Source organism: Brevibacillus sp. 1238 (assembly GCF_029892995.1).
GTDB lineage: Bacteria > Bacillota > Bacilli > Brevibacillales > Brevibacillaceae > Brevibacillus > Brevibacillus parabrevis.
On the sequence record NZ_JARXWC010000007.1, the window covers coordinates 115344 to 173014 of the forward strand.

The following is a 57671-nucleotide window of genomic DNA, read 5'->3' on the forward strand; positions in this document are numbered from 1 at the left end:
AGTGCTGGAAGGCAACCTCGACATCTCGCAGGAGCTGGTGCCGCTGGAAAAGGAACTGAAGACAGCCGGGCATTTTTTGGAGATTCAACAGTTTCGCTACGGGCCTGTCTTTTCGTTTGAGCAGGACGGCGTGGAGGCGTGCAGCCGTTATTTGATTCCGCGGATGACGCTCCAACCGCTCTTGGAAAATATTTTTTTCCACGCTTTTGAAGACGGAGAAGGGATCATCCGGATTGCGGTTCAGGAAGAAGCAGGCATCGTGACGCTGCTGTTGCGCGACGATGGCGCGGGAATCGAGCCGCAGCGGCTTGCCCAGCTCTTGGACCCGGAACTGAAACGCTCCAGCAAGCGGGGTCTTGGCGTGTTCAATGTGGATCAGAAATTCAAGCTTCATTTTGGCAAGGAATACGGGTTGAACATCTCGTCAGTCAGAGGAGCAGGAACCACGATTCAGATCACATGGCCGAAAAGGGAGGAAGTGCCTGATGAGCATCAAGGTAATGATTGTGGATGATGAGGTGCTGGTGCGAAAAGGTCTGAAGGCGATGGTGCCGTGGAGCCGTTACGGTATGGAGGTAGTCGCGGATGCCCCGAATGGGCGCAAGGGCTGGGAAGCTTTTATGCAGATTCAACCTGAGCTTGTGATTACCGATATCGTCATGCCGGAAATGGATGGTCTGGAGCTGTGCAGGCGGGTCAAGGAACAGGCGCCGCAGACGAAAGTGCTCTTGCTGAGCTGCCACCGCGACTTTACTTTCGCCCAGCAGGGAATCTCTCTCGGTGTGTCTGGCTATTTGCTCAAAACCGAGTTTCAGGATGATGAGTGGGATTCCCTGCTGCAAAGGATGAGAGCTGAGCTGACAGGGGAGAAAAAGCAACCGCCTCAACCTCGCGAACGGCAAAAGGAGTGGAGGCTCGAATTTGGAACATGGCTGACGGGCTTGAATCGCGGCTTTGAGCAAAGCCTGGCTGCCATGCTGGAAGCGCAGTGGGGCTGGATGAACGATGCCACGCGCGTATGGTTGCTGGCAGGCATGGGCGAGTATCGGGAAGAGCAGGAACGGGTAATGTTGTCACGGGAGCTGGATACGACCTGGGAATGGATTCCGTGTGGAGATCACCGCTTCCTGTTTTGCCCCGCTGATTCGTGCAGGCAGGTGGAATCGCTGCTGGTGGAATGGAAGCTGGCTGGAACCGTGACAAGCTGGGAAACAGCGGGTCCTTTTAGCGGGCGCGAGCAGTGGCTGCTGACGGTGCGCACGCTGTACAAGAAGACGGAATGGGCGAAAAAATTCGGCGTGATGCAGGATGCGTGGCAGGAGCCGATTCGCCAGGCCGTTCACTATGCGCTCGATCGGCTGGACACGCCGCTGACGGTAAGCGAGGTCGCTTCACAGGTCGGGCTGAGCCGCAGCCACTTTAGCGTGTTGTTTAAAAAAGGCGTGGGCGAGAGCTTCGGGGAGTTTCTCGACAAGCGTCGCGTGAGAATCGCGCAAGGCATGCTTGGCGAGACAACGATGTCGATCCAGGAAGTGGCGGAACGCGTCGGTCTGCCTGACGCCAAATACTTCAGCAAATGGTTCAAAAAATACACAGGCATGAGTCCCAGTCATTACCGTTTCAAACAAAAAGAGGAGTCTGGCCGAACAATCGTCCACTCCACCGCGCAAACTTGATTCGGCCCGGAAAAAGGAAACAAATTCGCGTACTAATTACGAACAGATGGCGGTTTCCCCATATTTTTTCTTTCATTAGAATGGAGAAAAATCAGGCTGTAACTCAAGGGGGGGCACAGATGAAAAAGATGGCGTCAAAATGGATGACAGCCGGGATGGCACTACTTCTCGCTGTAGTGACGGGTTGTTCGCAAAGCCAGCCAGCAGAGACACAAAACACGGGCAATAATACGGGCAGCACAACGCCGACATCGTCTGAAAAAAAGGAAACGGTTACATTGCGCTTTGCGACATGGGACACGGATGAAATGCTGAAAATTCAGCAAGATATCGCGAAGAAATTCGAACAAAAAAATCCCGGCGTGAAAGTGCAGGTCGAAGCGTATGCCGATGGCTTTGATCAGAAGCTGGTCGCGGCATTCGGTGCGAAAAACCCGCCGGATGTCATGTACATGTGGGATTTCCCGACTTACCATGCGTCGCTTGAGCCGCTGGATGAATTTGCAAAAAAAGATTCGACAGTCGCCATCGACGACTTTTATCAAGGACTCCTGAATTACAACCGCTACAACGGGAACTTGTACGGATTGCCTGCCGGGTTCTCGACGCGCGTCATGTTTTACAACAAAAAGCTGTTCAACGAGGCGAATGTGCCACTGCCGACAGACGGCTGGACGTACGACGACTTTAAAGCAGCAGCCAAACAGCTGACGGTCCGTGAGAAGAAGCAGTACGGATTTGCCGTTCGCTCTGAGCCGGATACGTACGACCTGCAGGAAGTGGTCTGGAGCAACGGCAGCAGCTTTATTAGCCCGGATGGCAAATCGATCGATGGATTCATGAATAGCAAAGAAACCGCGCAAGCTTTGCAAGTTTTCAGCGATCTGACGAAGGAAAAGAGCGCGGTGCTCGTCGGAGGCAAAAATCAGCAAAGCGGAAACGACTTGTTCAAAGCTGGCAAGCTGGCGATGTATGACAACGGCGTATGGTCGCTGGAGTCTTACAAAAAGGCAAACGTCGATTTCGGCACGGTTGTAATGCCGCAGTTCCCTGGCAAGCAGGGCAAAGGTGTCATCGCCACTTCCTCGGTGTCGATCGCCAAAGACTCCAAGCATAAAGAGCTGGCTTGGGAGTTCGTGAAATACTTCGTTTCCAGTGAAGCGATCAAAATGCGCACGTCCGATCTGCCTGTACGGATCAGCGTGGTTCAGGAGAAAAAGCTCGATCAGGACGCCCTGTACGCTCCGTTTTACAAGATGCTGGAGAAGTCGAACGATACGCCAGCGTTCCTTTTGCACCCGCATTGGAACGAGATCAATCGCAACCTCTCGGCGGCGGTCAATGCGATCATGCTGGGCCAAAATGCCGAAGAGCTGCTGAACAAGGCGGTCAAGGACTCCCAGAAGTACATGCAAAAATAAGGGAAGGATGTCAGGGACGTGAAAACAGAGACAATCGTGACGCGTGAGCAGCCTGCCATGACCGTACAACCCAAAAAAATGAACTGGGGGGCGCTTCTCACCCCCTATCTTTTTATCCTCCCATGGATCATCGGCTTTCTCGCTTTTACGCTGGGACCGATGCTGTTTTCGCTCGTAATGAGCTTTTTTGACTGGCCTGTAGTGGGGGAGGTTACCTTTGTCGGGCTGGACAACTACGTCAACATGTTTACCGATGACCCGCTGTTTTGGCAATCGCTTTGGGTAACGATCAAGTTCGCCCTGCTGTTTGTGCCGCTCAATCTGATCATCGCCCTGTTTTTGGCGATCATGCTTAACCAAAAAGTGCGGGCAAGCGGCTTTTTCCGGACGGTGTTCTACTTGCCGAGCGTGATTTCCGGCGTGGCGCTGGCGATGATCTGGGCATGGGTGTATGACGGCGAGTACGGCATTTTCAACTACTTGCTCAGCCTGATCGGAATTACCGGGCCGGATTGGTTGAATGACACCTCATGGGCGCTCGTCGCCATGGTCATCGCCAGTCTGTGGGGGCAAGGCTCGATGGTGCTGATTTTTCTCGCGGGGCTGAAAGGGATTCCCGAAAGCTTGTATGAAGCTGCATCCATTGACGGCGCGGGTACAGTGCACAAGTTTTTTCGCATCACACTGCCGATGATCAGCCCGACGCTTTTGTTCAACCTGATCATGACGATCATCAGCGCGTTTCAGCAGCTCAGCCTGGCGCTTTTGCTCACCGGGGGCGGGCCGTTGCAATCGACTTACTTTTACGCCATGTACGCGTACGACAACGCCTTCAAATACTTCAAGATGGGGTATGCGTCGGCGAACTCGTGGTTTATGTTTTTGATCATTTTGGTGCTGACTTTCATCGTCTTCAAAACATCCGGAGGCTGGGTGTACTACGAAGGTGACAATCGCAAGGGAGGGGAGGAAGCTTGATTCGCAAAGCGATATCGTATACGAGCTTGATCTTTTTCTCCTTTCTGTTTCTGGCTCCGTTTTACTGGATGGTCTCTACTGCGTTGAAGTCGGTTCAGGAGATTTACACGTATCCGCCCAAATGGATTCCTGACGTCTTGCACTGGGAGAACTTCGCCAATGCGTGGATGTCGCAGCCGTTCAATCTGTTTTTGCAAAATTCGTTGAGCGTGACGCTCTTGACGACGATCGGCCAGCTGATTTCCTCATCGCTGGTGGCATACGGGTTTGCCAGATTTACGTTTAAAGGCAGGGACTTCCTGTTCATGGTCGTGCTGGCGACGATGATGATTCCGTGGGAAGTGACGATGATTCCGCTGTATATGGAGTTTAATTACTTGAACTGGATTAATACCTTGAAGCCATTGATTGTGCCCTCCTTTTTCGGGGCGCCGTTCTATATTTTTTTGATGCGTCAGTTTATTTTGACAATTCCTCGCGAGCTGGATGAAGCGGCACGCATCGATGGGGCAGGCCCGTTCCAGATTTACGCGCGCATCGTGGTTCCGCTGATGATGCCTGCGCTGATTTTGATTAGCGTCTTCAATATTATGAACACCTGGAATGATTATTTGGGGCCGTTGATCTTTTTGAATGACCAGAGCCAGTACACTTTGACGCTCGGGCTTGCGCAATTCAAAGGCATGTACGACGTGGAAGCGACCGGGCTGATGGCGGTCACGATCCTGATCTCGCTGCCGCCGCTCGTGCTCTTTTTCCTCGCCCAGCGGTATATCGTCGACAACGCGGCAGGGGTCGGCATCAAGTGAGGAGGCGTGGCAGGTGAAACATCGGGAGAAATGGGAAGGGGCATTCTGGTCGGTTCATCAATGCGGAGAGTGGCTGTTGCGGCTGGAAGTAGCCCACCTGCTCTGGATCGGCGGCACGCTTTTGGGAGGCGTCGTGCTTGGCATTTTTCCGGCGACCGCAGCCATGCATGAGGTGCTTGGCGGGCAAGGCTCAGGCGGAAACAGGGATGACAGAGGAATCGCAGCGGCTTTCTGGTATGCGTACCGCCGTTACTTTTGGCGAAGCCAGCTATTGGGATATGCCCTGTTGCTGTCGGGAGTTGTGTTGTGGGGCGACCTGATTTTTTTCCTTGGTCTGGGCACAAAATGGAGCCTTGTCTGCGCAGCTTTGTTGGCCGGAATCAGTCTTCTGCATACCGCGATTTGCTGTCACGCTTTTGCCTTGCTTGTGCGCCTGGATCGCGGTTTTTGGGCCGGAATCAGGCAGTCGTTCTGGGCGGTGGCGGCTTTTCCCCTGCACGCTATGGTGACGGTTGGCGGCGTGTTTTTGTGCGTGGGCGTCATGCTTGTCTTGCCTGCGCTGCCGATCTTGCTGGGGGCAAGTGCGCTTGTCTGGTGGATGGCAGTGCGGACGGTTCGCTTGCTGGAAAAGTGCGAGCGCAAAGCAACTACACAGCAACTACGGGGTGAAACATATGCAGTTTGATTTGGGAATCGTTCCTTTTAGCCGATACGGGTCTTTTCTCGTCGTTTCCCGGCTTGGCAGCGACAGGCGGGCCGAGGGACTGTACTTGCGCAATGTGCGTGGCGGAGACAATCGTGACGGGGCTGTATTTCGACTGGAGCTGGTAGATGACGGGGTGGCAGTTCCTTTTGAAGCAGTCGCTACGCCAACGGTGCTCGTGCTGCGGGCAGAGCAAGGCGAGCTGGAATTGTGCATGGGCGAGCCGCAGCTTGTTCAGGTGCGCGGGCGGGGTGTCGGCTTGCGGCTGGTGGTGGAATCGGAGGCCGCGGATTACGTCATGCCAGCACCAGCCGACTGCCTGGTAGTCAACCATTTTACGACCGAGCTGCACTTTCGACTGACACCGCTTGCTGGAAAAGTGGCGGTAGAAGACGCGTGGAAGGCGACGCGAGACAGTCAGGTCAAGCTGTCGTTTTTGCCTGACGGTCAGACGGGTGAGCTGGAGGGCGTAATCGAGGAATTTCAGACGGTGTGGCGAGAGCGCAGCTATCCTGATTTTGCTTCCGGTCGCGCTCGGGTGGAGCAAGAGTATCGCGAATGGCTGGGACAGACGCTTCCACTCTCGGAAGCTGCTCGTGAAGACGGGCTGGCAGAAGCGCGCGAGCTGGCAGCGTATATAACGTGGTCGTGTGTCGTAAGGCCAGAAGGGTATTTGCCGCGTCCGGCGATGTACATGTCGAAAAACTGGATGACCAACATCTGGAGCTGGGATCATTGTTTCAATGCGATGGCCTTGACTCGCTGGAATTTGCCGCTCGCCTGGGATCAGTTGATGGTGTTTATCGACAGGCAGGACGAGAGCGGCGTGTTCCCCGATTTTATCAACGACAGGTATGCGCTCTGGAACTGCTGCAAGCCGCCGATTCACGGCTGGACGCTGGGCTGGATGCTGGCGCGCAACGACGATGTTACCGATGAGATGCTGACAGCGATATACGAGCCGCTATGCCGTTGGACGGACTGGTGGTTCCGCTACCGCGATGATGATCAGGACGGCATTCCTCAATACAACCACGGCTACGATTGCGGCTGGGACAACAGCACGGTTTTTCTCGACGGAACACCGATTGAAAGCCCGGATTTGCCCGCGTATCTCGTGTTGCAAATGGATGTGTTGGCGGGAGTGGCGAAGCGGTTGGGTCGGGATGACGAGGCGCAAGCCTGGGAAGAAGAGTCGGAAGCGACTTTGCAGCGATTGCTGGCGCAGCATTGGGATGGGAAGAAGTTTTTTGCGACACGTTCGGGGAGCGACCAGCCCACCCGAGGTGACAGCTTGATCTGCTACATGCCGCTTGTGCTCGGCGAAAAGCTGCCCGAAGCGATGCGTGAGCAGATGATCGCAGACGTGCAGCAGCGTTTTTTAACGGACCACGGACTGGCTACGGAGAGCCCGGCAAGCCCGTTTTACCGCAGCGATGGCTACTGGCTCGGCCCGATTTGGGCGCCGGTGACCATGCTGTTGGTCGATGGCTTGCGCCGTGCGGGCGAAGAAAAGCTTTCCCAGGAAATTGCCCGACGCTTTTGCCGCATGGCGGCGGCAAGCGGGATGGCGGAAAACTTCGATGCCCTGTCGGGTGCGGGACTGAGAGACAGGGCGTTTACGTGGACGTCCAGCGTGTTTTTAATGTTGGCGCATGAGTATGTGTGAGTGACAAAAAAGGACGATGGCTGCTGGAAAAGAGCGTAGCCATCGTCTTTTTCACCTTCCTTGCTAAGGAGTAGGGTTTTCTTTATAAGGATAGGTAATTTTCAAGCGGTAATAATCGTTACTCAAGTACTTATATTGTATCTTTAGAATTTTTCCTCCTTCATAAACTAAAAAACTTGATTCATTGACCAAAGCATGAAAGCTGCTAATCTTTCCTTCGTTTTTCAATATTGGCAATACTTCATTGTAAAAAGCATTAAACTCATTCTCATTGGAGTACGTCCGATAAAATGGTGAGCAGCTGTCTGTTATACCTTCAAAAACTGTACGTTCAGGAAGTGGCAGTTTGAGTTCCTCACACTGGAAGGAATGGCTAGGGGCCAGATAACTTTTTAGAGCATGTTGAAATTCTCTGTCCCAAAAAAACAATTGAATAAGGATGAGCAAGGAAAGAGCAAATACGATCTGCCACTTCCTTTGGCGCCATCCTGCGCGGCGAAGTACCAAAGAAAAGTAGATTAGGAAGATGACAAGAAAGAACAGGGAGTAAAAAATGTGGGACAGGGGAATTGGCATAGATCCTCCATGGTGAGCGTGTATTGCATTTTGAAATACAAAGTCATAACAAACCGCACTTCACTATCTGAAATACTATTTAGTTGTGTTTTATCGAAACATAGTAGGTAGACAAATAAATGGGGCGGATATAAGCGTCTTTAGAAGTCGCTCCCCAGTGATCATTTATCCTAAGAAACTCGTAAGTCCATACGTGGCGTGTATCATTGCTATCTCGAAAAGTTGCCTCGTATTCTTTGGCTCCCTTAACAGTGACTGTATGATCATAGTAAGGTTTCGAGTCCATGCTATAATACCCTGGCCCATCACTATCTAAATAGTTTTTAATATCGTCGTAATCTGGGGTGACTATTTCTTCATCATCACTTGTGGATTGAGATGAATCCCCTACTGCGTTAGCTGCAATTTTGTATAAGTTAGCATTATCCCAAGGATAGACCCCGTTGTCCGGTTTAACAAAGTATTTTGATTTAATCATTGCGTCGTATGCTTTCTTTTTATTGGAAGAGGATAAGTTAGAGTGATAGTTCATAATTTCTAATGTGCTAATTAATGCGCAATCATTATCGTAGTTATCCCATGGACTATCATCCTGATTTATTTCAGGAACATAGTAAGATTGGCTATACTCTTCGGATACTTTGACATTTGTATATCCATCATTTTCTAAGTATTTTTTTAACCATACGCCTGGATCTGTAATATAGTCGCCGTCGTATCCTTCGTTAGCACCTGAAAGAAAAGTTGAAAATAGTGAATCTAGCGTATCTTCAGTGGTATTCTCCCATTTATTCTGCATCTGAGTAGTGTTTATAATTCTCTTTTTGTTTGGCTCGCTATTGTTTTCCCTCTTCAATTCATCTATTGACTTTCCTTTATCCTTACCTTCAATTACAACGCCATCGTGATTAACTGAAAAATGCTGAAACTGGTTAGAATATAAAGTTTTGTTATTATCGAAATATGAAGAATCAATCTTTTCAAAGGAGAATTGAAGCAGCTCGCCGCTATCGGAGTCCACAATAACGAACCCTTCTGTGAAAATAACAAGAACCTCTGATAAGCGATCTTCCAAGTCATGCACAGGAATAATTTTCTTTACTTTAAACATGCCTTTCTTTATTTGTTCAGCCCAAGGGGATTCTGTATCGACTGCGGAAATAACCATACTCTCCATTAGAGCTTGAGCGGTGCCATTTGCTATTTTTTCAAGATCGTTTGTACTAAGTATTGATTTCCTATTCTTGGGAATATATTTTCCGATTTCTTTTACAAATCGCTCGTTACTACTTTTACTGATGAGCATAGATGAAGAAGACTCTTTTGCTACTCCGGTATCTGGATAAGCTAAAGTTGATAAAAGAAGTGCGCCAGCAACTAGTAAGAGATTTTGTTTACTCATATTACCTTCAAAGTAAAAAAATGTAATTAAATCACTTTGAGTATATTTATTATACATTTTATTGTCAATATTTTACCAATCTTTAACATTCATTAAAAATTGTAACACATTCCCTTAACATTCAAGGCTTATAGTAAAAGCAACAAGCAAATAGCTTCGGAACCATTGGGTGGAGACATGTGAAAACCCATAGTTTCTTCGTACGTGCGCCAGGTGGCATGCGGAAGGACTATGTGTTTTTTTGTGTCTCCCTTTTTGTGTTCCGCTCAAAACGACAGGAGGAATCAGAGGATGAAACGTGGTTGGCTTGGCTTGACCTTGGCAGTGGCAATGGTGGGTATGGTCGGTTGCTCTGCGGCGGGAAGCGCAACTGGAGCAGCTGGGGGCGCCGGAAAAATGGCGATTGTGTACAACAACTCTGATGAGTGGGCGAGCTTTGGCACGATTCGCCAGGCGTTCAAGGAAAAGACCGGGATCGAAGTACCGAATGACAATAAAAACAGCGGCCAATCCGTGACAGCGATGATTGCGGAAAAAGACAGCCCGATCGCCGATGCGGTCTACTACGGAATCGTCTTCGGCTCTCAGGCGGTCGAGAAAGATTTGGTGGAAGGCTACAAGCCGCCGCATTTTGACGAGATTCCCGCAGCGTTGAAAGACCCTGACGGCAAGTGGATGACAGTGCACTACGGCGCGATCTCGTTCATCGTCAACAAGCAGGCACTGGGCAGCACCCCTGCGCCACAATCGTGGGCAGACCTTTTGAAGCCGGAGTACAAGGGCAAAGTCGGATTCCTCGACCCGTCCTCGGCTGCCGTAGGCTACAGCGTGACCGTAGCGGCCAACCTCGCCATGGGCGGCGATTTGGACAACTGGAATCCGGGCATCGATTACTTGAAAAAGCTGGAGGCAAACGGAGTCATCCATCCAAAAGGAACAGCCAATGCCAAAGTGATGAAAGGCGAAATTCCGATCATTATCGACGCCGATTTCAACGGCTACAAGATGAAGTACGAAGAAAACGGCCCAATCGATGTGGTCATTCCAAAAGAAGGCTCGCTGAAGCTGCCGTACGCCATGTCGATTATTAAAAATGCGCCGCATAAAGAGGCCGGACAACAATATCTCGACTTCCTGCTCTCCGACGAAGGTCAGCAAATGTTCGCCAAAGGCTTTGTCCGCCCGATCCGCAACGTGCAGATTCCAGGCGAGGTCGAAAGCAAGTTCTTGCCAGCGGCTGATTATGAGCGCGTCCGCGACGTTGACTTTGCGAAAATGAATCAGGTTCAAAACGCTTTTATCGAGCGTTGGAAGAGTGAAGTTCTTGCCAACTAGAGGAGTTTGTCTATGAAAAGAATGGGCGTTGCCGTCTTTGTCTTACCGATTTTCCTGCTGTTTGCGTTCTTTTTCCTGTATCCGCTCATCGTGCTGGTCGTAGCGAGCTTTCAGCGCGGCGGCGAGCTTACGGCGGGCAATTACGCTCAGATCATCACCAACCCGCAGTATTTGCACTCGCTGTGGAACAGCTTGTGGCTGTCTCTGTCCGTGACCTTGGTTGCGCTGGTTTTGTCTGCTGTGCTCGCCTTCTTTTTGGCCCGGCATTCGTTTCCGGGGAAGACGCTTTACTTTACGCTGCTGACTTTTCCGATCTCTTTTCCGGGCGTTGTCGTTGGCTTCATGATCATTATTTTGTTTGGTTCGACGGGCATTTTGCCGATGTTGTCCGAGCTTTTGACCGGGGAAAAAAAGCTGGTGTTTGCCTACACGATTGCCGGAATTTTTTTGGCCTACCTGTATTTCGAGATTCCGCGCATTGTGATGACGCTGTACGGGGCGATCAAAGATTTTGACCAGACGCTGGAGGAGGCTGCCCGAACTATCGGGGCCACGCCATGGCAGGCGATCCGCTATGTGGTGCTGCCGACGCTTTATCCGATCTTTCTCTCGGCGGGAGCACTTGCCTTTTCCACGTCGATGAGTGCATTCGGCACAGCTTTCACGCTGGCGAACGACTTCGATATTTTGCCGATCCTGATGTACAACGAGTTCACGCTCAATTTCAACATTGAAGTAGCCAGTGCGATCGCGGTCGTCATCGGGCTTGTCTGCGTGGGAATTAACCTCGGGTATCGCGTGCTGGTCGAGAAGGAGGGGCGTTCTTGATGCAAACAGCAGGAAAAGCGTTGGTTTACGTGCTGGTTTTTCTGATCAGTGCGCTCATCCTCTCTCCCTTGTTGTTTACCGTTGCCGGATCGTTTGCGGTGTACTGGGGCGCTGACATGTATTCGGCGGGCGTAACCTTGTCCTGGTATGCAAAAGTATTCGAGAAATTTGGGCATACGATTGGCTTTACGCTGGTGCTCGCTTTTTGCACGGTGCTGGTCAATACGGTGCTGGGCACGATGGCCGGCTACTGGTTTTACCGTTGGAAAAGCCGCTGGGTGTTTGTGCTGGAGGAACTGCTGTCTTTGCCGATCGCCGTACCAGGCATTGCGATTGCCCTGGCGCTGATTCAGACGTATCCCGCGATGCGCGCATCCGGTGCCTTGATGCTGGTCGGGCATGTAATCATTACGTTTCCGCTGATGTTTCGGACTGTGCTCGGCACGCTGCGGACAAAAGATTTTCGCACGCTCGACGAATGCGCAGCTACGCTGGGAGCCGGGCCGATGTACCGCTTTTTCCATGTGATTTTTCCGAGCATTCGCGGGGCGATTCTCTCCGGTGCCGTCATGGTATTCATGCTGTCGCTCGGCGAGTTCAACATGAACTTTTTCCTGTACACGCCGCTGACGGTGACATTGCCGATCGGGCTGTACGAAGCGTACTCGACGCTGCGGATTGAATTGGGCAGTGCGTACACGACACTGTTTTTGGCGATGGCGATTCCGCTGATGTACTTGCTGCATCGCCTGAACCAGAGTTCGGCCTTTTCGCGAAACGGAGGGGTGTAGATGGAGGAGAGCACGGTGCAATCGATGGAAATTGCCATTCGTGGCGTATCAAAAACTTTTCAGGATGGAACGACGGCCTTGCAGCCGATCGATTTGCAGGTAGCGGCAGGCGAGGTGCTGGTGCTGCTCGGGCCATCTGGCTGCGGGAAAAGCACGCTGCTGCGGATGATTGCCGGGCTGGAGCAGCCGACAGCCGGACGTATTTTGATCGGGGATCGCGACGTTACCCAGCTTCCGCCGGAAAAGCGGGGGATCGGCTTTGTTTTTCAACAGTACGCCTTGTTTCCTACGATGACGGTGGAAGAAAACATCATGTTCGGCATGAAGCTGCGCAAAATCGGCAAGCAGGAGCAGAAGGCCAAGCTGGAGGAACTGCTCGCCTTGATGAACTTGACGGAGCTGCGCAAGCGACTGCCTATTCAGTTGTCTGGCGGGCAGCAACAGCGTGTGGCGATTGCCCGCGTGCTGGCGACTGACCCGATGATTTTGCTGATGGATGAGCCGTTGACGGCACTGGATGCCAAATTGAAGGAGCACCTGCGGTTGGAGCTGGCCCAGTTGTTTCGCAAGCTGCACATTACGACGGTATACGTGACGCATGACCAGACAGAAGCGATGGCGATTGCCGACCGGATTGTTGTGATGAACAAAGGGGTCATCGAGCAGAGCGGTACGCCGAAAGAGATTTACCTCAAGCCGAAATCTTCATTTGTGGCCCAGTTTGTCGGGCAAGTGAACCGCTTGCGGGCAAAGGTCAAGACAGCGGAGCGTGGCAACGTCCTCGATTTGGGATTTTACCAGCTTCCGTACAAAGGGGAGAGCCGGGCAGTCGCGGACATCGATGTGTTCCTTCGCCCGGAGGACGTATATCTCACGCAAGAAGCAGGCTTTTCTGCACGCGTGCAGGACGTGATTTTTCTCGGCGATCATTACCGCGTCATTGCCGAGTCCGGCGGGCAAAAGCTCGTTATCGACGTCGGAAACGACACGCTGATCCACGAAGGAGATCAGGTGCAACTGGAAATACGCGAAGACAAAATCATTTACGCATGAGGTGACGGGGATGAAAAAAGAAATTTGCTACTCCGACTTGGCGCTTTTGACGCAGCCGATTGAGGCAAATATCGAGCTGCTTCTGGAACACGGCGCAGACAAAATCGAGCTTTTGATGGACGGGCTGCAATGGGATGCCATGGACGATCAGATCGCCCGCATGAGCAAAGTGCTGCCTCAGTACAACGCAGGGTACACGGTGCACCCGCCAGCGTGGGACACCAGCTTGACCAGCGAGAACAAAGCGATTCGCGAAGCGTCTTTTTCCGAGTACGCGAAAGCGATCCAGTTCGCGCATAACATCGGGGCAGAGCATGTCGTGATTCACCCCGGCTTTTGCTTCTCGCCCGTCTTTGACAAAGAAATTGCCCAGATGCGAGCGGCTGACGCGATTCATCGCCTGTGCAAAATAGCCGCGCCGCTCGGCGTGAAGCTGGCTGTGGAAAATGTAGGTTACAAAGGCGCGTCGATTTTCAGCGAAGCGGAGTTTGCGGCTTTTCTGGATGGAATGGACAGCGTCGCAGGGTACTTGCTCGACACCGGACACGCTTATTTGAACGATTGGGACATTCCGGCACTCATTCGCAGTATTTCGCACCGACTGCTTGCCGTGCATTTGCATGACAATTACGCAACAGGAGACGATCATTTGCCGATTGGAGAAGGCGGCATCAGCTGGGAGCCTGTTTTTGCCACACTTGCGCAGACCGCGCCGGATTGCCAGCTGATTTTGGAATATGCGCCGGGCACAGAGTTGGTCAAGCTTCAGCAAGGAAAAAGCGTGCTGCTGGAGCGATTGCAGCTCGTGTAAGCAAGCAAACCGCACTACTACCATGATCAAAAGGAGTGGAGAGGGAGCATGAAAAGAAAGCAGACGAAGCAAACAGGCAAAACAGGAACGCAAAAGAGGGCAACGGCAGCATCTGTACTAGCGTTGACCGTCCTGCTCAGCAATGTCCCGGTGCATGCCGAGAATGCGACAGCGGTCACTGAGACAGAAGCAGGAAGCAGCACAGCAGGCGACACGAAGGCAGAAGAGACTGGGACAGACGCGCCAGAAACCGGAGCAGCCGAAGACGCTACCGCCGGCGAGAACGGCCCAGCAACTCCGGAAGCGCCAGGGGAAGTGCCCGCAGGTGATGCCGAGACGACACCAGGAGAAGCTCCTGCCGAGGTGCCGACTGATGCGCCAGCTCCAGAGGAAATTCCTGCTGTATCGAGCGTGGAAGCTTTGCAGATCACGCAAGACTCGCCGATCAAAATTACGGAAATTTTGTACGATGCAGACGGCTCCGACGATGGAACCGAGTTTTTGGAGATTTCCAATCTGGGAACGAAAACCGTCGATATTAGCGGCTACATGATCGGCGATGAGGAAACAAGAGGCGGCGGCGAGGGAATGTTCGCTTTTCCGCAAGGCACGAAGCTTGCTCCCGGACAATCCATCACGATTGCCCAATCGTCGCTGATCAACAAGGCCAAATACCGCTATACTCCCGATTTTGAGCTTCCGCCTGTCGAGCAGTACAACCCGCAAGACGACCCGGATGTGCCGAATTTGCTGCCGACCGATTGGGCAACAGGGACGATTGTCATGGCAAACGGCGGCGATGACGTGCTGCTGATGGACGACAAGTACAACGTTCTCGACTATGTTCCATACATCAAAGACACGACTTTTAACGGCAAAAAAGTCAAGGCGGCCAAGCCGTTGAACAACTTGGGCGAATCTTTGCAACGAATCAAGCAAACGGGAGATGCTTCGGTCGACTTTTACTCGCTGTTCCCAAGTCCGGGAACGTGGAGCGACAAGGAGCCGGAAGAACCGGACTTTGGTCCGAGCGACTCTTTGATCATCACAGAGGTTATGAATGATCCGCTGTTTGATGAAAGCACGGGCGAATTTGTCGAGATTACGAACATATCGGATAAAGCTATCGACATTAGCGGCTATTTGATTGGAGATGAAGAAACAAAAGGCGGCAGCGAGGGAATGCACGCGTTCCCACCGGGGACAATCATTCAACCGTACCAGCCAATCGTTGTCGCCCGTTACGCGGATGGCATCGTAGAGCGTCACCAGACGAAGCCGGACTTTGAAATTTTCGAGTCGATGGACGATGTACCGCAAATGCTGCCGACGAAGTGGGCTACTGGCAGCCTGTATTTGGCTAACAGCGGCGATCATGTGATTTTGGCTGATCCAGAGGCGCGCGTCATTGACGCCATGGTATACGGCGATGCCAAATTCCCGCAAGTAACGGCACACCCGGGAGTGGCAGGCGGTCACACGATGGAACGCTTGACAGGTGAAGATACGAACGACGCTTCCAAAGATTTTGTCGACCAGCCTAATCCGACTCCGGGAGGTCTTCTGTTCGGCCCGGATGCTCTCGTAGACAAGATTCCGAAATCCGATTTGAAAGACAACGTCCTGATCGTGAAGGAGCCAGAGACTGGTGTTGTATCGCCAGTGACAGTAATTGGCTGCTATCAATCCGGCGATGTCTCGGCATTGGCTTCGTCCGGTGTTTCCTCCGTATTTTTGATGGTGGGCAAAAATATTGACGGACAACTGATTGTGTCGGCGGGAGACAGACCGCTTTTGGCCGATGCCCTCGATCAATTGGCGAACAAAGCGATTCCGATTTTGTCCATCGAATCGAAGGAGTTGGTGCCAGCTGTTGACCAGCTTTTGACAGAGCGTTCCTTGACGGATGTGCACATCGTATCGAGCAACCCGGAGATTGTCCGTGCAATGCGGGAGAAAAACGATGAGTACCGCGGCGCGATCCTGGACGGTGTGGACGAGCTTGATTTGGCCAAGCAAAAGCAGTTGGTAAAAACCGTACGCGCCAGCAAATCGAACGTGCTGATTTTGCCTTACGACCGCGTGAATGCGGAAGTGGCTCGCTATTTCCGTCTGCGGGGAATTACGGTATGGGCAATTGAAAAAGCCGGAACCGTGCAGCATCACGATCTGGTCAGCATGGGTGTGCGCGGAATCATCTCTGCACAGCCAGAAACGGTGTTGTCTGCTCTGGCAGCCTATCCGACCGAGACGTTGACACAGCCGCCGATCGTCTACGCGCACCGCGGCATTCCGTCCAAAAAGCCGGAAAACACGATGTATTCGTTCCAGGAGGCCATTGACCTGGGAGCAGATATCGTGGAGACGGACATTCATAAGACGAAGGACGGCAAGCTTGTCCTGATTCACGACTTTGATCTGGAGCGCACGACAAACGGCACGGGAAAAGTAAAAGACTACACGCTGGCAGAGCTTCGCGCACTGGTTGCCAACAAGCAAGACCCGGAAAACCCGGACTGGTACCAGCCTGAGATTACAGATGCCCGCATCCCTACACTCGACGAGCTGCTGGAAGCGGCAAAAGGCAAAGCCGTACTCGATCTGGAAGCAAAAAGCATCGGCTACGAAAGAGAAATCATCGAAGCCATTGAAGCGCATGACATGGTGGAAGACGTCATTCTTTGCAGCTTCAGCTCGGAAGTATTGAACCGTTTTGCCGCGTTGAATCCCGAAGTCGGACTTGGCTATGTGCTGAGCGGCTCCAAGCCGGAAACGAAGAAGGATCAATACGCGGAGAAGCTCGTCACAGATGCGATTCAGCTCAATGCCCAATACTTCCTCGACCAGGCGATTTTGACACCGGAGCTGGCGCGCTACGCCAAGCATCGCGGATTGCCGCTCGGCGTGTACACCGTAAACGAAAATGCGCAGATTGAGGAAGCGTTGCGTACAGGTGTGAGCGGGGTTGTTACCGACTACGCACAACGTTTGCTGACAGCACCAATTCGCGTCGATGCGCCGCAAAGCTCGCTGGAATTGACCGCAGGTGAAGTGAAGCCGCTCGAAGCGATCATCGACTATCGCGTGGCGGAAGACCAGTTGGCGCCAGCCCGCATTCGCCTGATTGACAACCATGACGCGGCAGTAGAAGTAGCGGCAGACGGCAAGAGCCTGATCGCCAAAAAGGCTGGCACAGCCAAGGTTCAACTGAGTGTGGAAGTGCCATCTGGCGGCAAGACGTGGAAAATGGTCACGACCGTGATCGAAGTGAAGGTCAATTAATTGTTTCGCGAAACAGGAGGGGGAGCTGCTTCCCTCTCCTTTTGCTACTATGACGTTTGTGCGAAATCAGAGGACAGACCTTGAAACTTCTGAACATTCGGGATACTCTTGATGAAAAGGCTTGATTCGTAGAGCGGAGGGTGGTTGATGCATGCTCGAGGAAAGCGTTTCGTTGCGGATGTGGAAACGTTTTGTTCAAGAAGGTGTAATTGACTCAGCACGAATCAACAAACGGATTACAGAATCGTGGCATCGCTGCAAAAGCAGCCGGGTAAACCCGTATGCAGGCACAGGGCAGGTTGTACTCGCCGGGGATGCGCTGAAAAGACAACAGGAGAATAGTCGCCTGCTGCTGGAGCTTGCCTTGCCGCAAATTGACCGACTGTCGCCTTTTATCCACGACGTGGGGATGATCGCGCTCGTGATTGACCCCGAGGGCTACGTCTTGAGCATGCGTGGCGAAAAGCGGGCGCTTCACGATGCCAATGCGATCAATTTTGTCGAAGGGGTACGCTGGACAGAGGATGAGGTGGGCACGAACGCAATCGGCACGGCGCTTTTGGCAAAAGAAGCGATCATGGTCAACGGAACCGAGCACTATTCGGTTGCCTCGCATCGCTGGAGCTGCTTTGCGGCCCCCATCCGGGACGACAGCGGCTCGCTGCTCGGAATCATTGACGTATCAAGTCCTGTCGAGCGCAGTCACCCGCAGACGATGGCGACTGTCATGACGCTTGCTTACTCCATCGAGCAGGCTTGGATGAAGCAGCGGCAGCAGGACGAACTGGAATTGCTGCAACGCGCCATGATATTGCCGAACGAAGGACAGCGGCCCATCATTTTTTGCAATCAGGAAGGCCGGGTAGTTTATGCGAGCGCAGATATACGCAAGCGAATCGCCAACTGGACCAATTTGAAAAGACGTGAGGTTGCGGAGTACGGCTTTTTCGAAGCGCGGCAAGCGCCGTTGTTTTCCGAACGTCATCCGGGCTTGATTGGCTGGGTGATCGAGCTGGCGACAAGCGATGCGGGACTTGCGCGGATGTTTGTGAACCGTTCCTCCTCATTCCGCTTCCAAGGCGAGCCGGGAACGAGCGCAGCCTTTTGCAACGTCCTGCGGGAGCTGGAGCGGATCGCGCCGACGGACGGGAACGTGGTGATCTATGGCGAAAGCGGCACGGGAAAAGAGTTGGTCGCACAAGCGATACACGACAACAGTCCGCGCCGGGAAGGGCCGTTTGTGGCAGTCAACTGTGGCGCTATACCTCGCGAGCTGATGGAAAGCGAGCTGTTCGGGTATGTGGAGGGGGCGTTCACCGGAGCGCGCCGCCGCGGACATACAGGAAAGCTGGCGCAAGCGAACGGCGGCACGCTGTTTTTGGATGAGATCGGGGAGATTCCCGCTGCCATGCAGGTCGCTTTGCTGCGCGTCCTGCAAGAGCGAAAAGTCACGCCGATCGGCAGTACGGAAGAGCATGCACTGAATATTCGCGTCATCGCCGCTACGCATCGCAATTTGCGGCAACAGGTGAGTGAGGGCAGCTTTCGCGAGGACTTGTACTATCGGCTGCACGTTCTCCCTGTATCACTGCCGCCGCTGCGGGCGCGGAAAGAAGATATTCCGCTGCTGATTCGCCACTACTGTCACAAAAACGGCTATCAGCTTGATTTGCCAAAAGCGTTGCTGGATGAGTTGATGGCGTATGACTGGCCGGGCAATATACGCGAGCTGTACAACGTTGTTGAACGTCTGCGAGTCCTTCCCCGAGAGGATTGGAAGCGGTTACTTTGCGATGTGATGCAGGCAGGAGCTGATTATGAGCTGCGTCCGCAGGCAAGACAGTCGATTCAGCAGCCGTCTTTTTACGAAGCCGACTCGCTCTGTTACCGCGAACAACTGGAGCGGCAGACGATCGTGCAAGCTCTGGAAAAAAGCGGCGGCAGCGCTTCGGTAGCGGCTGAGCTGCTAGGTATTCCGCGCAGCACTTTTTACCGCAAGCTGAAAAAGTATCGGCTCTGACGAAAGAGCACGAGAGGGGGGATCACGCATGCCATTTTATTGGTGGGAGCAAACGCCTGTTCAACTGCTTGCTACGGTCTCCCGGCCGTATCGCGGGGAGGTGTTGATCCCTTTTAGCGTTGACGAGGCGTATGCCCGGCTATGTTCACGGGAGCCGACGACTGCTCCTGTCATTCACTTGTGGCGGCATGAAAAAGCGATTGTTTTGGGCGCGCGTGATGCCAAGCTGCCGCATGCGGCTGAAGCTGTGCGACAGTTGGAGGCAGCGGGGTATCAGACCGCTGTCCGTCCATCAGGCGGGGCTGCCGTTCCGCTGGCGCCGGGAGTGATCAACTTGTCGCTGGTGATGCCTGTTGCCGCTTCTGACTTGAATCCCGAGCCGTTTTTTCTGCGGATGGTGGAGTTGATTCGTGCGACGTTGGGCGACGACGGAGCGAAAATGAGCAGCGGTGAAGTAGAAGGGGCTTATTGTCCGGGCACTTACGATCTCGCCATTGAAGGATATAAATTTTGCGGGATCGCCCAGCGGCGTTTGACTCGGGCGGTTGCGGTCCAGGCGTTCATCAATGTCGAAGGCTGCGGGCGGACGTACGAAGCGATCATCCAGTCTTTTTACGAAAAGGCAGCTATGGGCGCTCCCGTCGAGCAGTTTCCGCAAGTACAGCCGGGGCGGATGGCAAGCTTGTCCGAGCTGGGAGTGTCCGGGGGAGTGGAAGGGTTTGTCCTGCGCTTGCAGGAACTGCTGCACGCACACGCGGAGTCATCTGTTGCGGTGCTGGATGCTTGTCCAGACTCGCTTGCGCAAGAGGCGAAGAGTGCGCTCGAGCTGTTAAAAGGAAGGCAGCGCCAACTGGTCGGTTCTTAAAAAGAACCGGCTTTTTTTGTGCGTGAAAATCGGTTCGGCTTTTTCATGAAAAACGTATGAAAGCTCATGAACGCGGATGTACCTTTTCGCGTGCAATCACACGGTCATGACGGCTGGATCGTATCTGTACAGTCGGGAAACCGATCTCAAGTGAGCCTTCGCTCCACAAGCTGCTGTGAGAAAAAATGAGACAAAACGGGACGATGTCTCACTTTGTACTACCTGGTGCCGACAGTCCAAGCAGAAAAAGCCGCAAAACCTCGCAGTTGCTGGCTGGCACAGAGATTGCACATAAGAAAAGGGCAAGAGCGATCGACCGGGTCGTTCCAAACAAGTCACGATGGAGGAGGCGTATCTGATGAAAGTAATCCAGGCGGAAGAACAGGTGCTGTCCCGTGAACAGGCGAAATGGATGTACCGCAAAATGCTGGAGATTCGCAAGTTCGAGGACGCTGTTCACGTATTGTTCGGACAAGGCAAGCTGCCGGGGTTTGTCCACTTGTATGCAGGGGAGGAAGCGATTGCGGTGGGGCTTGGCGTCCATCTGAACCAGCAGGACAGCATCACCAGCACACATCGCGGCCACGGCCACTGCATTGCCAAGGAATGCGACTTGAATGGAATGATGGCAGAGATATACGGAAAAGCGACTGGCTTGTGCAAAGGAAAGGGAGGCTCCATGCACATCGCTGACCTGGACAAAGGCATGCTGGGCGCGAACGGGATCGTCGGAGGCGGTTTCCCGCTGGCATGCGGCTCTGCCTTGACCGCCAAGCTGAAAAAGACCAATGCGGTCAGCGTTTGTTTCTTCGGAGACGGAGCCAACAACCAGGGCACCTTCCACGAAGGCTTGAATTTGGCGGCAATCTGGAAGCTGCCTGTCGTATTTGTAGCGGAAAACAATGGCTACGGAGAGGCGACGCCGTTTACATACGCCTCCAGCTGCACACATATCGCTGATCGTGCAAGCGGTTACAATATGCCGGGAGTGCGCGTGGACGGAAAAGATGTGCTGGCTGTTTACCAGGCGGCCGAAGAAGCGGTTGCCCGTGCGCGGCGGGGCGAGGGGCCGACTTTGATCGAATGTGTGACCTACCGCAACTACGGCCATTTTGAAGGGGATGCGCAGAAGTACAAAAAAGAGCTCGACAAACAGGAGCATCTCAATGAAAAGGATGCGATCACTTCTTTCCGCAATCATTTGACGACATCGCAAACCATGTCTGACACAGAGCTGACAGAAATCGAGCAAGCCGTGGACAGTGCGATCCAGGAAGCGATCCGCTTCGCCGAGGAAAGTCCGTATCCGAGTGCAAGCGAACTGCTGACTGACGTCTACGTGTCGTACTAAGAGAGGGGGATGGAGGACATGACGAGAAAAATCAGCTTTTCCGCAGCGGTTAATGAAGCGATGAAACTGGCGATGAGAGCCGATGAAAACGTGATTTTGCTGGGCGAGGATGTGGCTGGCGGCGCGCAAGTCGACCATTTGCAGGACGATGAGGCGTGGGGCGGCGTACTTGGCGTGACCAAAGGGCTTGTGCAGGAATTTGGCCGCGAGCGCGTTCTGGATACGCCGATTACCGAAGCTGGCTACATCGGCGCTGCGATGGCAGCGGCGGCAACAGGCATGAGGCCGATTGCCGAGCTGATGTTCAACGATTTTATCGGCAGCTGTCTCGACATGGTGATGAACCAGGGGGCGAAATTCCGCTACATGTTTGGCGGCAAGGCACAGGTGCCGATCACGATCCGCACGATGCACGGAGCAGGCTTCCGTGCGGCAGCACAGCACTCGCAGAGCCTTTACGCCATGTTCACGCACATCCCCGGCATCAAGGTGGTTGTGCCGTCCACACCTTATGAGGCAAAAGGCTTGCTGCTTGCCGCCATCGAGGACAACGATCCCGTCATTTTCTTCGAGGACAAGACGTTGTACAACACGACAGGAGAAGTTCCGGAAGAATATTACACCATTCCGCTCGGTGTTGCGGATATCAAGCGTGTGGGCAGCGACCTGACGATTGTCGCCATTGGCAAGCAAGTTCAGACGGCGCTTGCGGCAGCCGAGCAATTGGCGAAAAAAGGGATCGAGGTCGAGGTGGTCGATCCGCGCACGCTGTCACCTCTCGATGAGGATACGATTCTCGCCTCTGTCGCCAAAACGAATCGCCTGATTGTGATCGACGAAGCGAATCCGCGGTGCAGCATCGCAACCGATATCGCCGCGTTAGTCGCCGACAAAGGCTTTGATACGCTGGATGCACCAATCAAGCGGATTACTGCGCCGCATACACCTGTTCCGTTTTCTCCGGTGCTGGAAGATTTGTATCTCCCATCGCCGCAAAAGGTCATTCAGGTCGTGTCGGAAATGATCGGAGACGAATCGATCACGGTCGTTTCCTGATCGACTGGGAGCACTCGGCGTCGGCAGCAGCTAATGCCGGGTGCTTTTCGCGCTGAAAAGGGACAGACAAAATAGGAGAGGAGAGAGCGGGATGGCAGAAAATATCATCATGCCCAAGCTGGGAATGGCGATGGTGGAAGGAACGGTGATCGCCTGGAAAAAACGGGAGGGCGAGGCGGTCAAAAAAGGAGAGGGCATCGTCGATATCAGCTCGGAAAAAATTGAAATGGAAGTAGAGGCTGCAGCAGATGGCGTACTGCTGAAAATTGAAGTTCCCGCGGGTGGCGTCGTTCCTTATGGCACCGTGCTGGGGGTGATCGGGCAGCCTGGCGAATTGGCAGCCACTCCTGCGGTCGTTGCCGAGGCGAACGCCAAAGCCGAATCGGCTGCAACGCTGGCGATCGCTGACGGCCAGAGCGCTGCGACAGGTACGAGTGCAGGTGCATCCATAGCCGCAACGGCTGTTTTGGAGCGCCCGCGCGATGGCGTGAAAATTTCTCCCGTAGCTCGCAAAATCGCCGAGGAAGCAGGGTTTGACTTCACCACGATTGCCGGGACAGGGCCGCAAGGAAGAATCACCAAGGAAGATGTAGAGCGCGCGATCAAGGCTGCGCAGGAAACCGCAGCACCGCCAAAGGCAGCCCAGGCAGCTCCCGTAGCTATCGCAGTAGAAACAACCGACCGCGCAGCGGAAAGCCAGCCGGAACGCATCCCTGTCGCTGGCATGCGCAAGGTGATTGCCGAGCGGATGTATCAGAGCCTCCAGCAGAGCGCCCAGCTGACCATCACGATGCAGGCGGATATTACAGAGCTTTTGCAGCTAAAAGAGAAGCTCTCGCCGGAAATCGAGAGCCGCTATCAGCTCAAGCCGTCTGTCACGGACTGGATTGCCCGAGCAGTAGTCTTGGCGCTTGCCAAGCACAAGCAAATGAACAGCGCGCTTCTGGACGACCGGATCGAGCTGTATGACGACATTCATTTGGGTGTGGCGGTAGCCCTCGACAAAGGTCTGGTCGTCCCGGTCGTCCGCCACGCCGGACAAATGACGCTGGTGGAGCTGTCGCGCCAGCTGAAATCAGTGAGTGCGCGTGCCAAGCAAAATCAGCTCGCACCGGAAGAAATGAAAGGCTCGACTTTTACGATTACCAATCTCGGCAGCTACGGCGTAGACACGTTTACCCCTGTGTTGAACCCGCCGGAAACCGGAATATTGGGCATTGGCGCGGCAAAAGACACTCCCGTGTTCGTCGGTGACGAGTTGCAGCGGCGAAGCCTTTTGCCACTCTCGCTGACTTTTGATCATCGCGTACTCGACGGCGCTCCGGCAGCGGCGTTCCTGGCGACAGTCCGGTCTTATCTGGAAGCGCCGCACAGTCTGCTGATCTAGGAGGGAAGAGCATGTACGATATCGCGATCATCGGCGGAGGCCCTGCGGGTTACGTAGCTGCCATCACAGCGGCGCGTGCCGGGAAACAGGTTGTGTTAATCGAGAAAAAGGAACTCGGCGGCACTTGCCTGAACGAAGGCTGCATGCCGACAAAAGCGCTGCTGGAGTGTGCAGACACGTATCAGCACGTGCTTCATGCCGAGCGCTTTGGCATCGAAAATGCTGCTGACCATGTACAGGTCAATTGGGCAAAAATCAACGCCTACAAACAAAGCATCGTGCAAAAGCTGACCGGCGGCGTGCACTATTTGATGAAGCGCAATCAGGTACAAGTGATACGCGGCAGCGCAGCCTTTGAAAATGAGCGTGCGCTCCTGGTAGAGACAGCCAACGGCACGAGCAAAATCGAAGCAGAGAAGTTCATCGTAACGACGGGGGCGGAGCCGATCGCCCTGCCTTTTGCCCCATTTGATGGCGAATGGATCATGCACAGCAGCCATTTCTTGTCGCTGGAGACACCTCCGCCTGTGCTCGTAATCGTAGGCGGGGGAGTGATCGGCTGCGAGTTCGCTTCCGTATACAGCAGGCTGGGGAGCCAGGTGGTCATAGCGGAGATGGCTGAGCAGCTGTTGCCGGGAGAAGACCCGGACATTGCAGCGTTTCTGGAACGAAGCTTGAAACAGCAAGGAGTGCAGATTCATCTTTCCAGCAGTGTCGAGGCGCTCGATCGCACGACGCAGACGGCGCGCATCCGTACACCGGAAGGAGCGGCGGAAATAAAGGCCGATGCGGTGCTGGTTGCGATCGGAAGGAAGCCGCGTTTGGACGGACTGCTGCTTGAGCGGGCAGGGGTCAAAGCTACAGCGCGCGGGATAGAGGTAAACGAGCGAATGCAGACAAGCCAGCCGCATATTTTCGCGGCGGGTGACGCTTGCGGTGGCATCCAGCTTGCCCACGTGGCCTTTCATGAAGGCGAAGTCGCTGCCCGCAACGCATGCGGGGAAGAAGCTATGCTCAACCTGCGCGCGGTGCCGCGCTGCATCTATACGTCGCCAGAGGTCGCTTCCGTCGGATTGACCGAGCGTCAGGCCAGGGAGAAATACGCTGGGCTGCTCGTGGGCGAGTTTCCTTTTTCAGCGAACGGCAAAGCGATGATTTTGCAGGAGACAGCGGGAAAAGTAAAAGTGCTGGTGGAGCCGACATATCACGAGATCGTAGGAATTACGCTGGTTGGGGCGGGGGCAACGGAACTGATCGGCCAGGCCGCGCTCATGATGCATGCCGAAATGACAGCCGACGCGATGGAAAACTTTATCGCGCCGCATCCGACACTATCAGAGATTTTGACAGAAGCCGTACGCGGTGCGCTCGGGCACGCCATTCATGGCTAATGGGTCAGGGAGCAATTATGCCTCCACCATGCAGGAAAGCCCATCCTATGTTAAAATGAGCCGTAATTGGATGGAGGTATGAAATGCATGAGTAAATTGCCAAATTGCCCAAAATGTAATTCCGAGTACACGTACGAAGACGGAAGCATGCTCATCTGCCCGGAGTGCAGCCACGAGTGGTCACTGCAAGGGGATGCCGAGGATAGCGGAGAAAAAGTCATCAAGGATGCAAACGGAAACGTCTTGCAAGACGGCGATACCGTAACAGTCATCAAAGATTTGAAAGTAAAAGGCACTTCCCTGGTAGTGAAAATCGGGACGAAAGTAAAAAACATTCGCCTCGTTGACGGCGACCACGATATTGACTGCAAAATCGACGGCTTCGGCGCGATGAAGCTGAAATCCGAGTTTGTGAAAAAAGTATAGAGATTGCCAGGCCAGCTTCCGTGGGGGAGCTGGTTTTTTCATTCTTGTTTGCGGGAGGCACTATGATTCGCTAAAATACACGTATGCATTTCCAATAATAGGATGATTTCAGCGATTTCATCAGAAGGGATGAGGTGAGGGTCGATGCAATTTCTTGATGCCAACAAGCAATGGACGCCAGAATTTATGCAATATATCGAGCAAACAGCGAAGCCATCTGTCAAGTTAACGCTCTCCAAAGAGCCTGCGACGATAACCGACAGCAAAGTGGGAGGAACGCCGTGGCTGCCTCCGCAGCTCTCGATCCCGCAAGACGAAGACGGAAGAGATTATTTGTTCATCGCGCAAATCAATTGGGCACAGATGCCACCGTTGGAAGGGTATCCGACGAGTGGACTTACCAGCTTTTTTGTAAAACAGGACGATACTTTCGGCTTGCTCGACCAGGCTTTTCACGTCTGGCATTTTCCTGACGTGATCGACTCGGAGCAGATCGATCCGTATCAGCCCGAAGACCCCGAGTTGTACAGTCCCGTTTTGGGCGGCCCGTACAAGCTGACGGGCAAGCTGGAAAAACAGCTGATTCCTTACAAAAATCACAGGGCAGATCAGTACCAGCTCCCTACCGATCAGGATGAAGTGGCCTATTCGAAATACTGGGATTTGACAGATGCAAGCGGGTCGCGGATCGGAGGCTACCCTTACTTTTCGCAGGACGATGTCAGAGAAGAAGAAATGGAGCTGCTCTTTCAGCTGGATATGGAAGGCGATCACAAGAGTTACTATGTTTCTTGGGGCGACAGCGGGGTAGCGAACTTTTTCATTCGCAAGCAAGATTTACTTCGCTTGGATTTTTCCCAAGTTTTTTATACGTGGGATTGCTTGTAATTATTTTGACCAAAAGGGGTGAGCACGCAATGGTGCGTATAGCGGATGTTCAGACTTTGATTCAGGAAGCGAAAAAAACAAGATTCAAATACTTGCTGTTCTGGGGCCACACACCAAAGCAGCAGGGCGTTGTCGATAAAGCGTGCTTCAGCCAGTGGTATCCGGCTGCTTTCGAGGAGGATGGCGTCCGCTACTTGACGGCAGAGCACTACATGATGGCAAAAAAGGCGGAGCTGTTTGGCGATCATGCAGTACGTGAGGAAATTCTCCGCGCACAGCATCCGAAGCAAGCGAAAACATTGGGACGAAAAGTTCGCTCCTTCGATGAAAAAATTTGGGATGCGCACAAAAGCGAGATCGTCCGCCAGGCGAACCTGCTCAAATTCGCGCAACATCCCGATTTGAAACAGTTTTTGTTGAATACACAGGACCGGGTTCTGGTTGAAGCAAGTCCGTACGATCGAATTTGGGGAATTGGTCTGGGGGCGGATCATCCACATGCAGAGCGCCCTGAGCATTGGCGCGGTGAAAATTTGCTCGGTTTTGCGCTGATGGAAGCAAGAGAACAGCTGCGGTCGTGATCAGCCTTCGGGAAGGAGCAGGGGCATGCGAATTACAAAAATGGCGCAGGAACCGATCGAGCAATTCCCCTACCTGACAGCGGGAGCGGGCGACAAAGGAGTCATCCAAAGCTGGCTGCCGATTTATTTGGGGGAAATGGCTGAGATGCCAGATTGGTGCGATGCCGTTATCGTGACATCTGATTTGCAGGGGGTGACGGAATCTGACGAGCATGAGCAAGTGTTGCTGGGAGAAGTGCTGCCAGCCTTTGTTTCGCTGTTGCTGCAAGTCGAGAAGCCGTCGGTACGTCCGGAGCGCACGCTAGTATTGCTGTGCGGCGATTTGTACGCCGATCCGCTAAAAAGGGGAAGCAGCGGCGATCCACTCTCCGTGTGGACTGCTTTTCGCCAAGAGTTCGGGCATGTAGTCGGTGTGGCGGGCAATCACGATTTGTTTGAAGCAGATTCTATCGGGAAGCTGCGCAATATGGAGCGGGTCACGCTCATTTCTGAACCGGAAATCGTACTGGCGAATCAGCTTCGCATCGCGGGTTTGGGAGGAATTATTGGCCGTTCGGACAAAGCGAATCGCCGGGATTTGCCGTCATTTTTGCAATCGCTTGCGGCGCTACTGCGAAAGGAGCCGGATGTGTTGCTGTTGCACCAGGGGCCAGACGAGCCTGCTCTGGGGCTTCCGGGAGTGGCGGAAATCAGAACGAAGCTGCAACAGCACGCTCCTACGCTGGTTTGCTGCGGACATGTGCATTGGGCGGAGCATTTGGTCGAGTGGACACAAGGGACGCAAGTATTGAATGCGGATGGGAAATTGTTTGTGTTTACGAGGGCAAACGAAAAAAGTGATTGAGCAAGGTTTCCCGTTGCCAACCACTTTTTTCAATTGGAACGGTTTAGGAAAGTCAGAACAGCTACGACAAACATAGCTTGTTCAGCTTTTTGGCGTTACTTCGCGGAAGAAGCAGCAACGCGCAACTGCTCATTTTTCATCAGAAGAGTAGAGAAGTTTTGAACAGAGGCAGAGAAAGGCTTTTTGCCACCTTTACTTTTAAAAGTTGGGATCATAACCATCACGTAGTCCTCCTTTCCTATGGTATGGGAATATCTTCTATAGGATAGCATTTAAGTTTCTTTACCGTCAATTGGCTGTTTGGTCATGCCCAAATAGGCGACAAGTCGGGATAGCTCCACTCTGTAGATGTTTTCCTGACCAAAATGCCCCTCTTGCTCACCGACAACCTGCGCGAATTTGGAATAAAGCCGATTCAGGTAGTCATCTTCACAACGCGCACAAAACTCAACATATCGCGCTTGATGATTGACGGCTTGAATCTGCTCTGCGAGATAGCGAAACCCCCGCAAAAACACTCTGCTGCTTCGATAGTCCAGGGAGACGAAGACAGAGTGGATGAAAGCAGTCTCCCCGTCTGGAGCTGCTTCCCGCTCCGCATTCATGAATTGATAATGCCCCCAGCCAATCACTTTGGTCGACCCCTCCTCGATCAAAATGACTTGCGAGTCGGAAAGAAAACCAAGGAGATGAATGAGAGAGTCGGCGAGCGAAAAGGACGGGCTGAATGCATGACGGTTTTGCAGAAAAAAGAGCGTAAACTGGGCGTAGTCAAGATCGCTGTTACAGCTTCTAAATTGGACGAGCATCCCGTTCCCCTCCTGCTATTTTTTTCGTTCCAGTATGATTTGTCTGACATGGGCATCAATCTCAGGATGTTTGGTCAGGATGTAGAGCAATACTTTGCGTTGCAGCGTCAAACATACGCAAGGCGCAAGGGCCGTCACAGTTGCTGTCCGGGGAACATCCTCCAGGAGAGCGATTTCGCCAAAATGGTCGCCATCTTCCAGAACGGCAAGCCGGATGGGGCCTGACTCGGCCTCGCCAGACTGTTTGCTGACTTCGACACGCCCCCGGGCGATCAGGTAGAACTTTTCACCTGTCTCGCCTTCCGTGATGATCGGCTGTCCGGCTGCGAACGTCTCTGTATTGAACAGATGGGAAATATCAGCCAGTACGTCGGAACCGACACCGCGGAAAAACGGGAGCATGGACAAGCGCGCCGGATCGATGGTTGCTTCCTGGCCGCTATCCGAGATGGACAAGCCGCTTTGCTTGTCCCACAGCTCTTTGTAGTACCCGTCTTTTGCCAGAAGCTGCATGTGGCTGCCAGCGTCGACGAGCCTGCCTTGTTCAAACACAAAAATTTGATCGACTCCCGTGATGGAAGCGAGGCGGTGTGTGACGGTAATGACCGTCCGATCGCGGGACAATCGTTCAAATGTCCGGTTAATCGCCGCTTCCGCTATCGGATCGAGGGCAGAAGTCGCTTCATCGAGCAAAAGCAGTCGCGGATTGCGCAAAATCGCGCGGGCAATCGCCAGCCGTTGCCGTTGACCGCCTGAAAAATTGCTGCCTTCGTCCAACACCATCGTGTCGTACTGATCGGGCAGCGTCATGATGAAATCATGAATTTCCGCCTGTTTGGCGGCTTCGACGATTTCCTGCTGCGTTGCATCCGGTTTGCCGAGCCGAATATTTTCAAGCAGCGACCCGTGAAACAAAAAATGATCCTGCAAAACAATGCCGAGTTGTTCACGGTATGAGCCGCGGTTTAGAGATTGCAGGTTTTGGCCGTTTAGCCGGATCGCCCCGGAATCAGGCTCGTAAAAGCCGAGCAAAAGCTGGAGCATCGTGCTTTTCCCGGAACCGCTGGCACCGACAAAGGCAGCTTTCGTCCCTGCGGGGATGTGCAGGGTCACATCGCGGATCACCGGATGGTCGGACTGGTAGCCAAACGTAACACCATCTACAGTCACGTCCGGCACAAGACTTGGGAGCGGCGGAGCGTGCGGGTTGTCGAAAGCTTCGCGCTGCTCCGAAAACACTTTTTGGATGCGCTCCATGCTGACTTGCGCATCCGTAATGATCGGGAGTGTAAAAGTCAGGTTAAACACAGCGTTGCCCATCGATGTATACATGGTGAAGAAAGCGACGAGCGAACCGATTGTAATATGGCCTTTGAGGGCGAGATAGGAGCCGAAGCCAATAATCGTGAAGTTGATCAGCAACAGACTGACCATCGGGAGCCGTTCCAATTGCGCGTTCATCATATTTTTGCGGTAGCTGCTGAGCAGAAACGACTGGAGTCTCGTGTTGAATTTGGCGATCATGGCTTGTTGCAGGTTGAAGCCTTTGATGACTTTTTGCGCCTTCATGTTTTCCTGCACGTCGCTGGTCAGTGCGGCCAGAAGCTCTTTGTGAGCGGAGTTGATCGCTTGGGCGCGCTTGCCAAGCAAATACGGTCCGAGAAAAATCACGATTGCTCCTGCCAAAATGCACAAGGCAAGCGTCCATTCGAGATAAAACAGGACAATCGTGCTGATGATGACGACCGCGAGAGACTGCAACCCTGTCGTGAACAGGACGCCTATAGCTCCTTCGATGGCGGGGAGATCCACGGAAAAATGCGAAACCAAATCACCGGAGCGGGACTTTTGATAGAAGCCGATCGGCAGATGCTGCATGTGAGCGAACAGCTTTTTTCGCAAATCATTTTGCACACGGGCATTCAGTTTGGCGAGGGCGTAGTCACTGACTACTCCTGCGGCAAGGCAGATGACACCCGTGATGCCGAGCACGAACATGATCAAGCTGAAAAAGCTCATATCTTTTGGCTCAATCGCTTTGTCGATAATGATTTTGAAACTGAGGGGAGCAAAAGATATGAAAGCGAGGTCAAGAGCGAGCGTGAGGAAAAACAAAGTGGCCAACAACTTGTGGGGACGTATGTAGCCCAGTAAGTTTTTGAGAACAGCCAGCATGGTAACGTCTCCTTCTATGAGTTGAAAAGCGCCGTTTGACGGAATTGGGAAGCATAGCTTTGCCACTCGGAAAAAGAAGCCCGATACTCATCGAGCGGACCAGAGTCCGTTTCCAGGCTGGCAGTGAGCGAGGATATTTTGCTGAACAGCCTGCGCAAAGAGTCGTCGGAAGGGGCAAAAAATCGGAACTCCTGTACCTGTTCCTCGCCATGGGCAAGATACTGCGTGAAATACTGTAAGGCGTACAGAAACAAACGAGTGCAGCGGTGCTCTTCTGCGATGCAGGCAACTTGGATTTGGACAATATGCCGATCTTCGTACTGGCGTTCACCTGTTCCGCGAATGTACGAAAATGCCCCGATCACCTGATTGTCCTCGTTGCAAATGAGAAAAGCAGCTTCCCCCATGAGCAGAGGGCTGGCAAGGAAGCTCAGCGTAACGGGGAAAGGGTAAGGCAGGCGAATATGCGCGTAATTTTCCAACAAAAATGCCAAATAGGCATCGTAATCCAATTCAGAAGAACAGACGGAAAAGGAGTAGTTCATTTGCTCCAATGCGCCTCCTTGGTTATGTCATTGGTTAAGAATACCGTATTTTGTACGCATGGTAAATTGGTCTGATCACAGAAGCGCTGACCATCTGTCGTTCTTTTTGCAAATTTTGACGCAGATAAAAAGGAATTAGGAGGAAAGGCGCAGAATATTCGATTACCACGATTTTCCCATCCAGCTATCCCGCCTGTTTTCCCATCCAACATGTCGCATCCCATGAAGTGAGGTTACTGCATTGATCAAAGACGTTGTGAGTCGTTTGTTCACGCATGGACAAACGAAGATCGAAGGGCCGCTTTTCCGGCAAGTTTTGCTGCTGACGCTTTTTTACACGCTCATCATGATGGCGACTGTCATCGGGACAACTACGGCAGACACGCTGTTTTTGAGTCACTACGACACGAAGCAGCTTAGCTACATGTATTTGTATATTACGATAGCGGTTGTGATCGCGGGTATCCTTTTCCAGAAGCTTTCCGAACGAATGCCGGCGCATCGCTTGCTGAATCAATCGATTTTGTATGTCGGTCTGTTCAGTGTTTTGACGGGACTGGCGTTGAAAACAGGAGCCGCGTGGATTTATCCGGTGATGTTCGTGGGGTATGAAGCGAACAGTGTGTTGGTTACGATGGCATTTTTTACGTTTATGGCATCCGTACTTGATGCGAGGCAAGCAAAGCTCCACATCGGCACCGTGGCAGCCGGTGGTGTCGGCGGTGCGATTGTCGGTGGCTTCGTGACCAGTACCATGGCTCCCCTGATCGGCACCGAACAACTGGTTTACGTCTTCGCAGCCCTTGTCTTGTCCGGTTTGTGGTTTGTCAGACGACTTTCTGCGGCATATGATACGCATGAAAAGCTCACTCCTCCTGATAGCTCTCCTGGAAACGAGCAAGCACCAGACCACCCTCAAGGAAATTTGTTCAAACAAATCCCCATTCTCAAATACATTGCTGTCATCATCGGGACGATATCCGTCGCCATTACCCTTAGCGATTATCAGTTTAAAATGACGTTGGCGCAAAGCTTGACAGAAGAAGAGCTGGCCCGGTTTCTCGGCCAATTTTACAGTGTAGCTGGCATCATCTCTTTCATCTTTCAGATTTTTATCTCGACTCGTCTGCTTACCCGTTATGGAATTGTCCCGTCTTTTCTTGTCATGCCGCTTTGCATGCTGACAAGCTCAGTTGCCTTCTGGTTTGCGCCTGTTCTCGCCGTCGCCGTTGTCATGAAAGGCAGCTACAGGGCTTTTGCCGAGACGATTCACCAATCGGTCAGCGAGCTGATGTACTTTCCGATTCCGGCTCATTTGCGGGGCAGGGCAAAAGGACTGGTCAACGGCGTGATCGACTACGGGATGAGCGGTGTGGCAGCCATCTTGCTCATCGTTTTGGCAGACCGCATCAGCTTGACCAGTTTCAGCTTCATCACGGTGCCCATGCTTGCTGTCGCTGTCATCGCCATTTTTCCCGTGAAAAAAGAATACGTGCACATGCTGCTCGCTACTTTGCGCACCAGACAGGAAGCGGCGGAGCTTGACTTGTCCGTGTTGCAGGCTCCGTATCTCATCAAGGTGATGGAGGATCGCAGCAAAGAGACGTCTGACATGGAGCGGCTGCACGCATTCCGACTGTTGGCGCGGCTTCCGGGGATTTCGCTGACACGGCATCTGGAAGCGCTTTTGCGGGAAGCTCCGCCCGTGCTGCAAATCGAAGTGTTGCAGTATATCGAGCAAGAGAGAGTACCTTCTTGGAAACCGTATGTGTTCCCTTTGCTCCACGCGGAGAATCGCCAACTGCGCGCGCAAGCTATTCAAACATTTGCGGCATATGCCGATCAAAGTGAAAAAAGAGTGTTGCTGGATTGTTTGCACGACCCTGCCATGGAGATTCAGGTTGCCGCCATTTATGGACTGCTCAAGTATTTTGGCCCGGATGAACAACTGTACGCTTCGCTCCAGAGCTTGCTGCACGATGTCAGCACGCCTGTGCGGCGCCTTGCACTGGCAACAGCGGGTAAACTGGCCGATGAGCGCTTGCTCCCGGATCTTTTCCAGCAGCTTGCGAACTCCGGGTTGAAAAAAGAGGCGCTTGCCGCTTTGTCCGGGTTTCCGGTGGAGACGTTACTTATGCAGCTTCAAGCCGAATGGGACCGACCGGAAGCCGACGAGACAATCTCCCATTTCACTGCGCGAATCGTAGGACAGCAGGCTGATGCAAAGACGTACCCATTTTTACTGCAAGCGTATGAAAAGGCACCGACGAGCATCCGAAGCGAGATCGCAGATGTGCTGGTCAAGCTGAAGACGGAGGAGCCGCAGGACAGTCAGCGGCTTGCGGGGTTGCTTGAATTGGAAGTGCGGCATGCCCACAATGGACTGCGCGCCTTGCAGGAGCTGAGTCCGCATCCAGACACGGCATTGGTTATGGATGCTTTGCAATACGAAATAGAAGTGAGCATGAAAAATATGTTTGCCTTGCTGGCGCTGCATTACGAGAGAAGATCGATGGAAATGATCCGGTTCAATCTGGAAAGCGGCGACGAGCGGCAAAAGGCAAATGCACTGGAAGCGCTGGATCAATGGCTGTCCAATCAACTGCGTGCGCTAATATTGCCTGTTGTTCTCGCGAAGTACGACAAGCAGTCGATGCTCAAAAAGGCAGATGCGCATGTATGGCAGTCTCTTTTTGCAAAAGGAGATGCTTGGTTGCAGACTTGCCTGACTTATTTGTCCCATGCGGATCGATCCTTCGTCTGGCAGAGCGAAAGAGACTTGACCGAGGAGGAGCACAAACGGCTGACCATCGTGGGCTTCCTCAAACGAACAGGCTCATTCTCCGATTTGCCAGGCGGCATATTGGCAAAGCTGGCTGCGCGCATGTCTCATCGCGATGTGGAAAACGGCACGGCGATCATTCGCCAGGGCGAAATGGGGCAGGCGATGTACTTGCTGCTTCGGGGCGAGGTCGATGTCGTCAAAGATCACCGCGTCCTGCAGCATTTGCAGGAAGGCGAACTTTTTGGCGAGATGTCCCTGTTTGACAGGGAGGAACGCTCTGCCAGTGTAATCGCCACTTCTCCGGTCACCATTGGCATGATTGACGAGGAAGAATTTGCGGATTTGCTGCACGGCAACATGGAGTTTGCCCTGCGCGTAGCGAGTGTGCTGAGCAGGCGCATCAGGGCGATGAATGAGACGGGCGGGGGGCGGAATTTGCAGAGCAGGGATGTTCCCGAATTACCCGATCAAGCCAGCCTGACGATTCCGGATGAAGCGGAGAGAGCTGCCCCATCATTGACAGAGAAGCTCATGGTTTTGTTCAAGGTAGATATGTTTGCCTCCTTGTCCCATAGCCAATTGGCAGCTTTGGCCGAAGGAACCGCAGAAGTGAGGTATCGCGCAGGTGAAACCATCGTCCATTACGGTGAGACGGGGGATGCCATGTACGGCATTATCGCGGGCAGCGTTCGTGTGGAGCGCGAAGGACGAGCGATTGCCGAGCTGCACCAGGGGGATGTTTTCGGTGAGATGGCTCTGTTGGAGCGTTCCCCGCGCTCGGCAACCGTAACAGCGCTGGAGGATGCGAGACTGGTGAAAATCAGTGATGAGCTGTTTTACGATTTTTGCCTGGAAGACGAGACGGTCATTACAACGATTATCGCGGCATTGGCGGCAAGACTTCGCCGGATGACCGCAGAAGCGGCAAGCGAAGGGGCAGATGTACGCTGAACATGAGCATGGCACAGGAAGCCGCCCCCGGTTGCTGATAAAGGAGACGAAGGGAAAGTGAGTGCATTTAGCCAGTTTGACGTATTGTTTCTCGCCCATTTGATCGGCGACTATTTGCTGCAAACAGAGTGGATGGCCAAGTACAAGGCGCAGCAGTGGAGACCGCTTTTGGCTCATTGCTTTGTGTATACGCTGGTCGTGGGCATTGTAGCGTTTTTGTTTTTGCCGGGAGGACTTTCCTGGTGGGCGATTGGCCTGATTTTTGTGTCCCACGTCATTTTGGACCGCAGAGGGTTCGTCGGTTTTTGGTATCGTCGCGTAATGGGTGTGACAGACGAGAAGAGCAAATGGCTGATGATTATGGTCGACCAAATTTTCCACCTGATCATTCTCGCAGCAGCGGTAAGCATTTCTGCCTGAGTCTGAGTGCAGCGACGATGGAGTAAGGAGACGAAAGAGCGATGAATAAAAAAATCCGGAATTACTTGCTTGCGGGCAACGTCCTGACGTTCCTGCTTTGTCTGGCTTTGCTGTTTACCGGGTCATTGCAGGTGCTGGGCCGGGCCTTGTACGACTACAATCAGCAGACGACGATGACCCACCAGCCGAACGAAGATATTATCGTGATCGAGATCGATCAGGAGTCGCTTGATTTGATCGGCACGTTTCCCTGGCCGCGCGATATTTACATTCCGCTGCTGGAGCAGATCGCAGGCGCCAAGGCGATTGGCTTTGACATCACGTTCACGACGAAGAGCGAAGATCCTGCTGTCGACCAGGCTTTTGCTGCCGAGCTTGCCAAGCATAACAATGTCATTATTCCTTCCTATGCCGAGATGGAGAACTTTTTCCGCAAAGAAACCAAGGTGAAAAAGGACGAGCTGGTGAAGGGGCAGGCTCTGTACAAGCCGATACCCGAGATTGCCGCCGCTTCCCAAACCGCGCATATCAACGCGTTGCTTGACGAGGACGGAGCTATTCGGCGCACGTGGCTGATGCTGGATACGCCGGAAGGGCCGATCCCGTCGATGGCGTACAAAATGGCGGAGATGGCCGGGGCCAACGTCCAAAACTTTTTAACCGACAATCCGCAGGCGGAAATCCCGATCAAGTACAACAGCACGACAAAAGATTTCATGAGCATCCCGTTTTACATGGTAGTAAACGGTGAGGTGCCGCCGGAAACTTTTCAGGATCGGATCGTCCTGATCGGCTTTGCGGCAGCAGGAACAGACGCCCATCCTACTCCTGTCGACAACCATATGTACCTCGTATACGCGCACGCCAACATTATCGATCAACTGCTGCGTCACGAAAAAATCGCGATAACCGATCAGTGGTACGTGCTGTTGCTGATGCTCGTCATCATGGTCTGCTCGGTCTGGGTAACGTGGCGGACGAAAACAGTAACGAGCATCGCGCTGCATTTTCTCGGTACGGTGGCGCTGCTAGGCGGTCAGTGGCTGCTCTATTCCTCGACTTTGCACCACTTCGACGTGATTTACCCGCTCGTGGCGCTGTGGCTTGTGTACGTGGTGAATCTCGCGGTGAAAACTTTTTTCGAAATGAAGCAAAAGCAGTTTATTACCAAGCAATTCGGGCGTTATCTGTCGCCAGAGCTGGTGAAAGAGATCGCCAAAAGCGATGCGGAGCTGCCCCTTGGCGGCGTCAACAAGGAACTGACGATTTTGTTTTTGGATATACGCGGATTTACCCCGTTGTCTGAAAAGCTGAAGCCGGAGGAGATCGTCGATTTTCTCAATATGATGTTTGACATGATTACCAATCAGGTGCTGGCGAACAAGGGCACGATCGACAAGTTCATCGGGGATGCGGCAATGGTGTTGTTCAATGCCCCTTTGGATGTCGCCGATCATGAGTATTGCGCTGTGAAAACTGCTCACGAGATTCAGAATGGGATGAAAAGTGTGCAGGCACATATTTTGCAAAAATACGGCGTCGAGGTCAGCATCGGCATCGGCATCAACACGGGTAATGTGGTAGTCGGAAACATCGGCTCTTACTTGCGGGTGGACTACACAGCCATTGGAGATGCGGTGAACACAGCCGCGCGCATCGAGTCCAATGCTTCCGCCAACCAGATTCTCGTGTCGGAGGAGACGTACAGGCGGACGAAAGATTTTTTCCACTATCGCGATGTGGGTGAAAAACAGATGAAGGGCAAAAGCGAGGCTATACGGCTGTACGAGGTCGTAGACTTCCTTGCTGCGCCCCGCTAACAAAACGTGAGAGGTGAGTGACAAGTGATGGATCAGCCGATCAAACAACCTGTCGGGCTGGCAAAAGTGTTGACGGTCCTTGGCATGCTCTGTTTCCTCCTGCTGGGAATGGCTGCAGGGACAGAGGCAGAGACGGCCCGGGTAGCCAAGGTCGAGCAAGTGACAGGGACTGTGATGGTGAAAAAGGCAGGCGGCACGAAAGAGTACAAAGCGTTCAAAAGCATGAGCCTGAACAAAGGGGATCAAATATCGACAGGCCCCAAATCAAGTGTAGTGCTCTCCATTGTGGATCGCGATGATGAGATTACCGTCAACGAAAATACGATCATCTCGCTGGCGAAGCTGCAAGAGGCGGCAAATGGCAAGCAAACGAGCGTCCAGGTGACATCTGGTTCAGCGTACATCAAAGTAAAATCGCTGACGAAGCAATCCGATGAATTTTCCATCCAGACGCCGACTGCGATCATGGGAGTGAGAGGGACACAGTTGCAGGTGAGTGTCGACCCGCTGACAGGGAAAAGCAGTGTTTTTGTGGCAGCAGGGAAAGTCCAGGCAGAAAATCGTACGGACAGCAAGCAGGTCATGGTGTACCCGTTGATGCAGCTGTCCATGTTCGATGGAGGCAAGCAACAGCCGCCAGCTTCCCAGGTCGCTTTTATTCGACCGGAGGATCTGCTCAATAAGATGTCGCCTGCGCTGCTGGAAGCGATGATTCGCAACAAGGCGATGATGGATCAGGAAAACGATGAGTGGATCGAGCAAATGAAGCGGCATTTGACTGACAAAGCAGCAACAGGAGAGCTTCCGGGCCTTCCGTTGAATGAACAAAGGGATTTGGAAGAATACGCAAATAACATGAACGTCTGGCTGAATAACTTGGTCAAAGAAGCTCTGGCAAACAACAAGGTGTCAGAGAGCGATATCCGCGATCTGGTCAATCAAGTCAACAAGGATTTGCAGCGGAAAATTGAACTGAGCGGGAACGTTCCTCCGGTCGAGTGGAGCGAACTGCAGCAGCAAGAAGCACGAAACAAGCTGCTGGAATTGGAGCGGGAACGGCAACGAAAAGCGCTGGAAGAACAAAAGCAGCGCAATGCTGCTAGAGAAAACATTTTGCAGAAAATCCAGGAAGAGCAGGAGCGCCTTGAAAAGCTGAGGGAAGCAGCGCGTCAGCAGGAACTGGACAAGCTGAAAAATAGCATACCGACGGTTCCGACAGGATCAGGTACAGGAACTTCCGGAGGCGGAGGCAGTTCTGGCTCAAGTGGCTCCGGTTCGGGAGGTTCCGGCGGTTCTGGCGGCAAGGACAAGGACCCGGGAAAAATCGTGCGCATCGCTGATCTGGAAGAAACGATTCGCGCAGGAGTCAGCTATCATTTGCCCGGTACGGTCCTGGCTCAAATGGAAGATGGCACAAAAAACAAAGTTTCTGTGACGTGGGAGCAAACGACAATCCATACCGACAAGACGGGAAGCTTCTCTTTTATCGGGAAAGTGAGCGATTACAAAAACGACGTCCGTCTCCTTCTCCACATCTATGCGCCGTTTGGGAAACCAGTCAAGCTGCACAGTGGAACCATGTTGTTCGACAAAGGCTTCGAGCTGGATATGGGAGCCAATCCACTGCCGGAACAGGCAACGGTAACGATTCGAGAAGTGAAGCAGGAAAGTGCGTTGGAACAGGCTGGTCTTGTCCTCAGCTTTGCCTTTGAAGGGATTGAAGTGAAGCAGCCTGTCACATTGTCTTATCCGTTGAAGGCACGAGAGAGCGGGGAGGACGTCGGCGTTTTTTACAAGCGCTCAGATGACCGTTGGGAATACGTGCACGGAACCAGCGTAGTTGATGGCCGGGTCATTGCCAGTGTGGAGCATTTCTCCACGTACGGCGTGTTCCATGCTCCACAGGCAGCGCCAGTGCTTGCTTCGCCAGAGGCGGGATTGGTGGACGGAAATCCTGATATTACACTACAGACAAATACGCCGGGTGCAACCATCTACTATAAAAATGGCGGTCGCTATGAGCGCTACGAGCCGGGTTCGACCATTCATCTGACCACAGGAGCGGTAGAGGCTTATGCCACCGCTGACAACATGCGGGACAGCGAGGTGGCGAGATATGCCTATACCACGGTGTCAGCGAGCGTAAAAGACAGTCAGCATGTCGAGCTTACTTTTTCTGAACCGATTCAAAACGGCTCGGAAGCTGGCGTTACTTTGCAAAATGGCCGATTCTACCGTTTTGACATCCCGGCAGTGAACGGCTCGCAAACGTTGGCAGTCGCAAGTGGAACGCAAATTTCAGATCACACCGTTCTGTTGACGCTGGCAAGCGATACTTCGACGATGCTGCAAAATCGTTATGTCGTGAAGTTTTACGACGAGTCTGGCAGCTATGCGGCGCAGAGCAATTCGTTTTTGCTCGGCTACGTGCCCGAGCAGCCCAGACCACAGCCAGAGCCGGAAGTTGGCACCATCGATATTGATATCGGCCAGGACGGATGGGTTTATATCAGATGGGATCAGGTGCAAGATGCAGTAAAATATGAAATTTGCCTGACGGACAATGCGTGCGAGACGCTTTTGCAGCCCGCAGGTCCAGGTCAGCTGGAGTATGAGTTCAAGGACTTCTCGTATCGCCAAAAGTATACGGTGGACGTGACCGCTTACAATGCGCGCAACCAGGTTATTGCCAAAGGAAGAGACTTTTTCAGAGTAGTAGCCGAACCGGAATATATGAACGTAGGAGCAACAGCCACCGGATCATCGGTCAGAGTCACCTGGAATGAGGTGAGCGACACGGTTAAGTATTCGGTTTGCCTGGAAGATACGTGCGAGGAAGTTAGCAATAGTCAGGAATACACCTTCGCCAATGTGTCAGCAGGGAGCTATGAAGTAAAAGTAAGGGCATTTGATGAGTTCGATCAGGTGGTAGGCAGGGGATATGCAGATGTCACCGTGGAAGAGCCGGGCCCAGGTCCGATTCCACCGCCGCCGCCACCTGTCGAGCCAGGTCCAAGCCCGCTCGTTCAGCTCATTCAAAACAGGCCGCTGTTCAGCCAGCTTTTCTAGCAGAGATCATCGAACAGCGGACAAGGAGGGACTTTCGCATTGATACGTAAAAAGCGAAGCATATCGAAGGCAGCTGTGTTGGGCGTGTTTGCTCTGGCTGTATGGGCAGGTGCTGTCCCGGCATTTGCGGCGACAACAGAACCTGCCCCCGTGGCAGACAAAAAGATCGTAGCTGGCTCAGGACAAACGGGCGATGAAAACGGTGCCGCCCTGTCCGCATCGTTTCGCGAACCGTCGGGGATTGTCGTCTTGCCCGACGGCGCCGCCTATATCGCGGACTCCGCAAACCACAGCATTCGCAAGCTGGCTGCCGGACTCGTATCCGATTACGCCGGGCTGACGGTATCCCGCGATGCAAAAGGCTTGCCGGAAGGAATGTGGCTCGATGGCCCACTGAATCAATCGATGTTTCAACAGCCTCAAGGCATGGCAGCAGATGCACAAGGAAACCTGTACATCGCAGATACCGGCAACCATGTCATCCGCAAAATCACCACGCAGGGGACGGTCGCGACGCTTGCCGGGGATGGCGTGCAAGGACACCAGGATGGGACAGGAAAAGCAGCGCGTTTCTACTCCCCTGGCGATCTCGCTGTCGCTGCTGACGGAACGATTTACGTGGCAGATACGTTAAACCATGCGATTCGCAAAATTACCGCGGATGGCAAAGTGACGACCTTGAACAGTCTGTCAGAGCGGATTGTGCAACTTGCCCCGGGATATGTGGAACGAGCGGGTGATTTTCGCGACGGAAAGCTGAAAGAAGCCAAGTTCAATGAGCCAACCGGAATCGCCATCGATGGACAAGGCAATCTGTACGTGAGCGACACGGGCAACCAACGGATTCGCTATATCGATCTGAAAAACGGGACGGTAGCTACCGTAGCGGGAGCTGCCACGCTGACTTATCCGCAAGACAGCCTGTACGCAGAGGGAGGTCAGGGAGATGGCGCAGCAAGTTCCGCCCAATTCCAGTTCCCAAAAGGCATCTCAGTAACGGCCGAGGGTGGACTGGTAATCGCCGATAGCCGCAACCATGCGATTCGCTACTTGCATAATGGCAAGGTCACTACGCTGGCTTCCTCGTTTGATCAGCCAGTCGATGTTGCAGCAACAGGGCAAGGGAGCATCTGGGTAACAGATTCCTCCGCCCAGACCATTTTTCAGGTGAGCCTTCCGCCGCAGAGCAAATAGACGTAACGCTTGCAACGACCTCTGATTCATAGAGGTCGTTTTTCTTTTTCAAAAAATCTACGTCTACAGGCGAAAGAACTCCCTGCACAGGTAGAGGAGGGCAAGCTTGATTATTACTATCAAAAGTAACCCCCTGCTACCGTCACTCACCTGTACAAATGACTGCAAAACAAAATGAGCTGAGAAAGGGAGAGGAAAATGGAAATCAAACAAATGGACGGGCAGCCGATTTACAAAGCTGTCGCTGCTACGACCGTAGACGTTCACCAATTCACGCAAGAGCTGGATGGCATTTTGGCAGCGCAAAAGCCTTTCGGGTTGATGATGGTCAAGCCTAGGGAAGCTGGCGAGGAACGCAATCAGGAGGCAGACCGCGAGTTCAGGAACACCATGGCAAAGTGGCTAAAAGCAAACAAGCCGAAAATGAGCACGTATTGCGTCGGTCTGGCGACGATTGCCTCGAACGAAGCGGAATGGCAAAAGTACGCCGAGTCAGCAGCGAAAATGACCAGCAGCATATACGGCTGCCCGGGAGCCATGTACCTGGAGGAAAATGAAGCGGCGGCCTGGTTGCAAGAGCAGATCAACTACTACGCGACCAAATGGAAGCTGAACGAATTTTAACAAAGAAGTGCCGTGAAAGCTTGTCTTGAAAAAGACAAGCTTTTTGCTGTTTGCAGACAAGCATGCCCTGGTCTGTGGGCGCAGCTTTGCCGTAAACAAAATGACGTTAATTATCGCAATGAACTTAAAAACGTTAATCAGCACAATATTTATTTTGAAAATAGCGGTTGTTACAATAAACCCGTCCTTCATCAATAATAATTCTCATTATCATCAAGAGGGGGTAAACAAAGAAATGAGCAAAAAAAGCAGATTCAGACAGTGGGGGCATCTCGCTTGGAGTCTTGCCCTGGCATGCGCGGTCGTCCTGACCGGATGCGGCAGCAGCGAGACAAAAAATCAGGCTGCCAGCCAGGACAGCGCACAAGCTGCACAAAAACGGACAATCAAGCATGAGCTTGGAGAAACCGAGATCACCGGAGAGCCGAAACGTGTCGTGGCACTGGAGTTTTCTTTTGTCGATGCGTTGTGGGAGTTGGGTGTAACCCCTGTGGGCATTGCTCACGAAAAAGAAACCGATGTAGAGGGACTGCTCGGACAAAAGATCGAATACACGTCTGTCGGCACGCGCCAGCAGCCGAATCTTGAAGTCATCAGTACGTTGAAGCCTGACTTGATCATCGGCGATTTGAACCGCCACAAGGACATTTACAAGGAGCTGCAAAAAATCGCTCCGACAATCATCCTGAAAAGCCGCAATTCGACTTACCAGGAAAACTTGAGCTCATTCACTGCAATCGGGGAAGCGCTGAACAAGCAAAAAGAAGCCGAGCAGCGCCTGGTCAAGCATAAGGCTGTCATCGACGAGCTGAAAAAGAACATTCCTGCCGGAGATTCCCGCACCGTGATGCTCGGCGTGTTCCGTGCAGACTCGCTTTCGGCACACGGAGCCAAATCGTTTGACGGTGAATTGCTGGAAATGGTCGGGATCAAAAACGCCATTCAGGATGCAGCAGAACCGACCGTGAAAATCAGCCTGGAGCAAATGGTGCAGTGGGACCCGGACGTCATTTTCCTCGTGGAAGCTGACGATGCGCTGCTCTCGGAATGGAAGCAAAACCCGCTGTGGAACAACATCACCGCCGTGAAAAACAAAGAAGTGTACCAAGTGAACCGCGATCTGTGGACGCGTTACCGCGGCTTGAAATCGGCGGAAAAAATCGTCACAGAGGCCAGCGAGATTTTGTACAGCAAGAAGAAGTAAAGGAAGCATGACACATGGAAAGGAAAGGGGCCGGATTGCGATCTGGTCTTTTTCTGTTTGGTTCTGATGAGAACGCATGAGGCTGCCAGAGCTTCGCAATGGCGCTGCCAAGCCTTCCATGGATCGCGTGCGCAGGAGGTGCTTACTAGCTTGATGACCATGAGACGAACGAATAAACGTTCCCTCGTTCAGACGTGTATTTGCCTGACAGTGCTGCTCGCTATCGGATTATGGCTCAGCCTGTTTACGGGTGTAGCCGCGATTCCGCTTCAGACCGTCCTCAAGCAGTGGAGCTTGGCGGAACCGTCCAAGGAGCTGCTCATTTTTCAAACGATTCGCCTGCCGCGAGCCGTTCTGGGAGCGTTGATCGGAGCGAATCTCGCCGTAGCCGGAGCGTTGATGCAAGCCATTACCCGCAATCCGCTCGCTTCGCCGCAAGTTTTTGGCGTCAATGCCGGAGCGTCGCTTGTCGTCGTCCTGGCGATCCTTTTTTTGCCTAGCATCGGTTCGGCAAACTTGATTTACTTCGCTTTTGCCGGAGCGATCCTCGGGGGCTTCACTGTGCTGGGGTTTGCCTCTTCCAGAGGAATGACCAACTTGAAGATTGCGCTGGTCGGGATGGCGGTACATCTGCTGCTGACCTCCATTACAAAAGGATTGATCATTTACAATGAGCACATTTCCGACGTCATGTTTTGGCTGTCCGGCTCGATCAGCGGAGCGACTTGGGCGGATGTCCGAATGATTTTGCCCTGGTCTGTGCTTGGGCTGGCGCTTGCAGCGGGCTTGGCCGGGTCATTGTCGGTCTTTCGGCTCGGCGAGGAAGTAGCGATGGGCTTGGGGCAAAAAATAGGGGTCGTGCGGCTATTGGCTTGTGCAGCTATTGTAATACTGGGCGGAGCGTCAGTAGCTGTCGCGGGGGCTGTCGGGTTTATCGGGCTGATGATCCCGCACATTGCCAGAAAGCTGGTCGGCACGGATTATCGCGCGGTCATTTTTGCCTCTGCCTGGGGCGGGGCTGTTTTGGTGACGTACTCGGATGTTGTCGCCCGCTTGATTTCGTTCCCGTTTGAGTCGCCGGTCGGGATTGTGACCGCTTTGCTCGGCACGCCCTTTTTTCTTTACTTGGCGCGAAAAAAAGGGAGGGAGCTGGTGTGAAGGTGGATACAACAGCAGCGAGCAGCAAACGGAGTTCGCGTAAAGCCATCGCTCTGTTTGCCCTGGCAGCGGTGACGATTGTGGCGGCGTTTCTTGGCATGAGTGTCGGTTCTGTTTACGTTGCTCCCGGCCAGATCGTGGCGATTTGGACCGGAGAGTCGTCCTCGCTGTCGTTCATCGTGGAAAACTACCGCTTGCCAAGGGCGATTCTGGCGATTTTGGCGGGAGCGGGCTTCGCGATTTCCGGAGTGATTTTGCAAGGGATGATTCGCAACCCGCTTGCTTCCCCGGATGTGATCGGAGTAACAAAAGGAGCGGGCTTGTTCGCCGTAGCGATTATTTTATTTTTCCCCCATGCATCTCCGCTCGTGCTTCCGCTGTTCGCCTTTCTGGGGGCGTTGGCCGTTGCGCTTGCCCTGATCGCGTTTGCCAGAAAGAGCGGGGCGCAGCCGAGTACATTTGCGCTCGTCGGTCTGGGGGTAGGTGCGGTTTGCCAGGCATTGACGGAATTTGTTCTGGTGAAATACCCGATGCAAGCCAACGATTCGCTCGTATGGCTGGCGGGAAGCTTGTGGGGAAAAGGCTGGGATGAAATATACGGCTTGCTGCCCTGGCTTTGTGTCCTGATTCCTGCCGCTTTCGCCTTGCATCGGCAACTGGATATTATCAGCCTGGACGAGCACAGCTCTACGGGGCTTGGCCTTAGGGTCAGCCAGTCCCGCTACGGATTGTTGCTGCTCGCAGTCGCATTGGCAGGCGCTTGCGTCGCTGCGATTGGCTCCATCGGTTTTATCGGGCTGCTCGCTCCGCAAATAGCGCGCAAGCTGTTTGGCAACCAGCACCGGATTTTGTTGCCGGGAGCGGCGATCATCGGGGCGCTGATTTTGCTCATCGCAGACGCGATCGGGCGGGGAGTGAATCCGCCAGTCGAGATTCCCGCGGGAATTTTGACAGCGCTGATCGGTGTGCCCTACTTTTTGTACCTGGTGCGGGTGGAAAAGAAGCGAACATAGCACATGCAGGCAAAAATAACCCAAGAGGAGCCGTCTGTCTTGCGAAATTAGCAAAACAGGCGGTTTTTTCGCTCTATGCGCCGCTGCCTGATCGCCAAAAGGCACAGCCCGCAAAATCATAAAATGACGGACAGGGGCCAATGCTACTATTGGCAGCTTCCTTCCCGCTAATTTCCTTTTATGGTAGACTGTCATGTAAGTGTTTGACGCCCTTCATTCCTAATTAATCAGGTGGTACACACATGCGCTCTATATGGCAGATTTACAAGACGGACTGGATCAATATTTTCAAAGTACCGACGGGGATTTTCCTGATCATCGCGATCATCCTGCTTCCTTGCCTGTACGACTGGGTGAACATCAAGTCAGTCTGGGACCCGTACGCCAATACCCAAGGGGTAAAGGTTGCGGTGACGAGCGAAGACAAGGGCGCGACAGTGATGGACAAAGAGATCAATATCGGGGAAGAGCTGCTAAAAAGCTTGCAGCACAATGAAAAGCTGGGCTGGACGTTCGTGACGAAGGAAGAAGCCGAACGCGGCGTGGATCGCGGCGATTATTACGCCAGCATCCTGATTCCCGCCGACTTTTCCGAAAAGATTACCGGAATCGTCAATGGTCGGCTGGACAGGCCCGAAGTCATTTATACCGTCAACGAAAAAGTGAATGCCGTGGCTCCGAAAATCACCTCTTCAGGTGTATCGGCGATTGCCAAGCAGATCAACGAGAGCTTCACGGAAGCGGTCAGCGAAGCGCTTTTGACCAAGCTGACGGAGATTGGCGTGAAGCTGGAGGAGCAGTTGCCGACCATTCGCAAGATCGAGAGCGGCATTTTCGAACTGGAAAGCAAGCTCCCGGAGATTCATGCGGCAGGTCAGAAAGTGTTGGAGATCGAAAAAAAGCTGCCGGACATTCATGAAAAAGCGCAAATCATCCCGGAAGTGGAGAAGCGCATCCCCGAGATTAACCAGGCGGCCGATGCTCTTTTGAAGATTCAGCAAAACTGGCCGCGCATCAACGACGCTGCTTCCGCCGTCATCGCGATGGAAGAAAAGCTGCCGATGATCGATCAGGCGGTCGGGCGCATCGTCGAGCTGGACCAAAACTTCGGCAAAGTGACCAATGCGGTGACTACGGCCACGCAAAAGGCCAGTCAGGCAATTGAGATTGTTTCGGCGGCACAAAATGCCTTGCCGCGCATCGGAGAATTGGCTGACAAGGGAGTCGATTTTGCCGATCGGCTCAATCAATTTTTCACGGCGCATGACGGCGCTTTTGAAACAATCGCTCCGCTCATCAAGCAAAATCTCATTTTGGCTCAGCAGGCGTCCGATGCGCTTGTGCAACTGACAGACAGGCTGCTGCAAATCAATCCCGAACGGTTGCCTACAGCTGCCGAAGTGCAGGCTGTGTCTGACAAGCTAGGCAAAGCTGCGCGTATCGTCGAACACACCTCTGCGCTGGTCGACAAGCTGAACCGCTACATTCCGGGGCAGCCGCTGACGCCTTTTTCCGAGCGGCTCCATAAGCTGGAAGAGAAAATGCATCGGCAAATCGAGATTCTCGATACGATAGCGAAAGCGTTGGCAGACGGGAAAAAGCCCGCAAGAGACTTGATCGAGAGTCTGAATCAGTTGGCGAAAAACACGAGTGCGGAGCTGGGAGACATCCTGGCGCGCTACGATAGCGAAATCGTTCCGAAAATCGCCGAGGGCATCGAAAAGCTGAAAACAGTCGTGGGCGATTCCGCCGAACTGCTGCAAAAAGCAAAAGACAAGCTGCCGGATATCGAGGCGATTTTGAAAGAGACAAAAGCCGGACTGGAGCTGGGGCTGGCCGAACTGAAACGAATCGAGCAGGAGCTGCCGCAGATTCAGGCGCGGGTCCATGAACTGGCGCAAACGTTGCAAAGCAAGTCCGAAGCGTTTGCCAAAGCGATCCACACGGCAGCGCCGTTCCTCAAGCAGCATTTGCCAGAAATCAAGCAAAAGCTCGACCAGGCGGCTGGCTTCATCCAAAACGATTTGCCGCAAGCCGAGGCGGAGCTGACCAAGCTGGCTGACTTTGTCCGCAACAAGCTGCCTGAGGTGGAGAACGGCGTCCACCGGGTAGCCGAGCTGGTGCGCGATGATCTGCCCAAGCTGGAGAGTGCGATTGCGCAAGCGGCGGACAAGCTGAGAGAGGTCGAGGCGAACAATCACTTTGCCGATCTCGCCAAGCTGCTGCGCGGGGATATCAAGCGAGAGAGCGAGTTTTTGGCAAGTCCGGTGCAGATCAAGGAAAACCGCAAATATCCGATTCCGAACTACGGTTCGGCGATGTCGCCTTTTTACGGAGTATTGTCGCTATGGGTAGGAGCGACCTTGCTGATTTCTTTGCTCAAACCAGACCCGGAGAACCCGGACGGACGCTACAAGCCGTACCAGCTGTACCTTGGCCGCCTGGGCACATTCGTGACAATCGGGCTGTTCCAGGCACTGTGTATTACGCTCGGTGACTTTTACATTTTGGAAGCGTATGTGGCTGACAAAGTTCCGTTTGTCCTTTTCGCGATGCTCGTCAGTATGGTGTTCGTGACGATCACGTATACGCTGTTGTCGGTATTCGGCAATGTCGGCAAGGGTATCGCGATCATTTTCATGGTCTTCCAGTTTTCCAGCTCCGGGGGCACGTTCCCGATCAGCATGACGGCGCCTTTTTTCCAGGCACTCAATCCGTTTATGCCGTTCACCTACGCGATCAGTTTGTTGCGTGAAGGGGTCGGGGGCGTCCTCTGGGAGACGGCGATTCGGGATATTCTCATGCTGTGCGGCTTCATCGGCATCAGTCTGTTTATTGCGCTGGCTTTGAAACGACCGCTGAGCGGGCTGATTCAAAAATCGATGGAAAACGCGAAGAAAACGAAGATCATCGGGTAATCCGCTCGGCCATGATGCCAGCCTGTCAGTAGATGGGCTGGCATCATGGCCGTAATATCCAATATTTAGCAAAGAAAAGAATTGTTAATTTTCAAAATAACTGATATATTGAGAGCAAACTTCATACGTGTACAAACAGGTGCAGATAAATTCAACACTTTTATCTGCTTAAAAGGGAAGTTCGGTTCGAATCCGACGCTGTCCCGCAACTGTAATTGGGAGCGATTCGAAGATACCACTGTTTTCGCCAGCCGAAAATGGGAAGGTTCGAAAAGCGATGATCATAAGCCAGGAGACCTGCCTGTTTGAGCGCAACATCAATACCTACGAGGATAGGGGGTGTTAAGTGCGAGATGGATAGGCGTGTTTTTGATTTTCACAATCAGCATGCTTGTTTCGGTATTCATTCGCCTCTTAACAACTTCTGCGGAAGTTGTTTTTTTGTGCGGATTTTCAGGAGGGTACGTGACGGATGAGTGATTTTTTGTTTGGAACGGTGGAGTATTTCACCAACGATTTTCAGGCGTGCATTATGAACAACTTGACGATAGAGAACCCGAGCGCGATCAAAGCGCATTACGCGAAATTAAAAGCAGAGGTCATCAGGCGAGCAGAAAATCAGGCAGATCAAGAAAAGCTTTTGCACAATCTCGACAAGGCTTATCAACGTCTAAAGGTCAACTTAATCGGGGCGGAGGATGAAGAGAATGGGAGCTGAAGAAAAGTTTTTTCCAGGTCTGGAAGGTGTGGTCGCTGCGGAAACGAGCATTTCCTTTTTGGATACGAAGCAAGGGGAAATCGTCATCAAAGGGTACGATTTGATCGAGCTGTCCAAAGCGCATCGTTACTTGGATATCGTCCATCTTTTGCTGGAAGAATCGTTGCCGAACGAACAGCAAAAGCGCGAAGTGGAAGAAAAGCTGAAAGCCGAGTACGACATACCGAACCAAGTATTCGACATGCTCAAGCTGCTGCCGGAAAAAACGCATCCGATGGACGGCTTGCGCACCGGGCTTTCTGCGCTTGCCGGATACGACAGCCAACTGGACAACTGCACGGCGCAAGCCAACAAGGAGCGGGCTTACAAGCTGCTGGGCAAAGTGCCGAACATCGTCGCCAACAGCTACCGCGTGATTCAAAAGGAAGCGCTGATCGCGCCGCTGCCGGAGCTGTCGTACAGTGCGAATTTCCTGTACATGATCACGGGCAAAATCCCGTCCGACTTTGAAGAAGCCATCTTCGACCGTTCGCTTGTTTTGTACAGCGAGCATGAGATGCCTAATTCGACGTTTACGGCACGCGTCATTGCCTCGACGATGTCGGATTTGTACGGGGCGTTGACCGGGGCGGTCGCTTCCTTGAAAGGGAACTTGCACGGCGGCGCGAACGAAGCGGTGATGCACATGCTGCTTGAGGCAGGCTCGGTCAAGGAGTTTGAAGCTTTGCTGGAGTCCAAGCTGGCCAACAAGGCGCGGATCATGGGCTTCGGGCACCGCGTGTACATGAAAAAGATCGACCCGCGCGCACTGATGATGAAGGACGCCCTGAAACAATTGTGTGATGCAAAAGGCGACGACTTGCTGTACCAGATGTGCGAGGCAGGCGAAAAAATCATGGAGCGCGAGAAGGGCATTTACCCGAATCTGGACTACTACGCCGCTCCGGTTTACTGGATGCTGGGGATTCCGATTCCGCTGTACACACCGATCTTTTTCAGCGCAAGAACAGTGGGGCTGTGCGCACACGTCATCGAGCAGCATAGCCACAACCGCCTTTTCCGTCCACGGGTCAACTACATCGGCCAACGCCACGCCTAAATCCAATCCAAGCAGAAAGGAATGAGTCGCTTGTTGAAAATGAATGATCGCACCAAAACAGACCAGTTGCTGGAGGAGATCGCAGACTATGTGCTGACGAAGGAGATTACGAGCGAGGAGGCGTTCCAGACCGCGCGCTACGTACTGTTGGACACGCTCGGATGCGGCATTTTGGCCTTGTCCTATCCCGAGTGCACGAAGCTTTTGGGGCCAATCGTCCCGGGCACAGTCGTTCCGAACGGCAGCCGTGTTCCCGGCACAGCGTATGTGCTTGATCCTGTGCGCGGAGCGTTCAACATCGGATGCATGATTCGCTGGCTCGACTACAACGATACGTGGCTGGCAGCCGAGTGGGGACATCCGTCCGACAACCTGGGAGGCATTTTGGCTGTAGCCGACTATGTGAGCCGTGTGCGCCTGGCAGAAGGAAAAGAACCGCTCGTCGTGCGCGATGTTTTGGAAATGATGGTGAAGGCGCACGAGATTCAGGGAGTGCTCGCGCTGGAAAACAGCTTGAACCGCGTGGGGCTTGATCACGTCCTGTTCGTCAAAATCGCCACGACTGCGGTCGTGACGAAGCTGCTGGGCGGGGGCCGGGAAGAGATCATTAACGCCTTGTCCAACGCATGGATCGACAATTCGAGCCTGCGCACTTATCGTCACGCACCGAATACGGGATCGCGCAAGTCATGGGCTGCGGGAGACGCGACCAGCCGGGGCGTGCATCTGGCATTGATGGCGCTAAAAGGCGAAATGGGCTACCCGTCCGCACTGTCTGCGCCAGGCTGGGGATTCCAGGACGTTTTGTTCAACAAAAAAGAACTGAAGCTCGCTCGACCGCTCGACTCCTACGTGATGGAGCACGTGCTGTTCAAAGTATCGTATCCGGCAGAGTTCCACGCCCAAACCGCAGCAGAGTGCGCCGTAACGCTGCACCCGCAAGTCATCGACCGACTGGAAGAGATCGATTCCATCACGATTACGACTCATGAATCGGCTATCCGGATTATCGACAAGGTCGGCCCGCTGCACAATCCGGCTGACCGTGACCACTGCCTGCAATACATTACCGCCATTGCTCTGCTCAAAGGAACGATTACAGCGGAGCATTACGAAGACGAAACCGCCAGCGACCCGAGAATAGACAGTCTGCGCGCGAAAATGAAGGTGATCGAGAACAAGCAGTACACGTACGATTACCTCGATCCGAACAAGCGCTCAATCGCAAATGCGGTACAGATTCACTTCAAGGATGGAACGAAGACGGAGAACGTCGAGTGCGAATATCCGCTCGGACACCGTTTCCGCCGTCAGGAAGCGATTCCGAAGATCGAGGAAAAGTTTTCGGATACATTGCGTACCCATTTCCCAGCCGGGCAGCAGCGCAAAATCGAGCAAGTCTGCTTTGACCACGAACAATTGGGGCAGATGCGCGTGAACGAGTTTATGAATCTGTTTTTGATTGGATAAGGAGGCGTTTGGCTTGGCGTGGATCGTGGATCAACCTATGACGCAAAAAGATCTGGCTGAGCAGCTGCGCTCGCTCATGTCGGCGCCTGACATTTTGCAAATACCCGGAGCGCACGACGCAATGGCTGCCATCGTCGCCAAACAGGCGGGCTTTTCGGCTCTGTACTTGTCAGGGGCTGCCTATACCGCGAGCAGGGGCTTGCCGGATTTGGGCATCGTCACTTCATCCGAAACGGCTGAACGCGCGAAAGACCTCGTACGAGCCACCAACTTGCCTGTGCTGGTCGATATCGATACGGGATTTGGCGGCGTGCTGAACGCGGCCCGCACCGCGCGGGAAATGGTCGAAGCTCACGTCGCGGCGGTTCAGATCGAGGATCAGCAGCTTCCGAAAAAGTGCGGTCACTTGAACGGGAAGCAGTTGGTCACAACCGAAGAAATGGCGCAAAAAATCAGCGTCATGAAAGAAGTTGCCCCTACTTTACTGATTGTGGCACGGACAGATGCGCGTTCTGTGGAGGGACTGGAGGCAGCGATTGCGCGAGCAGCGGCGTATGTGGAAGCGGGAGCGGATGCCGTTTTTCCGGAAGCGCTGGAATCGGAGGCGGAGTTCCGTTTGTTCGCGGAAAAGATCAAGGTGCCTTTGCTCGCCAACATGACCGAATTTGGAAAAACGCCGTACTATTCGGCGCAGCAGTTTGCCGAGATGGGCTACCAAATGGTCATCTATCCCGTGACATCGCTTCGGGCAGCCGCGAAAGCGTATGAACGCATTTTCTCGCTGATCAAGACGCACGGGACGCAAAAAGCAGCGCTGTCCGACATGCAGACCCGCAGCGAGCTGTACGAGGTGATCTCGTACTACCGATATGAGGAGCTGGACAACCGGATAGCCAAGACGGTTCTCACAGACGAACAATAGCGCCAGACACATCGTTGACGGCACACCATAAGAGGCGATGATACGCATCCTTGAGCAAAATGACTGCTTGCTGTGAATCGGATCATCGCCTTTTTTCTCTTTTGTTTGCAGGTGAAAGGAGGGGGCAGGATGGAAACAGCCGAGCTGCGCTGGTATCAGGATGGGTTTACGCCCGAAGATTTTACCGAGGAAGATCAGCTTATCGCCAAAACGACCGAGTTGTTTGTCAAACAAGATGTGGCCCCGAAAATGATGGCGATCGAGCAACACGATTATGCCGCAGGGAGTAAGTTGTTTGGCAAGGCAGGCGAGCTTGGCCTGCTCGGGATCGAGGTGCCCGAGCAATACGGCGGGCTTTCCCTGAACAAAAAAGTCGCGGGACTGGTCGCGGAAAAGATGGGGTTTGCCGGGTCGTTCAGCGTGTCCTTCAACATTCATGCAGGTGTGGGAACTTTGCCGTACGTCTATTTTGGCACGGAGGAGCAGAAGCAAAGCTACTTGCCCAAGCTCGCCGCGGGAGAATGGATCGGCGCGTACGCATTGACAGAGTCCAATGCCGGATCTGACGCGCTGCACGCGAGAACGAGCGCGGTGTTGAACGAGGATGGAACTGGCTGGATTTTGAACGGGGAAAAACAGTGGATTACAAACGCGCAGTTGGCGAATGTGTACGTTGTTTTTGCCAATACGAGCGAAGGCATGACGGCGTTTATCGTGGAACGGACGTATCCGGGAGTGTCTGTCGGGCCGGAAGAGAAAAAAATGGGGATCAAAGGCTCGTCCACGGCTACGTTGCTGTTGGAGGATGTGCATGTTCCGCAGGCAAATGTCCTCGGCAAACCGGGGCAAGGCCATCGGGTCGCGCTGAACATTTTGAACATGGCGCGGCTAAAGCTGGCGTTTTCCAACATCGGCTCGGCCAAACAAGCGCTACAACTGGCGGTCACGTACGGAAAAGTCCGCAAGCAATTTCAAAAATCGCTCGTCGACTTCACGATGATCCAGGAGAAAATCGCCAATATGGCGGTGTCCATCTACGGAGCCGAAAGCGCAGCCTACCGGACAGCCGGGGCGCTGGATGACGCTTTGCAAGCCGTAAGCGACAGCGAAGACATGCTCAAAAAGCTTGCCGATTTTGCCATGGAGTGCGCGATCAATAAAGTGTACGGCTCCGAAGTGCAGGATCAAGCCGTGGACGAGGCTGTGCAAATACATGGCGGGTATGGCTACATGCAGGAATACGAGGTAGAACGTCTGTATCGCGATGCCAGAATCAGCCGAATTTTTGAGGGAACCAACGAAATCAACCGATTGACGATTGGCAAAATTTTAATGAAAAAATATGCAGGCAGCCCCGAATCACTTCCACTCTCTCCGGTGATCGCTGGCGGTGAAGCCGGGCGAAACGAGCGGTTTGTCGCGTTTGCCAGACGTTTGTGTCAGCAGTCTTTGTACACGATTGGGCATTCCGCGCTACAGGTTGACCAGGAGCAAGAGTATTTGCGCCTCTTGGCTGACATCGTGAAGGACTTGTACGTCATGGAATCGGCACTGCTCCGTACGCAAAAGGCCATCCGTACGAACGGTCCGGGTAAAGAAGCGATCAAGCAAGCCGTCGCAGATGTATTGTGCGAGGAAGGGTATCGGCGGGTAGAGGAAGCGGCGATATCGCTTGTATCCGGCGCGGAGACGGATGCGCAGAAGCGGGCGGAAATCCTCCAGCAAATTCGCAATCTTCCGGTGCCCCTCTACGAAAATCTGTTTGTAAAAAAACGGGCGATTGCCAAAGAGATCACGAATCGCGCGCGTTATTTTGTGTAGCGGGAAGTGTGCAGAACGAAGGGAGGAAAGATGAATATGTACGCATTTGCCAAGGTCAAAAAGGACGCCGGAGTCACAACGGTGGAGATCAATCACGCGCCAGCAAATACGCTATCGTCGGCGTGCATTCATGAGCTGCGCGCCCTTTTTCGGGAGCTGGACCAGGATGAAGAGACGAAGGCCATCATCTTGACGGGAGCGGGCCGCTTTTTTGTAGCAGGGGCGGATATCAAGGAATTTGTTTCGGCATTTGGCGATCCGGAAAAAGCGCTTGCTCTGGCCGCGGCCGGGCAGGCTTTGTGCAATGAAGTCGAAAACATGCAAAAGCCTGTCATTGCCGCAATCAATGGCCCTGCACTGGGCGGCGGGCTGGAATTGGCGCTTGGCTGCCACTACCGGATCGCTGCGCAAAATGCGATTGTAGGCTTGCCTGAGTTGAAGCTGGGCTTGATTCCGGCTTTTGGCGGAACACAGCGGCTCAGCAAAGCGGTCGGTACGGCGCTCGCGACGCAGCTCATTTTGAGCAGCAAACAGCTGACGGCGGAGGAAGCGGCCAACATCAATCTGGTGCAGGCTGTCGTGCCTTTGGAAGAGCTGCTGCCTACAGCGACGATCGTCGCCCAGTCGCTCATCGAAGGGAAGAGCATGACAAGTGTGACGCGAGCGCTTGCGTGCATTACGCATAGCGGTCAAGGAAGCTTGGCGGAAGGATTGGAGAAAGAGCGGGAGAAATTCGCCGAGCTGTTCGCGACCGCAGATGCCAAAGAAGGCATCCAGGCTTTTATCGAGAAGCGGCAGCCGCAGTTTACTCATTCCTGACAGGAGGAGATTTGATGACACAAGACGTTCTGTTTTCCGTTGGCGAACACGGTCTGGCGACGATCACGCTGAATCGCCCCAAGGCAATCAATTCGCTTACGCACGAGATGATTGCAGCGATTGGACAACGTTTGCAAGAGTGGGCGAGTGATGAGCAGGTTCGGCTGGTGGTTGTAAAAGGCGAAGGGTCGAAGGGGCTTTGCGCTGGCGGGGATATCAAAGCGCTGTACGAAGCGAATACAAGTGCAGAAGCCATGGAAACAGCTGTCCGTTTTTTTGCGGACGAATATCAGGTGGACCAGTTGATTTACGAGTTCGCCAAGCCAGTGGTCGCCGTCCTCGACGGGGTGGTGATGGGTGGAGGCGTAGGGTTGACTTACGGTGCCAGCCACCGCATTGTGACGGAACGCACGAAGTGGTCCATGCCGGAAATGAATATCGGCTTTTTCCCCGATGTAGGTGCCGCCTATTTTTTGAATCAAGCGCCAGGACAAATCGGCAAGTATCTCGCCTTGACTGCCGCGATCATTCAGGCTCCCGATGTATTGTACAGCCAGGCAGCAGACGCGTATATGGCGAGTGAGCGGCTGGAATCGTTTCTGTTTGCGCTGGAGCGAAAGGATTGGTCAGCGGCGGGAGACGGAACGGAGGCTGAGTTGAACAGGCTTGTGGCTACCTATGCAGAAAATCCGGCAGGGGCAGGGAGGCTTGCCGGAGTGCGCGAGCAGATTGATCGTCATTTTGCTTTTGCCACGCTGGAGGAAATCGTTGCGTCCCTGGCAGCAGAAGAGAGCGAGTTTGCGAGAGAAACAATCGAGGCTTTGCTGTCAAAATCACCAAGCTCGCTGAAAGTCACCTTGAAGCAGCTGATTGACGGAAAAGGCAAGACGAGAGAAGAATGCTTTGCGACTGACCTCGTGCTTGCGCAAAACTTCATGCGCCATCCCGATTTTTTTGAAGGGGTGCGCTCGGTGCTCATCGACAAGGACCGCTCTCCGCGTTATGCGTACCGCACGTTGGCAGATGTTTCGCCAGAGCTGGTGGAACGGTTTTTTCAGGCGAGTGACAGTGTGGCGTCATCTTGATCGAGAAAAGTGTCTGGCTGGGAAGGAAGCTCCCGGCTGGGCACTTTTTTGCGTGCTGCTTATCCCGCTACGGTTGGATCGCAATGGGTGCAAGCTCCTTTTTATCGCCTGCCTCATATAAATGTACATCGTATGAAATGGCAAAAAGGAGCGTCTACATGTTCATCTACACAGTAAAACCGGGTGATTCTCTCTATTCTGTCGCCGCGAAATTCGAGGTTCCGATGGCGGTCTTGCAATCGACCAACGGTTTGACAGTAACGACGCTCGTGCCCGGGCAGGATTTGGTTATCCCGACAAAAACATACATCGTCCAGCCAGGCGATTCGCTGTATGCCATCGCCCAGATGAGTTTTGTGACTCCAAAGGCGTTGCAGGAAGCGAACGGACTGACTTCGTACGCGCTTACTCCCGGCAAAAGGCTCAGACTGCCAGCCAGAGCCAAGTATCCAGTGGAAAACTTCAGTTATTTGCTGCTGACGACACCGGAAAATGACGAGAAAATCATCGTCAATTCAGCCGCGAACAACACGTATTACGGCATTTTCGAGCACCATCTTTTACCTGGCGGTGCCCTTAGCCAGCTGGACGATGCGGCTGTCATTCGTGCCAGCAGACGGCATCGTGTTGCGCCGCTGGCCGTCATTACCAATCTGACGGCAACGGGCTTCAATGCAGAGCTGGTTCGGCAAATCCTGAACAGTCGCGAGCAGACCCAACGTCTGATCGACAACATTTACACACTGGTGCGGACGAAAAATTACGCGGGCGTAAACATTGACTTCGAGCTGGTTCGCCCGCAGGAACGCGATTTGTATACGAACTTCCTGCGCGCTTTGCGGCAGCGGTTGAAGCCGCACGGTTACTTTCTTTCGGTCGCGCTGCCTGCGAAGACAAACGATGAAGTCG

General features: G+C 53.3%; 47 protein-coding genes and 1 riboswitch (2 of these 48 cut by a window edge). Of the genes, 41 read left to right on the plus strand and 6 right to left on the minus strand.

Annotation, left to right across the window (positions count from 1 at the left end):
* From M2298_RS17600 to M2298_RS17630, 7 genes are all read left to right on the plus strand, one after another.
* Window positions 1-514, plus strand: partial view of a cache domain-containing sensor histidine kinase gene (locus M2298_RS17600; RefSeq protein WP_173597233.1) — the final stretch only. 1220 nt of this gene lie to the left of the window's left edge; 514 of the gene's 1734 nt are visible here — the last part of the coding sequence; its start codon lies beyond the left edge, outside the window; its stop codon occupies window positions 512-514.
* Complete coding sequence (locus tag M2298_RS17605; RefSeq protein ID WP_122962304.1) at window positions 486-1676, plus strand: response regulator; 1191 nt, start codon at window positions 486-488, stop codon at window positions 1674-1676. Before M2298_RS17600 ends, M2298_RS17605 begins: the two co-directional genes overlap by 29 nt.
* Window positions 1677-1795: 119 nt before the next feature.
* The gene (locus M2298_RS17610; protein ID WP_280648797.1) at window positions 1796-3097 is read left to right on the plus strand and encodes an ABC transporter substrate-binding protein; all 1302 of its coding nucleotides are present in this window, start codon (window positions 1796-1798) and stop codon (window positions 3095-3097) included.
* 57 nt (window positions 3098-3154) lie between these two features.
* Window positions 3155-4075 carry a carbohydrate ABC transporter permease gene (locus tag M2298_RS17615; protein WP_173597297.1) on the plus strand — a complete coding sequence of 307 codons (921 nt, stop codon included), beginning with the start codon at window positions 3155-3157 and terminating at the stop codon, window positions 4073-4075.
* Window positions 4072-4884, plus strand: a complete 813-nt coding sequence (locus M2298_RS17620) for a carbohydrate ABC transporter permease (protein WP_280648798.1) — start codon at window positions 4072-4074, stop codon at window positions 4882-4884. Before M2298_RS17615 ends, M2298_RS17620 begins: the two co-directional genes overlap by 4 nt.
* 13 nt (window positions 4885-4897) lie before the next feature.
* Window positions 4898-5569: a YesL family protein gene (locus tag M2298_RS17625; RefSeq protein ID WP_173597236.1), complete on the plus strand. Its 672-nt coding sequence runs from the start codon at window positions 4898-4900 to the stop codon at window positions 5567-5569.
* A complete protein-coding gene (locus M2298_RS17630; RefSeq protein WP_280648799.1) occupies window positions 5559-7256 on the plus strand; it encodes an amylo-alpha-1,6-glucosidase in 1698 nt (565 codons plus the stop codon). Before M2298_RS17625 ends, M2298_RS17630 begins: the two co-directional genes overlap by 11 nt.
* Window positions 7257-7319: 63 nt before the next feature.
* Here M2298_RS17630 and M2298_RS17635 read toward each other — a convergent pair whose 3' ends face one another.
* Window positions 7320-7832: a hypothetical protein gene (locus M2298_RS17635; RefSeq protein WP_122962309.1), complete on the minus strand. Its 513-nt coding sequence runs from the start codon at window positions 7830-7832 to the stop codon at window positions 7320-7322.
* Between the two features lie 79 nt (window positions 7833-7911).
* Complete coding sequence (locus tag M2298_RS17640) at window positions 7912-9234, minus strand: hypothetical protein (protein ID WP_141254210.1); 1323 nt, start codon at window positions 9232-9234, stop codon at window positions 7912-7914.
* Window positions 9235-9525: 291 nt separating this feature from the next.
* Between M2298_RS17640 and M2298_RS17645 the strand changes: the two genes are divergently transcribed.
* The 16 genes from M2298_RS17645 to M2298_RS17720 all read left to right on the plus strand — a co-directional run bounded on the left by M2298_RS17645 (window position 9526) and on the right by M2298_RS17720 (window position 28143).
* Window positions 9526-10569, plus strand: coding sequence for an extracellular solute-binding protein (locus tag M2298_RS17645; protein ID WP_122962311.1), 1044 nt, complete (start codon window positions 9526-9528; stop codon window positions 10567-10569).
* A gap of 12 nt (window positions 10570-10581) precedes the next feature.
* The gene (locus M2298_RS17650; RefSeq protein WP_122962312.1) at window positions 10582-11397 is read left to right on the plus strand and encodes an ABC transporter permease; all 816 of its coding nucleotides are present in this window, start codon (window positions 10582-10584) and stop codon (window positions 11395-11397) included.
* Entirely contained in the window at window positions 11397-12188 is a 792-nt protein-coding gene (locus tag M2298_RS17655) for an ABC transporter permease (RefSeq protein ID WP_122962313.1), read from the plus strand. Before M2298_RS17650 ends, M2298_RS17655 begins: the two co-directional genes overlap by 1 nt.
* Entirely contained in the window at window positions 12189-13241 is a 1053-nt protein-coding gene (locus M2298_RS17660) for an ABC transporter ATP-binding protein (protein WP_229049777.1), read from the plus strand.
* 10 nt (window positions 13242-13251) lie between these two features.
* Window positions 13252-14052 carry a sugar phosphate isomerase/epimerase family protein gene (locus M2298_RS17665; RefSeq protein WP_122962314.1) on the plus strand — a complete coding sequence of 267 codons (801 nt, stop codon included), beginning with the start codon at window positions 13252-13254 and terminating at the stop codon, window positions 14050-14052.
* Window positions 14053-14100: 48 nt separating this feature from the next.
* The gene (locus M2298_RS17670) at window positions 14101-17334 is read left to right on the plus strand and encodes a glycerophosphodiester phosphodiesterase family protein (RefSeq protein ID WP_280648800.1); all 3234 of its coding nucleotides are present in this window, start codon (window positions 14101-14103) and stop codon (window positions 17332-17334) included.
* 151 nt (window positions 17335-17485) lie between these two features.
* Complete coding sequence (locus M2298_RS17675; protein ID WP_280648801.1) at window positions 17486-19354, plus strand: sigma-54-dependent Fis family transcriptional regulator; 1869 nt, start codon at window positions 17486-17488, stop codon at window positions 19352-19354.
* A gap of 28 nt (window positions 19355-19382) precedes the next feature.
* Entirely contained in the window at window positions 19383-20219 is an 837-nt protein-coding gene (locus M2298_RS17680) for a lipoate--protein ligase family protein (RefSeq protein WP_280648802.1), read from the plus strand.
* 358 nt (window positions 20220-20577) lie between these two features.
* Window positions 20578-21570, plus strand: a complete 993-nt coding sequence (locus tag M2298_RS17685; RefSeq protein ID WP_122962319.1) for a thiamine pyrophosphate-dependent dehydrogenase E1 component subunit alpha — start codon at window positions 20578-20580, stop codon at window positions 21568-21570.
* A gap of 18 nt (window positions 21571-21588) precedes the next feature.
* A complete protein-coding gene (locus tag M2298_RS17690) occupies window positions 21589-22626 on the plus strand; it encodes an alpha-ketoacid dehydrogenase subunit beta (RefSeq protein WP_122962320.1) in 1038 nt (345 codons plus the stop codon).
* Between the two features lie 91 nt (window positions 22627-22717).
* Window positions 22718-24013, plus strand: a complete 1296-nt coding sequence (locus tag M2298_RS17695; protein ID WP_280648803.1) for a dihydrolipoamide acetyltransferase family protein — start codon at window positions 22718-22720, stop codon at window positions 24011-24013.
* Window positions 24014-24024: 11 nt separating this feature from the next.
* Window positions 24025-25404 (plus strand): dihydrolipoyl dehydrogenase, encoded by a 1380-nt coding sequence (gene lpdA, locus M2298_RS17700; RefSeq protein WP_173597243.1) that lies wholly within the window; start codon window positions 24025-24027, stop codon window positions 25402-25404.
* Between the two features lie 87 nt (window positions 25405-25491).
* Window positions 25492-25830 (plus strand): zinc ribbon domain-containing protein YjdM, encoded by a 339-nt coding sequence (locus tag M2298_RS17705; RefSeq protein WP_122962323.1) that lies wholly within the window; start codon window positions 25492-25494, stop codon window positions 25828-25830.
* Between the two features lie 144 nt (window positions 25831-25974).
* Window positions 25975-26718 carry a YwqG family protein gene (locus tag M2298_RS17710; protein ID WP_173597244.1) on the plus strand — a complete coding sequence of 248 codons (744 nt, stop codon included), beginning with the start codon at window positions 25975-25977 and terminating at the stop codon, window positions 26716-26718.
* Window positions 26719-26747: 29 nt separating this feature from the next.
* Window positions 26748-27299: an NADAR family protein gene (locus tag M2298_RS17715; RefSeq protein ID WP_122962325.1), complete on the plus strand. Its 552-nt coding sequence runs from the start codon at window positions 26748-26750 to the stop codon at window positions 27297-27299.
* Between the two features lie 25 nt (window positions 27300-27324).
* Window positions 27325-28143: a metallophosphoesterase family protein gene (locus M2298_RS17720; RefSeq protein WP_122962326.1), complete on the plus strand. Its 819-nt coding sequence runs from the start codon at window positions 27325-27327 to the stop codon at window positions 28141-28143.
* A gap of 95 nt (window positions 28144-28238) precedes the next feature.
* Here M2298_RS17720 and M2298_RS17725 read toward each other — a convergent pair whose 3' ends face one another.
* From M2298_RS17725 to M2298_RS17740, 4 genes are read right to left on the minus strand one after another with little or no spacing between them, the layout of a single operon-like run.
* Entirely contained in the window at window positions 28239-28367 is a 129-nt protein-coding gene (locus M2298_RS17725; RefSeq protein ID WP_255679194.1) for a hypothetical protein, read from the minus strand.
* Window positions 28368-28415: 48 nt separating this feature from the next.
* The gene (locus M2298_RS17730) at window positions 28416-28952 is read right to left on the minus strand and encodes a GNAT family N-acetyltransferase (RefSeq protein ID WP_173597246.1); all 537 of its coding nucleotides are present in this window, start codon (window positions 28950-28952) and stop codon (window positions 28416-28418) included.
* A gap of 15 nt (window positions 28953-28967) precedes the next feature.
* Window positions 28968-31127: an ABC transporter transmembrane domain-containing protein gene (locus M2298_RS17735; RefSeq protein WP_280648804.1), complete on the minus strand. Its 2160-nt coding sequence runs from the start codon at window positions 31125-31127 to the stop codon at window positions 28968-28970.
* Window positions 31128-31141: 14 nt separating this feature from the next.
* Window positions 31142-31672, minus strand: coding sequence for a hypothetical protein (locus M2298_RS17740; protein ID WP_122962403.1), 531 nt, complete (start codon window positions 31670-31672; stop codon window positions 31142-31144).
* Between the two features lie 241 nt (window positions 31673-31913).
* Here M2298_RS17740 and M2298_RS17745 point away from each other — a divergent pair, with 241 nt between their 5' ends.
* The 18 genes from M2298_RS17745 to M2298_RS17830 all read left to right on the plus strand — a co-directional run.
* Window positions 31914-35408 (plus strand): cyclic nucleotide-binding domain-containing protein, encoded by a 3495-nt coding sequence (locus tag M2298_RS17745; protein ID WP_280648805.1) that lies wholly within the window; start codon window positions 31914-31916, stop codon window positions 35406-35408.
* A 57-nt stretch (window positions 35409-35465) separates the two neighbouring features.
* On the plus strand, window positions 35466-35828 hold the full coding sequence (locus tag M2298_RS17750; RefSeq protein ID WP_122962330.1) for a DUF3307 domain-containing protein: 363 nt from the start codon (window positions 35466-35468) through the stop codon (window positions 35826-35828).
* A 41-nt stretch (window positions 35829-35869) separates the two neighbouring features.
* Window positions 35870-37648, plus strand: coding sequence for a CHASE2 domain-containing protein (locus M2298_RS17755; RefSeq protein ID WP_122962331.1), 1779 nt, complete (start codon window positions 35870-35872; stop codon window positions 37646-37648).
* A 27-nt stretch (window positions 37649-37675) separates the two neighbouring features.
* Window positions 37676-40717 carry an Ig-like domain-containing protein gene (locus tag M2298_RS17760; protein WP_173597249.1) on the plus strand — a complete coding sequence of 1014 codons (3042 nt, stop codon included), beginning with the start codon at window positions 37676-37678 and terminating at the stop codon, window positions 40715-40717.
* A 39-nt stretch (window positions 40718-40756) separates the two neighbouring features.
* The gene (locus M2298_RS17765) at window positions 40757-41911 is read left to right on the plus strand and encodes an NHL domain-containing protein (RefSeq protein ID WP_173597250.1); all 1155 of its coding nucleotides are present in this window, start codon (window positions 40757-40759) and stop codon (window positions 41909-41911) included.
* 198 nt (window positions 41912-42109) lie between these two features.
* Entirely contained in the window at window positions 42110-42535 is a 426-nt protein-coding gene (locus M2298_RS17770) for a hypothetical protein (protein WP_173598949.1), read from the plus strand.
* Window positions 42536-42770: 235 nt separating this feature from the next.
* On the plus strand, window positions 42771-43739 hold the full coding sequence (locus tag M2298_RS17775) for an ABC transporter substrate-binding protein (RefSeq protein ID WP_280648806.1): 969 nt from the start codon (window positions 42771-42773) through the stop codon (window positions 43737-43739).
* Between the two features lie 153 nt (window positions 43740-43892).
* Window positions 43893-44897, plus strand: coding sequence for a FecCD family ABC transporter permease (locus tag M2298_RS17780; RefSeq protein WP_242775218.1), 1005 nt, complete (start codon window positions 43893-43895; stop codon window positions 44895-44897).
* Window positions 44898-44944: 47 nt separating this feature from the next.
* Window positions 44945-45910 carry a FecCD family ABC transporter permease gene (locus tag M2298_RS17785; protein WP_280648829.1) on the plus strand — a complete coding sequence of 322 codons (966 nt, stop codon included), beginning with the start codon at window positions 44945-44947 and terminating at the stop codon, window positions 45908-45910.
* A 242-nt stretch (window positions 45911-46152) separates the two neighbouring features.
* Complete coding sequence (locus M2298_RS17790) at window positions 46153-48828, plus strand: YhgE/Pip domain-containing protein (protein WP_217022026.1); 2676 nt, start codon at window positions 46153-46155, stop codon at window positions 48826-48828.
* Between the two features lie 120 nt (window positions 48829-48948).
* Window positions 48949-49147: riboswitch (cobalamin riboswitch) on the plus strand.
* 153 nt (window positions 49148-49300) lie between these two features.
* Window positions 49301-49546: a hypothetical protein gene (locus M2298_RS17795; RefSeq protein WP_122962338.1), complete on the plus strand. Its 246-nt coding sequence runs from the start codon at window positions 49301-49303 to the stop codon at window positions 49544-49546.
* Window positions 49536-50645, plus strand: coding sequence for a citrate synthase (gene mmgD / locus M2298_RS17800; RefSeq protein ID WP_122962339.1), 1110 nt, complete (start codon window positions 49536-49538; stop codon window positions 50643-50645). Before M2298_RS17795 ends, mmgD begins: the two co-directional genes overlap by 11 nt.
* A gap of 39 nt (window positions 50646-50684) precedes the next feature.
* Window positions 50685-52115, plus strand: a complete 1431-nt coding sequence (locus M2298_RS17805; RefSeq protein WP_370641115.1) for a bifunctional 2-methylcitrate dehydratase/aconitate hydratase — start codon at window positions 50685-50687, stop codon at window positions 52113-52115.
* A gap of 13 nt (window positions 52116-52128) precedes the next feature.
* On the plus strand, window positions 52129-53037 hold the full coding sequence (prpB, locus tag M2298_RS17810; RefSeq protein ID WP_280648807.1) for a methylisocitrate lyase: 909 nt from the start codon (window positions 52129-52131) through the stop codon (window positions 53035-53037).
* A 129-nt stretch (window positions 53038-53166) separates the two neighbouring features.
* Entirely contained in the window at window positions 53167-54858 is a 1692-nt protein-coding gene (locus M2298_RS17815; protein ID WP_280648808.1) for an acyl-CoA dehydrogenase family protein, read from the plus strand.
* A gap of 30 nt (window positions 54859-54888) precedes the next feature.
* Window positions 54889-55677, plus strand: coding sequence for an enoyl-CoA hydratase-related protein (locus M2298_RS17820; RefSeq protein ID WP_280648809.1), 789 nt, complete (start codon window positions 54889-54891; stop codon window positions 55675-55677).
* Between the two features lie 14 nt (window positions 55678-55691).
* Window positions 55692-56762, plus strand: coding sequence for an enoyl-CoA hydratase/isomerase family protein (locus tag M2298_RS17825; protein WP_280648810.1), 1071 nt, complete (start codon window positions 55692-55694; stop codon window positions 56760-56762).
* A 158-nt stretch (window positions 56763-56920) separates the two neighbouring features.
* Window positions 56921-57671, plus strand: the 5' portion of a protein-coding gene (locus M2298_RS17830; RefSeq protein WP_122962345.1) for a glycoside hydrolase family 18 protein. Its footprint extends 509 nt past the window's final position; only the first 751 of its 1260 coding nucleotides appear in the window; its start codon is at window positions 56921-56923; its stop codon lies off the right edge, out of view.

Coding starts and splice junctions, on each gene's coding strand:
- M2298_RS17605 (WP_122962304.1), top strand. CDS start 486: ATGAGCATCAAGGTAATGATTGTGGATGATGAGGTGCTGGTGCGAAAA.
- M2298_RS17610 (WP_280648797.1), top strand. CDS start 1,796: ATGAAAAAGATGGCGTCAAAATGGATGACAGCCGGGATGGCACTACTT.
- M2298_RS17615 (WP_173597297.1), top strand. CDS start 3,155: ATGACCGTACAACCCAAAAAAATGAACTGGGGGGCGCTTCTCACCCCC.
- M2298_RS17630 (WP_280648799.1), top strand. CDS start 5,559: ATGCAGTTTGATTTGGGAATCGTTCCTTTTAGCCGATACGGGTCTTTT.
- M2298_RS17635 (WP_122962309.1), bottom strand. CDS start 7,832: ATGCCAATTCCCCTGTCCCACATTTTTTACTCCCTGTTCTTTCTTGTC.
- M2298_RS17640 (WP_141254210.1), bottom strand. CDS start 9,234: ATGAGTAAACAAAATCTCTTACTAGTTGCTGGCGCACTTCTTTTATCA.
- M2298_RS17645 (WP_122962311.1), top strand. CDS start 9,526: ATGAAACGTGGTTGGCTTGGCTTGACCTTGGCAGTGGCAATGGTGGGT.
- M2298_RS17650 (WP_122962312.1), top strand. CDS start 10,582: ATGAAAAGAATGGGCGTTGCCGTCTTTGTCTTACCGATTTTCCTGCTG.
- M2298_RS17655 (WP_122962313.1), top strand. CDS start 11,397: ATGCAAACAGCAGGAAAAGCGTTGGTTTACGTGCTGGTTTTTCTGATC.
- M2298_RS17660 (WP_229049777.1), top strand. CDS start 12,189: ATGGAGGAGAGCACGGTGCAATCGATGGAAATTGCCATTCGTGGCGTA.
- M2298_RS17665 (WP_122962314.1), top strand. CDS start 13,252: ATGAAAAAAGAAATTTGCTACTCCGACTTGGCGCTTTTGACGCAGCCG.
- M2298_RS17670 (WP_280648800.1), top strand. CDS start 14,101: ATGAAAAGAAAGCAGACGAAGCAAACAGGCAAAACAGGAACGCAAAAG.
- M2298_RS17675 (WP_280648801.1), top strand. CDS start 17,486: ATGCTCGAGGAAAGCGTTTCGTTGCGGATGTGGAAACGTTTTGTTCAA.
- M2298_RS17680 (WP_280648802.1), top strand. CDS start 19,383: ATGCCATTTTATTGGTGGGAGCAAACGCCTGTTCAACTGCTTGCTACG.
- M2298_RS17685 (WP_122962319.1), top strand. CDS start 20,578: ATGAAAGTAATCCAGGCGGAAGAACAGGTGCTGTCCCGTGAACAGGCG.
- M2298_RS17690 (WP_122962320.1), top strand. CDS start 21,589: ATGACGAGAAAAATCAGCTTTTCCGCAGCGGTTAATGAAGCGATGAAA.
- M2298_RS17695 (WP_280648803.1), top strand. CDS start 22,718: ATGGCAGAAAATATCATCATGCCCAAGCTGGGAATGGCGATGGTGGAA.
- lpdA (WP_173597243.1), top strand. CDS start 24,025: ATGTACGATATCGCGATCATCGGCGGAGGCCCTGCGGGTTACGTAGCT.
- M2298_RS17705 (WP_122962323.1), top strand. CDS start 25,492: ATGAGTAAATTGCCAAATTGCCCAAAATGTAATTCCGAGTACACGTAC.
- M2298_RS17710 (WP_173597244.1), top strand. CDS start 25,975: ATGCAATTTCTTGATGCCAACAAGCAATGGACGCCAGAATTTATGCAA.
- M2298_RS17715 (WP_122962325.1), top strand. CDS start 26,748: ATGGTGCGTATAGCGGATGTTCAGACTTTGATTCAGGAAGCGAAAAAA.
- M2298_RS17720 (WP_122962326.1), top strand. CDS start 27,325: ATGCGAATTACAAAAATGGCGCAGGAACCGATCGAGCAATTCCCCTAC.
- M2298_RS17730 (WP_173597246.1), bottom strand. CDS start 28,952: ATGCTCGTCCAATTTAGAAGCTGTAACAGCGATCTTGACTACGCCCAG.
- M2298_RS17735 (WP_280648804.1), bottom strand. CDS start 31,127: ATGCTGGCTGTTCTCAAAAACTTACTGGGCTACATACGTCCCCACAAG.
- M2298_RS17740 (WP_122962403.1), bottom strand. CDS start 31,672: ATGAACTACTCCTTTTCCGTCTGTTCTTCTGAATTGGATTACGATGCC.
- M2298_RS17755 (WP_122962331.1), top strand. CDS start 35,870: ATGAATAAAAAAATCCGGAATTACTTGCTTGCGGGCAACGTCCTGACG.
- M2298_RS17760 (WP_173597249.1), top strand. CDS start 37,676: ATGGATCAGCCGATCAAACAACCTGTCGGGCTGGCAAAAGTGTTGACG.
- M2298_RS17770 (WP_173598949.1), top strand. CDS start 42,110: ATGGAAATCAAACAAATGGACGGGCAGCCGATTTACAAAGCTGTCGCT.
- M2298_RS17775 (WP_280648806.1), top strand. CDS start 42,771: ATGAGCAAAAAAAGCAGATTCAGACAGTGGGGGCATCTCGCTTGGAGT.
- M2298_RS17780 (WP_242775218.1), top strand. CDS start 43,893: ATGACCATGAGACGAACGAATAAACGTTCCCTCGTTCAGACGTGTATT.
- M2298_RS17790 (WP_217022026.1), top strand. CDS start 46,153: ATGCGCTCTATATGGCAGATTTACAAGACGGACTGGATCAATATTTTC.
- M2298_RS17795 (WP_122962338.1), top strand. CDS start 49,301: ATGAGTGATTTTTTGTTTGGAACGGTGGAGTATTTCACCAACGATTTT.
- mmgD (WP_122962339.1), top strand. CDS start 49,536: ATGGGAGCTGAAGAAAAGTTTTTTCCAGGTCTGGAAGGTGTGGTCGCT.
- M2298_RS17805 (WP_370641115.1), top strand. CDS start 50,685: ATGAATGATCGCACCAAAACAGACCAGTTGCTGGAGGAGATCGCAGAC.
- M2298_RS17815 (WP_280648808.1), top strand. CDS start 53,167: ATGGAAACAGCCGAGCTGCGCTGGTATCAGGATGGGTTTACGCCCGAA.
- M2298_RS17820 (WP_280648809.1), top strand. CDS start 54,889: ATGAATATGTACGCATTTGCCAAGGTCAAAAAGGACGCCGGAGTCACA.
- M2298_RS17825 (WP_280648810.1), top strand. CDS start 55,692: ATGACACAAGACGTTCTGTTTTCCGTTGGCGAACACGGTCTGGCGACG.